This is a genomic window from Corynebacterium sp. MSK006 (assembly GCF_030232385.1).
Lineage (GTDB): Bacteria > Actinomycetota > Actinomycetes > Mycobacteriales > Mycobacteriaceae > Corynebacterium > Corynebacterium frankenforstense_A.
This window is the reverse complement of record NZ_JASPJZ010000003.1, coordinates 157,760-215,430: the sequence shown is the minus strand read 5'-3', so window position 1 is coordinate 215,430 and position 57,671 is coordinate 157,760. Positions and strand designations below refer to the sequence as shown.

At 71.5% G+C, this 57,671-nt stretch carries 48 protein-coding genes and 2 tRNA genes (1 of these 50 cut by a window edge); 13 read left to right on the top strand and 37 right to left on the bottom strand.

Annotation, left to right across the window (positions count from 1 at the left end; genetic code table 11):
* From aroC to aspS, 9 genes are all read right to left on the bottom strand, one after another.
* A protein-coding gene (gene aroC, locus QQA02_RS03505) for a chorismate synthase (RefSeq protein WP_284775396.1) crosses the window boundary here: on the bottom strand, positions 1–386 show its start. The gene continues 880 nt to the left of window position 1, outside the view; the window shows 386 of its 1,266 coding nt (coding positions 1–386); the start codon lies at positions 384–386; its stop codon lies off the left edge, out of view.
* Between the two features lie 12 nt (positions 387–398).
* Entirely contained in the window at positions 399–857 is a 459-nt protein-coding gene (locus QQA02_RS03500; protein WP_284775394.1) for a prepilin peptidase, read from the bottom strand.
* A 42-nt stretch (positions 858–899) separates the two neighbouring features.
* Positions 900–1,745 (bottom strand): shikimate dehydrogenase, encoded by an 846-nt coding sequence (locus QQA02_RS03495; RefSeq protein WP_284775392.1) that lies wholly within the window; start codon positions 1,743–1,745, stop codon positions 900–902.
* The gene (gene mltG, locus QQA02_RS03490; RefSeq protein WP_284775430.1) at positions 1,742–3,031 is read right to left on the bottom strand and encodes an endolytic transglycosylase MltG; all 1,290 of its coding nucleotides are present in this window, start codon (positions 3,029–3,031) and stop codon (positions 1,742–1,744) included. Before mltG ends, QQA02_RS03495 begins: the two co-directional genes overlap by 4 nt.
* A 67-nt stretch (positions 3,032–3,098) precedes the next feature.
* Positions 3,099–3,716 carry a Holliday junction resolvase RuvX gene (gene ruvX / locus QQA02_RS03485; RefSeq protein WP_284775391.1) on the bottom strand — a complete coding sequence of 206 codons (618 nt, stop codon included), beginning with the start codon at positions 3,714–3,716 and terminating at the stop codon, positions 3,099–3,101.
* A gap of 213 nt (positions 3,717–3,929) precedes the next feature.
* The gene (alaS, locus tag QQA02_RS03480; protein ID WP_284775388.1) at positions 3,930–6,611 is read right to left on the bottom strand and encodes an alanine--tRNA ligase; all 2,682 of its coding nucleotides are present in this window, start codon (positions 6,609–6,611) and stop codon (positions 3,930–3,932) included.
* Positions 6,612–6,814: 203 nt separating this feature from the next.
* Positions 6,815–8,197 carry a replication-associated recombination protein A gene (locus QQA02_RS03475; RefSeq protein ID WP_284775387.1) on the bottom strand — a complete coding sequence of 461 codons (1,383 nt, stop codon included), beginning with the start codon at positions 8,195–8,197 and terminating at the stop codon, positions 6,815–6,817.
* A gap of 8 nt (positions 8,198–8,205) precedes the next feature.
* Positions 8,206–9,495, bottom strand: a complete 1,290-nt coding sequence (locus tag QQA02_RS03470) for a phosphotransferase family protein (RefSeq protein WP_284775385.1) — start codon at positions 9,493–9,495, stop codon at positions 8,206–8,208.
* A 175-nt stretch (positions 9,496–9,670) separates the two neighbouring features.
* Positions 9,671–11,506, bottom strand: coding sequence for an aspartate--tRNA ligase (gene aspS, locus QQA02_RS03465; protein ID WP_284863314.1), 1,836 nt, complete (start codon positions 11,504–11,506; stop codon positions 9,671–9,673).
* A 101-nt stretch (positions 11,507–11,607) separates the two neighbouring features.
* Here aspS and ypfJ point away from each other — a divergent pair, with 101 nt between their 5' ends.
* Complete coding sequence (ypfJ, locus tag QQA02_RS03460; protein WP_284863313.1) at positions 11,608–12,498, top strand: KPN_02809 family neutral zinc metallopeptidase; 891 nt, start codon at positions 11,608–11,610, stop codon at positions 12,496–12,498.
* 12 nt (positions 12,499–12,510) lie between these two features.
* On the opposite strand, the gene QQA02_RS03455 is transcribed toward ypfJ, so the two are convergent.
* Positions 12,511–12,990 (bottom strand): NAD(P)-dependent oxidoreductase, encoded by a 480-nt coding sequence (locus tag QQA02_RS03455; RefSeq protein ID WP_284863311.1) that lies wholly within the window; start codon positions 12,988–12,990, stop codon positions 12,511–12,513.
* Between the two features lie 146 nt (positions 12,991–13,136).
* On the opposite strand from QQA02_RS03455, the gene QQA02_RS03450 reads away from it, so the two are divergent.
* Positions 13,137–13,499, top strand: coding sequence for a winged helix-turn-helix transcriptional regulator (locus QQA02_RS03450; RefSeq protein WP_284863309.1), 363 nt, complete (start codon positions 13,137–13,139; stop codon positions 13,497–13,499).
* Positions 13,500–13,532: 33 nt separating this feature from the next.
* Here QQA02_RS03450 and QQA02_RS03445 read toward each other — a convergent pair whose 3' ends face one another.
* The gene (locus tag QQA02_RS03445; RefSeq protein WP_284863308.1) at positions 13,533–14,402 is read right to left on the bottom strand and encodes a TetR/AcrR family transcriptional regulator; all 870 of its coding nucleotides are present in this window, start codon (positions 14,400–14,402) and stop codon (positions 13,533–13,535) included.
* Between the two features lie 249 nt (positions 14,403–14,651).
* Here QQA02_RS03445 and QQA02_RS03440 point away from each other — a divergent pair, with 249 nt between their 5' ends.
* Complete coding sequence (locus QQA02_RS03440) at positions 14,652–16,049, top strand: aldehyde dehydrogenase family protein (protein WP_284863306.1); 1,398 nt, start codon at positions 14,652–14,654, stop codon at positions 16,047–16,049.
* 90 nt (positions 16,050–16,139) lie between these two features.
* Here the strand turns inward: QQA02_RS03440 and QQA02_RS03435 are convergent, their stop codons facing one another.
* Both QQA02_RS03435 and QQA02_RS03430 read right to left on the bottom strand, forming a co-directional pair.
* Entirely contained in the window at positions 16,140–18,176 is a 2,037-nt protein-coding gene (locus QQA02_RS03435; protein ID WP_284863305.1) for a YhgE/Pip family protein, read from the bottom strand.
* Positions 18,173–19,231 (bottom strand): hypothetical protein, encoded by a 1,059-nt coding sequence (locus tag QQA02_RS03430; protein WP_284775372.1) that lies wholly within the window; start codon positions 19,229–19,231, stop codon positions 18,173–18,175. Before QQA02_RS03430 ends, QQA02_RS03435 begins: the two co-directional genes overlap by 4 nt.
* A 222-nt stretch (positions 19,232–19,453) precedes the next feature.
* Between QQA02_RS03430 and QQA02_RS03425 the strand changes: the two genes are divergently transcribed.
* The 3 genes from QQA02_RS03425 (at position 19,454) to QQA02_RS03415 (ending at position 23,413) form a co-directional block, all read left to right on the top strand.
* Positions 19,454–20,032 carry a TetR/AcrR family transcriptional regulator gene (locus tag QQA02_RS03425; protein ID WP_284863304.1) on the top strand — a complete coding sequence of 193 codons (579 nt, stop codon included), beginning with the start codon at positions 19,454–19,456 and terminating at the stop codon, positions 20,030–20,032.
* An 83-nt stretch (positions 20,033–20,115) separates the two neighbouring features.
* Complete coding sequence (locus QQA02_RS03420; RefSeq protein WP_284863303.1) at positions 20,116–20,895, top strand: CBS domain-containing protein; 780 nt, start codon at positions 20,116–20,118, stop codon at positions 20,893–20,895.
* 316 nt (positions 20,896–21,211) lie between these two features.
* Positions 21,212–23,413, top strand: coding sequence for an HNH endonuclease signature motif containing protein (locus QQA02_RS03415; protein ID WP_284863302.1), 2,202 nt, complete (start codon positions 21,212–21,214; stop codon positions 23,411–23,413).
* Positions 23,414–23,440: 27 nt separating this feature from the next.
* On the opposite strand, the gene QQA02_RS03410 is transcribed toward QQA02_RS03415, so the two are convergent.
* Positions 23,441–26,188 carry a DEAD/DEAH box helicase gene (locus QQA02_RS03410; protein WP_284863300.1) on the bottom strand — a complete coding sequence of 916 codons (2,748 nt, stop codon included), beginning with the start codon at positions 26,186–26,188 and terminating at the stop codon, positions 23,441–23,443.
* Between the two features lie 424 nt (positions 26,189–26,612).
* Between QQA02_RS03410 and QQA02_RS03405 the strand changes: the two genes are divergently transcribed.
* From QQA02_RS03405 to QQA02_RS03395, 3 genes are all read left to right on the top strand, one after another.
* Positions 26,613–27,740 carry a CE1758 family FMN-dependent luciferase-like monooxygenase gene (locus tag QQA02_RS03405; RefSeq protein WP_284775363.1) on the top strand — a complete coding sequence of 376 codons (1,128 nt, stop codon included), beginning with the start codon at positions 26,613–26,615 and terminating at the stop codon, positions 27,738–27,740.
* Between the two features lie 100 nt (positions 27,741–27,840).
* Entirely contained in the window at positions 27,841–28,554 is a 714-nt protein-coding gene (locus QQA02_RS03400) for an FMN reductase (RefSeq protein ID WP_284775362.1), read from the top strand.
* 156 nt (positions 28,555–28,710) lie between these two features.
* On the top strand, positions 28,711–30,108 hold the full coding sequence (locus tag QQA02_RS03395; protein WP_284775359.1) for an L-serine ammonia-lyase: 1,398 nt from the start codon (positions 28,711–28,713) through the stop codon (positions 30,106–30,108).
* A gap of 122 nt (positions 30,109–30,230) precedes the next feature.
* Here the strand turns inward: QQA02_RS03395 and hisS are convergent, their stop codons facing one another.
* Both hisS and QQA02_RS03385 read right to left on the bottom strand, forming a co-directional pair.
* Positions 30,231–31,508: a histidine--tRNA ligase gene (gene hisS / locus QQA02_RS03390; protein ID WP_284863298.1), complete on the bottom strand. Its 1,278-nt coding sequence runs from the start codon at positions 31,506–31,508 to the stop codon at positions 30,231–30,233.
* Positions 31,509–31,653: 145 nt separating this feature from the next.
* Positions 31,654–32,370, bottom strand: a complete 717-nt coding sequence (locus QQA02_RS03385) for an MBL fold metallo-hydrolase (protein WP_284863297.1) — start codon at positions 32,368–32,370, stop codon at positions 31,654–31,656.
* Between the two features lie 116 nt (positions 32,371–32,486).
* Between QQA02_RS03385 and QQA02_RS03380 the strand changes: the two genes are divergently transcribed.
* From QQA02_RS03380 to QQA02_RS03370, 3 genes are all read left to right on the top strand, one after another.
* Positions 32,487–33,338, top strand: coding sequence for a peptidylprolyl isomerase (locus tag QQA02_RS03380; RefSeq protein ID WP_284863295.1), 852 nt, complete (start codon positions 32,487–32,489; stop codon positions 33,336–33,338).
* 257 nt (positions 33,339–33,595) lie between these two features.
* Positions 33,596–33,955, top strand: a complete 360-nt coding sequence (locus tag QQA02_RS03375; RefSeq protein WP_284775350.1) for a hypothetical protein — start codon at positions 33,596–33,598, stop codon at positions 33,953–33,955.
* Positions 33,956–34,182: 227 nt separating this feature from the next.
* Positions 34,183–34,572 (top strand): hypothetical protein, encoded by a 390-nt coding sequence (locus tag QQA02_RS03370; protein WP_284863293.1) that lies wholly within the window; start codon positions 34,183–34,185, stop codon positions 34,570–34,572.
* A 192-nt stretch (positions 34,573–34,764) separates the two neighbouring features.
* Here QQA02_RS03370 and QQA02_RS03365 read toward each other — a convergent pair whose 3' ends face one another.
* The 21 genes from QQA02_RS03365 to QQA02_RS03265 all read right to left on the bottom strand — a co-directional run bounded on the left by QQA02_RS03365 (position 34,765) and on the right by QQA02_RS03265 (position 57,199).
* Positions 34,765–37,047 (bottom strand): RelA/SpoT family protein, encoded by a 2,283-nt coding sequence (locus QQA02_RS03365; protein ID WP_284863291.1) that lies wholly within the window; start codon positions 37,045–37,047, stop codon positions 34,765–34,767.
* 170 nt (positions 37,048–37,217) lie between these two features.
* Positions 37,218–37,784, bottom strand: a complete 567-nt coding sequence (locus tag QQA02_RS03360) for an adenine phosphoribosyltransferase (RefSeq protein WP_284863290.1) — start codon at positions 37,782–37,784, stop codon at positions 37,218–37,220.
* 51 nt (positions 37,785–37,835) lie between these two features.
* Positions 37,836–39,563 carry a periplasmic substrate-binding domain-containing protein gene (locus QQA02_RS03355; protein WP_284863289.1) on the bottom strand — a complete coding sequence of 576 codons (1,728 nt, stop codon included), beginning with the start codon at positions 39,561–39,563 and terminating at the stop codon, positions 37,836–37,838.
* A 15-nt stretch (positions 39,564–39,578) separates the two neighbouring features.
* A complete protein-coding gene (gene secF, locus QQA02_RS03350; RefSeq protein WP_284863288.1) occupies positions 39,579–40,790 on the bottom strand; it encodes a protein translocase subunit SecF in 1,212 nt (403 codons plus the stop codon).
* Between the two features lie 3 nt (positions 40,791–40,793).
* Positions 40,794–42,722, bottom strand: coding sequence for a protein translocase subunit SecD (gene secD / locus QQA02_RS03345; RefSeq protein WP_284775337.1), 1,929 nt, complete (start codon positions 42,720–42,722; stop codon positions 40,794–40,796).
* Positions 42,723–42,948: 226 nt separating this feature from the next.
* Positions 42,949–43,392 (bottom strand): preprotein translocase subunit YajC, encoded by a 444-nt coding sequence (gene yajC / locus QQA02_RS03340; protein WP_284863287.1) that lies wholly within the window; start codon positions 43,390–43,392, stop codon positions 42,949–42,951.
* A gap of 159 nt (positions 43,393–43,551) precedes the next feature.
* Positions 43,552–44,700 carry a Holliday junction branch migration DNA helicase RuvB gene (gene ruvB / locus QQA02_RS03335; protein ID WP_502870967.1) on the bottom strand — a complete coding sequence of 383 codons (1,149 nt, stop codon included), beginning with the start codon at positions 44,698–44,700 and terminating at the stop codon, positions 43,552–43,554.
* A gap of 1 nt (position 44,701) precedes the next feature.
* Entirely contained in the window at positions 44,702–45,307 is a 606-nt protein-coding gene (gene ruvA, locus QQA02_RS03330) for a Holliday junction branch migration protein RuvA (RefSeq protein WP_284863285.1), read from the bottom strand.
* Positions 45,304–45,885 carry a crossover junction endodeoxyribonuclease RuvC gene (gene ruvC, locus QQA02_RS03325; protein WP_284863283.1) on the bottom strand — a complete coding sequence of 194 codons (582 nt, stop codon included), beginning with the start codon at positions 45,883–45,885 and terminating at the stop codon, positions 45,304–45,306. The genes ruvA and ruvC overlap by 4 nt, the downstream gene beginning before the upstream one ends.
* Positions 45,886–46,082: 197 nt before the next feature.
* On the bottom strand, positions 46,083–46,841 hold the full coding sequence (locus QQA02_RS03320; RefSeq protein WP_284863282.1) for a YebC/PmpR family DNA-binding transcriptional regulator: 759 nt from the start codon (positions 46,839–46,841) through the stop codon (positions 46,083–46,085).
* Positions 46,842–47,042: 201 nt separating this feature from the next.
* On the bottom strand, positions 47,043–47,870 hold the full coding sequence (locus tag QQA02_RS03315) for an acyl-CoA thioesterase (protein WP_284863281.1): 828 nt from the start codon (positions 47,868–47,870) through the stop codon (positions 47,043–47,045).
* A 16-nt stretch (positions 47,871–47,886) separates the two neighbouring features.
* Entirely contained in the window at positions 47,887–48,474 is a 588-nt protein-coding gene (locus QQA02_RS03310; protein WP_284775022.1) for a hypothetical protein, read from the bottom strand.
* A complete protein-coding gene (locus QQA02_RS03305) occupies positions 48,474–49,637 on the bottom strand; it encodes a glycosyltransferase family 4 protein (protein ID WP_284775024.1) in 1,164 nt (387 codons plus the stop codon). The genes QQA02_RS03310 and QQA02_RS03305 overlap by 1 nt, the downstream gene beginning before the upstream one ends.
* Before the next feature lies 1 nt (position 49,638).
* A complete protein-coding gene (locus QQA02_RS03300) occupies positions 49,639–50,628 on the bottom strand; it encodes a phosphatidylinositol mannoside acyltransferase (RefSeq protein ID WP_423777778.1) in 990 nt (329 codons plus the stop codon).
* A gap of 1 nt (position 50,629) precedes the next feature.
* The gene (pgsA, locus tag QQA02_RS03295; RefSeq protein WP_284775028.1) at positions 50,630–51,310 is read right to left on the bottom strand and encodes a phosphatidylinositol phosphate synthase; all 681 of its coding nucleotides are present in this window, start codon (positions 51,308–51,310) and stop codon (positions 50,630–50,632) included.
* Positions 51,304–51,996, bottom strand: coding sequence for an HIT family protein (locus tag QQA02_RS03290; RefSeq protein WP_284775030.1), 693 nt, complete (start codon positions 51,994–51,996; stop codon positions 51,304–51,306). Before QQA02_RS03290 ends, pgsA begins: the two co-directional genes overlap by 7 nt.
* Positions 51,986–54,067: a threonine--tRNA ligase gene (gene thrS, locus QQA02_RS03285; protein ID WP_284863279.1), complete on the bottom strand. Its 2,082-nt coding sequence runs from the start codon at positions 54,065–54,067 to the stop codon at positions 51,986–51,988. The genes QQA02_RS03290 and thrS overlap by 11 nt, the downstream gene beginning before the upstream one ends.
* Positions 54,068–54,288: 221 nt before the next feature.
* On the bottom strand, positions 54,289–55,578 hold the full coding sequence (locus QQA02_RS03280) for a Dyp-type peroxidase (protein ID WP_284775034.1): 1,290 nt from the start codon (positions 55,576–55,578) through the stop codon (positions 54,289–54,291).
* A 60-nt stretch (positions 55,579–55,638) separates the two neighbouring features.
* Positions 55,639–56,346: a copper chaperone PCu(A)C gene (locus QQA02_RS03275; RefSeq protein WP_284775036.1), complete on the bottom strand. Its 708-nt coding sequence runs from the start codon at positions 56,344–56,346 to the stop codon at positions 55,639–55,641.
* A gap of 4 nt (positions 56,347–56,350) precedes the next feature.
* Positions 56,351–56,932, bottom strand: a complete 582-nt coding sequence (locus tag QQA02_RS03270; RefSeq protein WP_284775037.1) for a copper resistance CopC family protein — start codon at positions 56,930–56,932, stop codon at positions 56,351–56,353.
* Between the two features lie 195 nt (positions 56,933–57,127).
* Positions 57,128–57,199, bottom strand: a tRNA-Val gene (locus tag QQA02_RS03265).
* Between the two features lie 396 nt (positions 57,200–57,595).
* Between QQA02_RS03265 and QQA02_RS03260 the strand changes: the two genes are divergently transcribed.
* Positions 57,596–57,668 (top strand) — tRNA-Gly (locus QQA02_RS03260).
* Positions 57,669–57,671: the final 3 nt, after the last annotated feature.

Genomic DNA, 57,671 nt, shown 5'->3' with positions numbered 1-57,671 from the left:
TACTTGACCATGCCGGCGAAGTCGGCGTGGCCGGGGCGCGGGCGGGTCAGCTTCGCCCCGCGGCCGGACTCCATGGCCTTGGCGGTCTCCGGGTCCTCCATGTCGAGGGCGTCCGGGGACATCACGGTGGTCCACTTCGGCCACTCGGAGTTGCCGATCATGATCGCCAGCGGGCCGCCGATGGTCTTGCCGTGCCGGGCGCCGCCGAGGACGGTCAGCTCGTCGGCCTCGAACTTCATCCGCGCCCCGCGCCCGTAGCCGAGGCGGCGGCGGGCCAGTTCACGGCCGATCTCGGCGCGGTCCACGGGCGTGCCCGCGGGCAGGCCCGCGAGCAGCGCGATGAGCGCCTGCCCGTGGGATTCTCCAGCTGTGGTCCATCGAAGCATGGGCATATTGTGTCACAACACCTGTGCGACCAAACACACCAGGACTGTGGCCGAGACCATGCCCGGCCCGTGCGGCAGCGCACGACGGCGGGTCAGCGCCATCACCGTGATCGTCAGCGCGCTCGAGCCGATGACGGCGGCGGCCAGACCGGCCGCGCCCGCGGCGATCGCGGCCGCCGTGCCCAGCGCCAGGGCGAGCTTGACGTCTCCCCCGCCGACCCCGCCGATCAGCAGCCCGACACCCAGGTAGAGCAGCGCCCAGGCCACTCCCCCGGCCATCGCCCAGGGTTCTCCGGCCGCCACGGCGACGAGCGCCACGACGGCCGCGCCGGGCAGGGTCAGCGCGTCCGGGAGCAGACACCGGCGCAGGTCGATGACGACGAGCGCGAGCGCCCACGCGCTACCGCAGGCCAGTGCGAGCACGCACGCGACGCCGGAGGCGGCGCCGCTGAACAGTACGATCTTTCCCACGACATCCCCCCGATGTCTCCCCTTGAATCCCCCTCCTGGATATCAGACCGCGGCGTCGATCGCCGCGCGCATCTCCTTACGCGGGGCGTCCATCCCGGTGAACTGCTCGAACTGGCCGAAGGCCTGGTGGGCCAGCATGACGTGGCCGGCGGCGGTGAGGAAGCCGTTGGCGGAGGCGGCCACGCACAGCTTCGTCGGGCGCGGGTCGTAGACGACGTCGAGCACCGGGGCGTGGCCCAGGTCCTCGGCGTAGGGGTCGGCGATGCTGGCCGGCACGGTGGAGACTACCGCGTCGGCGGCCACCGACAGCGCGCGCAGGTCCTCGTCCCAGCGGCGGAAGACCATCTCGGTGCCGGAGCCCTCGACCAGGCCCGCCAGCTCGTCGTACCGGTCGGAGCGGTTGACCACGTCGACGCGCTCCACCCCGCGCTCGACGAGCGCAAAAAGCACCGCGTGGGCGGTGCCGCCGGCGCCGAGCAGCACGGCGCGGCGAATCCGCGCGGCCGGGCCCTCGGGGTTGCGCCCGGTCAGCTCGTCGAGCGCGCCGTGCACGCCGTCGACGTCGGTGTTGTCGGCGCGCCAGCCGCCTTCCGGCCGGCGCACCAGCGTGTTGGCGGAGCCCACGGCGCTTGCCCGGTCGGTGACCTCGTCGGCGAACTCGAGCGCCTCGAACTTGCCCGGCATGGTCACCGAGAACCCGGCGTACTCAGGCCCCGACCCGCCGACGATGCCGGCGAGCTGGCCGCGCGGGCAGCGCCGGCGCGTGTACTCCCAGTCGTCCAGGCCGGCGGCGCGGTAGCCGGCGTTGTGCAGCAGCGGCGAGAGCGAGTGCTCGACCGGGTCGCCGAGCACCGCCGCGCGGTGGCGGATCTCGCGCTCCTCGGTCACGGCTGGATCACCTCGCCGCCGCGCTCGGCGGCACCCTGGCCCTCGGCCGGAGCGTCGGACGGACCCTCGGCCGGGGCATCCCCGCCCTCAGCGCGCTCGACGTCCTCAGCGCCGCCGGGGCCGGTGTGGGCCTCGCCGCGGTTGGAGTCCAGCACGCCGGACTCGATGGCGCGGTTGACGTCGGCCAGGTGCGAGTCGTAGTCGTCGTTGAAGACCGTGGTGCCGTCGGAGTCGACGGTGACGAAGAACTTCCAGTTGCCCTCCGCCGGGTGCTCCATGGCCTCGACCGCCTCGGCCGAGGGGCTGGCGATCGGGGTGTCGGGCAGGCCGTCCTTGGCGTAGGTGTTCCACGGCGTCTCGCGGGCGCGGTCCTCGTCGGTGGTGGCGACCTCCTGCTCGGCGACGTCGTAGTTGACGGTGGAGTCGAACTCGAGGCGCATCGGCTCGGCCAGGCGGTTGAGGATCACGCGGGCGACCTTGTCGAACTCCCCGGCCGGCGACTCGCGCTCAACCAGGGAGGCGGCCGTCAGCAGCTCGTAGGGGCTCAGGCCCACGGCCTGGGCGCGCTCGACGATGCCGGTCTCGTTGTACTGGTCGGCCGAGCGCTTGATCAGGTCGGCGAGGATCTCCTCGGCGCTCATGGTCGGGTTGAGCACGTACTGGCCCGGCATGATCAGGCCCTCGAGGCGGCGCGGGTCGTCTCCGCGCGCCTCGATCGGCTCGCGCGCCCAGTCCGGGACGTTGAGCGCGGCCAGGTCGGCGGTCGCGCCGGCGTGGGCGATCTCCTCCGGGCTCAGGCAGCCCTCGGCGTCATCGTGCGCACCGCACAGCGACTGGGAGATCAGGGAGTAGATGCCGTAGCGGGTGTCCCCGCCGAGAACGGTGACGTCCATCAGCGTCGCCCCGCCCTGCACGTCAAGCAGCTCGACGCGGTTGTCCGGGTCCAGCAGCGCGTCGACGGCGGCCTGCGCGCTCATCTCGCCCTGCATCCGGTAGAAGCCGGGCTCGATGGCGCTGGCGCCCTGGGTGGACATGGCGGCGGACTGGAAGGCGGCGTCGGTCTTGACGATGCCGCGCTCCTCCAGTTCGGGGCCGAGCTCGGAGAGCGAGGAGCCCTCGGCGACCTCGACGAGCTCGATCTGGCCGTTGCCGTCTCCCTGGTAGTCTGTGCCGGAGCTCGAGGAGACGCGCACGCCGATGTAGACCACGGCGCCGATCATCAGCACGATCGCGGCGATGAGCACGGCGAGACCGCGCTGCCGCCGCTTGACGTAGCGCGGCTCCATGCGCCGGCCGACGCGACGCCCCGTCCGGGTCCGGCGGGTGGTGCGGGAGGTTCGGGACATGCTGGTCTTACTCCTCTGTCGTCTTTCGGTTGCGCCGCGCGAGGTCGGCGGGGCTCGGCGCGGGACGCGCCGGACGTTCTGCGTCGCTTTCCGACGCCGCGGTGGTCGCCCGTGCCAGGTACGCGCGGCGTCCGTCGAGCCAGGTCTGCAGGATCTCGACGGCCGCCGCCTGGTCGATCACGCCGCGCGAGCGGCGTGCGCTCACGCCGGAGGAACGCAGGGCGGTGGTCGCCGCGACCGTCGTCAATCTCTCGTCGGCGAGCCGCACGGGGACACCGGGCAGCAGGGCGGCGAGGACGGCCGCGAAGGCGCGGGCGTGGTGCACGCTGGTCGAGCCGTGGCCGGAGAGGTTGCGCGGCAGGCCGACGATGATCTCGACGGCGCGGTACTCGCGCGCGATATCGGCGACGCGGGCCGCGTCCGGGAAGTCGGCGGCCGCAGGAGCCTGGCCGGACGCGCGCAGGTCCGCCAGCTCGCTGACGCGGGCGACGGTCTCCACGGGAGTGGCCAGGCTGCCGTCGGAGTCGCTGGCGGCGACGCCGATGCGCACGGTGCCGACGTCGACGCCGATGCGGCGACCCCTACCGGGGTCGTCCACCCCGGGGGTGTCGACACTCTCCTTCATCAGCGGGGGCCTTCCTAGGGCGCGGACTCGTGCCCGCGCCCGTTCCTCGACTCGGCGGTACGCCCCGGAAGGCGGGAGGCACGCGGAAGGCGCACCCGGCCGCACGCAGACGGGGCTCACCGATGAATGTACTTGATGGCTCCCCTAATACGCCGGTGGCCGCCCCGGGCGTGGCGGGGACGGCCGGCGGAGGGGTGCGCGTGCCCACCGGGCCTAGCGGCCGGCGAGCTCCTCGCGGGCGGCCTTGAGACCGGCGGCGAAGCCCTCGGGCTTGGCGCCGGAGCCCTGGGCCATGTCGGCCTTGCCGCCGCCGCGGCCATCGACGTACCCGCCGATCAGCTTGACCAGGTCGCCGGCCTTCGCGCCCGCTTCGACGGCGGCCGGGTTGGCGGCGACGATGAAGGGCATCGAGCCCTTCTCCGGGTCCGTGGAGGCGAAGACCACGACGCCGGGCTCGGAGCCGAGGCGGTCGCGGGCGGCGCCGGCGACGGTGCGCAGCTCCTTGCCGGTCACGCCGTCGTCGAGCCGGGCGCCGACGACGCGGAACTTCCCGGCCTGCTCGGCGCCGGCGACGAGGTCGGCGGTCTGGGCGGTCAGCTGACGGGCCTTGAGCTCGGCGACGCGCTTCTCGGCGGCCTTGAGGCGCTCGGCCAGGGCGCGCACGCGGTCCGGCACGTCGGCGCTCTGCGCCTTGAGCTCGGCGGCCACGCCGGAGACCAGCGCGGTCTCCTTGGACATGAAGCGGAAGGCGTCCAGGCCCGAGTAGGCCTCGATGCGGCGCGCACCGGAGCCGACCGACGACTCGCCGAGCACGGAGACCGGGCCGATCTGCGAGGAGTGCGAGACGTGGGTGCCGCCGCACAGCTCGCGGGAGAACGGCCCGCCGATCTCGACCATGCGCACGTTGTCGCCGTAGGCCTCGCCGAAGAGCGCCATCGCGCCCATGTCCAGGGCGTTGTCCAAGGTGGTCTCGATGGTGTTGACCTCGTAGTCGGCGTCGACGGCGCGGTTGGTCACCAGCTCGATCTGCCGGAGCTGATCCGGGGTGAGCTGGTGGGTGTAGGCGAAGTCGAAGCGCAGGTAGCCGGGGCGGTTGAGCGAGCCGGCCTGGACGGCGTCGGGCCCGAGGATCTCGCGCAGCGCGGCGTGGATGAGGTGGGTCGCCGAGTGCGCCTGGCGGGCGCCGTGGCGCCACGCGGCGTCGACCTCGGCGGTGACCTCGTCGCCGACGGCCAGACCGCCGGCGGCCACGGTGGACTTGTGCAGCCAGACCTTCTTGCCCACCTTCTGCACGTCGTTGACGTCGAGGGTGGTCGCGCCGACGGAGATGGTGCCGCGGTCGGCCATCTGGCCGCCGGACTCGGCGTACATCGGGGTCGCGTCGAGGATGACCTCGACCTCGTCGCCCTCGTGGGCCTCGTTGACCAGTTTGCCGCCGGCGACCAGGCCGAGGACCCTGGCGGAGCCGGTGAGGTCCTCGTAGCCGTGGAAGACGGTCGGGTGCTCGTCGACGAACTCGCGGTAGACGGAGAGGTCGGTGTGGCCGTGCTTCTTGGCGCGGTTGTCGGCCTTGGCGCGGGCCTTCTGCTCGGCCATGGCGGACTCGAAGCCGTCCATGTCGACCTCGAGGCCGGCCTCGTGGGCCATCTCGAGGGTCAGGTCGATCGGGAAGCCGTAGGTGTCGTGCAGCTCGAAGGCGCGCGCACCGGGCACGGTGGCCGCGCCCTTGCCCTTGAGGCTCTCGGCGGTCTGCTCGAACAGACGCGTGCCGGAGGCCAGGGTGCGCAGGAAGGTGTCCTCCTCGCCGACGGCGACGTGCAGGATGCGCTCGCGGTTGCGGGCGATCTCCGGGAAGGACGGCTCCATGGTGTCCATGATCGTGGTCATGAACTTCTCCATGGTCGCGCCCGTCGCGCCCAGCAGGCGGGCGGAGCGGATGATGCGGCGCAGCAGGCGGCGCAGGATGTAGCCGCGACCCTCGTTGGAGGGGCTGACCCCATCGAGGATCAGCATCATGGCCGTACGCGAGTGGTCGGCGATGACGCGGAAGCGGATGTCGTCGGCGCGGTCCGCGGCCGGGTCCTCGTAGGTGGAGCCGGTGACGGTCTCGGCGACGTCGATGACCGGGCGCAGCAGGTCGGTCTCGTAGACGTTGTCCACGCCCTGCAGGATGCAGGCGACACGCTCGACGCCGAGGCCGGTGTCGATGTTCTTCTTGGGCAGGTCGCCGAGGATCTCGAAGTCGTCCTTGCCGATGCCCTCGCCGCGCTCCTTCTCCATGAAGACCAGGTTCCAGATCTCCATGTAGCGGTTGTCGTCGGCGATGGGGCCGCCCTCACTGCCGTACTCGGGGCCGCGGTCGTAGTAGATCTCGGAGCACGGACCGCAGGGGCCGGGCACGCCCATGGACCAGTAGTTGTCCGCCATGCCGAGGCGCTGGATGCGCTCGTGGGGCACGCCCATCTTCTCGTGCCAGATGTCGGCGGCCTCGTCGTCGTTCTCGTAGACGGTCACCCACAGCCGCTCGGGGTCCAGGCCGAAGCCGCCCTCCTCCAGGGAGTCGGTCAGCAGGGTCCAGGCGTGGGTGATGGCACCCTCCTTGAAGTACTGGCCGAAGGAGAAGTTGCCCGCCATCTGGAAGAAGGTGTTGTGACGGGTGGTGATGCCGACCTCGTCGATGTCGAGGGTGCGCACGCACTTCTGGATCGAGGTCGCGGTCCCGCTCGGGAAGGGCGGGGTCTGCTGGCCGAGGAAGAAGGGCTTGAACGGCACCATGCCGGCGTTGACGAACAGCAGATTCGGGTCGTCGAGGATCAGTGAGGCGCTGGGCACGGGCGTGTGGCCGGCCTTCACGAAGTGGTTGGTGAACCGCTCCCGGATCTCATGTGTCTGCACGACGGGGTCTTCCTTGCATCTGTCGGGTGTGCGGGGCGCCCGAGTTGCCTCGGCGCCGCCCGCGGGTCGGATGCACACTTTACCCCGTCGACCGCGCGCGTCAGTTCCCCACCCGGGCAAGGCTTCCGCGGCGGGCCCCGCCCGCCGCTGCGCCGCCTGGCGGTGCGGGTGGCGCGCCCGGGCGTGCGGCGGGGCGTCGGAAATTAACGACGCCCGCGCACGATGCGGCGCAGCGAGGCGACGAGCGCGCTGACCCGCTTCTCCGCGCCGTGGTCGGTGGGCGCGTAGTAGACGGCCTCGTCGAGCTCCTCCGGGATGTAGCGCTGCTTGACGACGCCGCGCGCGTCGTCGTGCGGGTAGACGTAGCCCACGGCATTGCCCAGGTTCTTCGCACCCGAGTAGTGGCCGTCACGCAGGTGCGGCGGCACGGGGCCGACCTTGCCGGCGCGCACGTCCGCCAGGGCGGCGTCGATCGCGCGGATCACCCCGTTGGACTTCGGCGCGGTGGCCAGGTGGATGGTGGCCTGGGCCAGGGCGAGGCGGCCCTCGGGCATGCCGATGAACTGCACGGCGTCGGCGGCGGCGACGGCCGTCTGCAGGGCCGTCGGGTCCGCCATGCCGATGTCCTCGCTGGCGTGGACCACCAGGCGGCGGGCGATGAAGCGGGGGTCCTCGCCGCCCTCGATCATGCGGGCCAGGTAGTGCAGGGCGGCGTCGACGTCGGAGCCGCGGATGGACTTGATGAAGGCGCTGGTGATGTCGTAGTGCTGGTCGCCGTCGCGGTCGTAGCGCACCACGGCGCGGTTGACGTTCTCGCGGATGGTCTCCACGTCGAGCTCGCCGCCGTCGGCGACGGCCTCGGCGGAGGCCTCGAGGTAGGTCAGCACGCGGCGCGCGTCGCCGGCGGCCAGGCGCACCAGCTGGGCGACGGCGTCGTCGGAGAGCGTGATGCGGCCCGCCAGGCCGCGCTCGTCGGCGGCGGCGCGGCGGACCAGCTCGGCGAGGTCGTCGTCGCCCAAGGGTTTCAGCTGCAGCAGCAGCGAGCGCGAGAGCAGCGGGGAGACGACGGAGAAGGACGGGTTCTCGGTGGTGGCGGCCACGAGCAGCACGGTGCGGTTCTCCACGGCGGCGAGCAGGGCGTCCTGCTGGGTGCGGGAGAAGCGGTGGACCTCGTCGATGAACAGCACGGTGCGCCGGCCGGCGATCAGCTCGCGGCGGGCCCGGTCGATGACCTCGCGGATCTGCTTGACCCCGGAGTTCAGGGCCGACAGGGCGATGAAGTCGCGGCCGGTGGAGGTGCTGATCAGCGAGGCGATCGTGGTCTTGCCGGTACCGGGCGGGCCGTAGAGGATCACCGAGGAATCGCCCTGGCCCTCGATCAGGCGGCGCAGCGGGGTGCCCTCGCCGAGCAGGTGGCGCTGGCCGAGGACCTCGTCGAGGGTGCGCGGGCGCATCCGGGCGGCCAGCGGGGCGTTCGAGTCGACGGCGAAGTACTCCGCGCCGCTGCGCCCGGGGCCGCCGGCGCCCGGGCCGCCGGGGCCGTCGGCCCCCGGGTCCGCGGAGCCGAAGAGTGCGTCCTGTGCCAAGGAGCCGGTCACCTGGCCTCGGGTTCGGATTCGTCGGCGCCCGAGTCGTCGAGCAGTTCGGCCAGCGCCTCGGCGAAGCCGGTGACCACGCGGGTGCGCGGGTCGGCCTGGCGGCAAGTCGCCTCGCGACCGGCGAAGCGGGCCAGGGCCTCGAACGTCTCGAAGAGGTCGCGGCGCAGCATCAGCTCGCCGTCGGTGAAGTCGAGGCTGCCCGGGGCGGCCAGCAGGCGCTCGGCCGGGGTGACGTCCTCGGGGTAGCGCCCGATGGAGGGGTCGCCGGCGGCCGCGGCGACGGCGTCGACGACGTTGTGGGAGGATCCGTAGTGCAGATTGGCCACCTCGGCCAGGGCCACACCCAGCAGCGCGGTGACGAGTCGGCCGTGCAGGGCGTGGTCGTCGCGCACCGTCGGCCAGATCTGGTCGACCTCGTGGGTCCAGGCGTCGACGAAGACGTCGGCCTCGTCGTCGTTGATGGGGCGCGTGGTCAGGAACCCCGGGAAGCCGGAGATGACCGAGGCCAGGTCGAAGCCGACGTCGCGGAAGGCGGCCCACTCGTAGTCGAGGAACTGGGTGCGCCCGGCGACGATGATGTTGTCGGGCGACAGGTCGATCGGGGTGAAGGCGCGGCGCCCGCCCTGCAGGCGCTTGGCGGCCTCGCGGCCGAGTTCTTCGACGGGGGCCGGCACAGTCACGCCGACGGAGCGGATGAGCTCCATGCCGCGGTCGATGACGAACCGGTGGGCCGTGGAGCGGTAGCGGTTGACGGAGGCGGCGTCCGGATAGGTGCGCGCCAGCCGGGTACGCAGGGTCTCGAAGTCCTGCTCGCGCTCGGCGGTGGCCGCGTGCATGCGGCCGAGGGCCTGGCCGAGGTTGCGCAGGATCTGGAGGCGCTCCTCGGCGTCGCCGGTGTCCAGCAGGTCGGCGAAGGTGTCGCCGTCGCCGGAGTCGGAGATGACGATGGTGCGCTCGTCGATGTCGTAGGCCAGCAGCACCGGGCCGGGGCGGGCCTCCTCGGGCAGCGAGGTGGTGAACTGGTAGGCCACGATCTCGCGCACGAGCGCCGCGTCGTCCAGCTCGTCGTCGGTGCCCGGGATGTACTTGACCACCAGGCTGCGTTCCTGGAGGAAGGGGTTGGCCGCCAGCCGCACGCGCAGCACGACCGAGTTGCCCGTGCCGTGCAGCTCCTCGGCGCCGGTGATCCTCTGGGTGCCGCCGAAGCGCCGCGCGAGCTGGTGCTCCGCGGATCTGCAGATCTCCTCGTTGTCCGGGACTGCGGGGGTTCTCGGTTCGGTGGGCACGGGCGGACTTCTCCTTGTGTTGCACACGTCCCGCGCGCGAGAACGCGGCGGGGGGACTCCATTGTCCTCCCGCCGCGCGCTGCGGGCAACGGTTCGCCGGCTGCCCTGGGGCGGCCGGCGGCGCGTCGATGTGGGGACCGGCTCCGCTGTCAGCGGGCCGGCCCGCGGTGTACTGCTACTTCTCGGGCTGGGCCTTCTTCTCGGCCGCGGCGGCCTTGTCGTCCTGGCCGCCCTTCTTCTTCGGCTTGGCGTCGATGCCGGACTCGCGGCGCTGTTCCGCGGTGATCGGCGCCGGGGCGTCGGTCAGCGGGTCCACGCCGCCGCCGGACTTCGGGAAGGCGATGACGTCGCGGATGGAGTCGAAGCCGCCGAGCAGACTGACGATGCGGTCCCAGCCGAAGGCGATGCCGCCGTGCGGCGGGGCGCCGAAGGCGAAGGCGTCGAGCAGGAAGCCGAACTTCGCGCGGGCCTCCTCCTCGGTGATGCCCATGACCTGGAAGGCGCGCTCCTGGACGTCACGCTGGTGGATACGGATGGAGCCGCCGCCGATCTCGTTGCCGTTGCAGACGATGTCGTAGGCGTAGGCCAGCGCGCTGCCCGGGTCCTTGTCGAAGGTGTCCAGGTACTCCGGCTTCGGCGAGGTGAAGGCGTGGTGCACGGCGGTCCAGGCGGAGTGGCCCAGGGCGACGTCGCCGGAGGCGGTCGCTTCGGCCGAGGGCTCGAACATCGGGGCGTCGACGACCCAGGTGAAGGCCCAGTCGCCCTCCTTGATCAGGCCGAGCTTCTCTGCGATCGCGCCGCGGGCGGCACCCAGCAGGGCGCGCGAGGACTTGGTCTCGCCGGCGGCGAAGAAGATACAGTCGCCCGGCTTGGCGCCGACGTGCTCGGCGATGCCGGCGCGCTCGGCGTCGGTGATGTTCTTGGCCACCGGGCCGGAGAGCTCGCCGTCCTCGCCGACGAGGATGTACGCCAGGCCCTTGGCGCCGCGCTGGCGGGCCCAGTCCTGCCAGGCGTCGAGCTGACGGCGCGGCTGCGAGGCGCCGCCGTCCATGACCACGGCACCGACGTACTCGTTCTGGAACACGCGGAAGGTGGTGTCCTTGAAGAAGTCGGTGCACTCGGTGATCTCGATGTCGAAGCGCAGGTCCGGCTTGTCGGAGCCGTAGCGGCGCATGGCCTCCTCGTAGGTCATGCGCGGGATCGGGGTCTTGACCTCGTAGCCGATGAGCTTCCACAGCGCCGTGACGATCTCCTCGGCCAGGGCGATGATGTCCTCCTGGTCGACGAAGCTCATCTCGATGTCGAGCTGGGTGAACTCGGGCTGGCGGTCGGCGCGGAAGTCCTCGTCGCGGTAGCAGCGGGCGATCTGGTAGTAGCGCTCCATGCCGGCGACCATCAGCAGCTGCTTGAACAGCTGCGGGGACTGCGGCAGGGCGTACCAGCTGCCCGGCTTCAGGCGGGCGGGCACGAGGAAGTCGCGGGCTCCCTCCGGGGTGGAGCGCGTCAGCGTCGGGGTCTCGACCTCGGTGAAGTCGTGGGCGTCGAGGACGGCGCGGGCGGCGTGGTTGGCCTTGGAGCGCAGGCGCAGCGCCTCGTGCTGGTCGTGGCGGCGCAGGTCGAGGTAGCGGTACTTCAGGCGCGTCTCCTCACCGACCTCGCCGGAGGCCGACGGGTCGTCGATCTGGAACGGCAGGGCCGCCGACGGATTGAGGATCTCCAGCTCGGAGACGTTGACCTCGATCGCGCCGGAGGGCAGGTTCGGGTTCTCCGAGCCCTCGGGGCGGGCCTCGACCACACCGGTGACCTTGATGCAGTACTCACTGCGCAGGTCGTGGGCGCGCTCGGCGACCTCCGACTCACGGAAGACGACCTGGGCGACACCGGAGCGGTCGCGCAGGTCGATGAAGATGACGCCGCCGTGGTCACGACGACGGGCCACCCAACCGGTCAGGGTGACCGTCTCACCGGCGTGGTCTTTGCGGAGTTCCCCCGCGAGATGAGTGCGCAGCACGAGGCCACACGTCCTTTCCTCGTAAGATGCCAGAATACGTCCGCACACTTTACTCTCCCGCCGGCTGCGCCCGCGCAGCGGGCGTGTGGCATGATCGGGCCATGACTTTCCGTGGTGACCTCCAGCGCAGCACCGACCGAGTGAGCACCTCCTCCGGGGGTCGCCGCGGCGGCATCGCCGTGGGCGGCGGGCTCGGCGGCCTGGTGCTCGTCGGCCTCTTCCTCCTCCTCGGCGGCAACCCCGCCGACATCGGCCTCGGCGGCGGGGGCGCCGACCAGGGCCAGGCGGAGCAGGGCGCGCAGGCCTACAACCTCGACCACTGCGAGACGGGCGCGGACGCCAACGAGCACGACGACTGCCGCGTGCTCTACACCGCCTACTCCGTCGACGAGGTCTGGGACAAGGTGCTGCCCGAGCAGGCCGGCATCACCTACGAGAAGCCGGGCGTGGAGATCTTCCGCGACTCGGTGCAGACCGGCTGCGGCTTCGCCTCGGCGCAGACCGGCCCCTTCTACTGCCCGGCCGACCAGACGCTGTACCTGGACGTCTCCTTCTTCGAGCAGCTCGGCCAGCTCGGCGGCGAAGACGCCCCGCTGGCGCAGGAGTACATCGTCGCCCACGAGTTCGGCCACCACATCCAGAACCTCGAGGGCACCCTGGGGCTGTCGGACTACCAGAACCCCGGCGAGGACTCGAACGCGGTGAAGATCGAACTGCAGGCCGACTGCTACGGCGGCATCTGGGCCCACTACGCGGACTCCGAGAACGGCGGCGACCTCGAGCCGATCTCGAAGGAGCAGCTCGCCTCCGCCGTCGAGACGGCAGGCGCCGTAGGCGACGACAACATACAGCGCCGCAGCGGCGGCGAGGTCAACCCCGAGGCCTTCACCCACGGTTCCTCGCAGCAGCGCCAGGAGGCCTTCCTCGCCGGCTACAACTCCGGCGAGATGGCCCAGTGCGACACGCTGGACCGCGGCGCGTACAAGAGCTAGGCGCGCACTGAACTACCAGCGCAGGGTGATGCGCTCATTGACGTGGGCGGCGTCGCCCTCGGCCTCGTCGACGAGGCCGACTGCGTAGTCGGCGTACGAGATCGCCGAGACGCCCTCGGCGTCGGTGGTGAACTCCTCGCCCGCCTGGAGATACGATCCGGTGCGCTCACCGTCGGCGCGGAAGTCCGCGGCCGGGCTGATGAAGGTCCAGCGCACGTCCTCGCGCCCGCGCAGCGTCTCGAGCTGGCGGATCTGGCCGCGGGCGACCGGGAGGAAGGCCTCGGGAAAGTCCGGGGTCTCGGCGAGCATCGTCGAGTGGGCCTCGTCGATGAAGAGGCTGCCGGCGCCGCCGACGACGATGAGCCGGGCGTCGGTGCCGGCCAGGGCGTCGGCGATGGTGGTCACGGCGGTCACGTCGTGCCCGCGGGAGGTCGCCTCGGCGGCGATACGGCTACCGGCCTTGCCGTTGGCTCCGATGACTGCGAACTTCATGGGTTGACTCCTTTTCTCTCGCGCGGCTCGCTGCGCACGTCGTCTGTGTACCGGCGGAGGTGGGGCACCCGGGCCGTCGTCAAGCGACTGTCGTAACTTCTAGTAACTAGGCAGCAAATGGAAACCGAGGCACCCGGAGGTAACTCATGGCTTCAACGGGCACGAAGACGACGCGCATCGCCGCCGCGGAACTGCCGGCGTGCCCGGTCGAGACGTCGCTGGCGGTCATCGGCAAGAAGTGGAAGGTGCTCATCCTGCGCGAGCTGCGGCGCGGGCCGCTGCGCTTCGGTGAACTCAAGGCGAACATCGACGGGGTGAGCCAGAAGATGCTCACCGCTAACCTGCGGGAGATGGCCGACGACGGCCTTGTGACCCGCACCGCCTACCCCGAGGTGCCGCCGCGCGTGGTCTATGAGCTGACCGGGCTGGGCGAGAGCCTCTCCCCCGTCCTCGACGCGCTCGCGGAGTGGGGCGAGGGCTATCAGGCGCTGCGCGCGGGGCGGGGCTAACGCTCGGCGCGGGGCTCAACGCTCGGCGCCTGGTCAGCTCTCCGCATCCTCGACGACCTGCTCGACGCCGTTGAGCAGGCGCTCCAGACCCCACTCGAAGGGCACCGCGGCGTACGGGTTGCGCACGCCCTCGATGGCCTCGTCGAGGCCCTCGACCCGGCCGGCCAGACTGGCGGCGGCCTCGGAGCTGTCGTCGATGAGCGCCGCGGGGTCCGCCGGGGGCTCGTCGCGACCCGAGGCCGCCGCTCCCCCGTCGATGACGCCGGTGTAGGCGTCGAGCACGCGCGCGAAGGCCGGGGTGACCACGTCGCCCGGGCCGGGGTTGAAGATCGTCGGCGGGGCGTTGTAGTCCATCGCGGCGCCGAAGAGGAAGTTCTCGAAGGCCACGATCACCGGCACCACGTCGCGCTCCGGGATACCGCCGGCGAGCATGGCGCGGGCGACGACCTCGTACATGTTACGGATGTTCGGCGAGCCGGCCACCGGCCGCGTCGCGATCAGCGGGATCAGCTCGTACTGCCGGGAGAGCACCGCGCGGTAGGAGCGCGCCCACTGCTCGAGCGCGTCGCGCAGCCGCTTCGCACGGGAACCGCCGTGGATTTTCGTACCCTCGCCGTCCACCTCGGCCATCCGCACGACGTCAGCACGCACCTCACGTGCCAGCTCCGCCAGGGCCGAGGTGTCGACCTGCGAGAGGACCTCGTCCTGGACGAAGACGAGCAGCTGATCCTTGCCCGAGATGTGGTTGTAGAGGGCGGACGGGGCCACCCCCAGCCTCTCGGCGAGCCGGACCATGGTCAGCGCGGAAGCGCCGTCTGCCTCGACGATCTCCATCGCCGCCGCGCCGATCACCTTCCGGGTCAGGCCCGGGGGCCGTCCGCGCCGTCCTTTACGCGCGTTCATCACCCCTCCTTACCCGTCGGTGAAAACCGACTGTCTCGTCGCACTTCAGGGCGTTGCCACCGAAAAATTATCCAGGCCACCACGCTACATAGCCCGACCGGTATTTGGCACCCGTCGCCACTTATGTCCCCGAATTCCGGGACCAATTTTCGGCCACATGTCTATCGTGGTTGTGAACCCGGTCACCGAATGCCGGGCCCCCCTTGCGGCCGCGACCGTACCCCGACCTCGGCAGAAAGGAAAGCGCACGTGAACGCACTCGCCTACCGCTCCGTCAACCCGACCACCGGTGAGCTCCTCGACGAGTACCCCTTCATCACCGTCGAGGACCTCGCCGACGCCCTCGGCGCCGCTGACGAGGCCTTCGTCTCCTGGTCCGCCCGCCCGATCGAGGAGCGCGCGCACGTCGCTCGCCGCATCTCCGAGGTGCTGCGCGAGCGCGGCGGGGAGCTCGCCGCCACCGTGACCCGCGAGATGGGCAAGCTCGCCCCCGAGGCCGCCGACGAGGCCGAGCTAGCCGCCGACATCTTCGCCTACTACGCCGAGCACGGCCCCGAGTTCGCCGCCGAGCAGGTGCTCTCCGACACCGAGCGGGAACGCACCGTGCTCCAGCACCTGCCCGTCGGCCCGCTGCTGGGCATCATGCCGTGGAACTACCCGCTCTACCAGGTCGCCCGCTTCGTCGCGCCCAACCTGGTGCTGGGCAACACCATCCTGCTCAAGCACGCCGAGTCGACGCCCGGCTGCGCGCTGGCCATCGAGGCCGCCCTCCACGATGCCGGGGTGCCCGAGGGCGTCTACCGCAACGTCTTTGCCTGCCACGAGCAGGTCAGCGAGATCATCGCCGACCCCCGCATCCAGGGGGTCTCACTGACCGGCTCCGAGCGCGCCGGCGCCGCCGTCGCCGAGCAGGCCGGCCGCCACCTCAAGAAGGCCGTCCTCGAGCTCGGCGGCTCGGACCCCTGGATCCTGCTGTCCAGCGACGATATCGAGGCCGACGCCGCCAAGGCGGTGGGCACCCGCCTCGAGAACACCGGCCAGGCCTGCAACTCCAACAAGCGCATCATCGTCTCGGCCGACATCTACGACCGCTTCCTCGACGCCGTCATCGCGCGCGTCGCCGCGCTCAGCCCGGGCGACCCGGCCGACGGCGAGGAGGACACCTACGGCCCGCTGTCCTCGAAGAAGGCCGCCGACACCGGCGAGGAGCAGCTCCACCGGGCCATCGAGGCGGGCGCGCAGCTGCGCATCGGCGGCGAGCGCCTGGTCGAGGGCGCCTTCGGCGACGGCTTCTACATCTCCCCCGCCGTACTCACCGACGTCCCGCGCGGCAGCGACATCTACTACGAGGAGTTCTTCGGCCCGGTCATCACGATCTTCCGCGTCGAGAGCGACGAGGAGGCCCTCGAGCTGGCCAACGACACCCAGTACGGGCTCGGCTCGACGGTCTACGCCACCGAGCCCGGCCGCGCCGAGGCCGTCGGCGAGAAGCTGCGCGCCGGCATGACCGGCGTCAACGGGGCGGCCCCGGAGTCCGAGGACATGCCCTTCGGCGGGGTCAAGCGCTCCGGCTACGGCCGCGAGCTGGGGCCGGTGGGCATGGACGAGTTCGTCAACAAGCGCCTGTACTCGGTGCGCAAGAAGTAGGCGGCCGCGCCAAGCGCGGGCGCCCCGCCCACGGGTGGTCGACGCCCGCGGCGACCGGCGGGGCGTCGTCAATCCCCCCCCGCCCCGGGCTCACACGGTGAGCTCGGGGTGCAGGTCCTTGTGCATGATGATGCGCCCGCGCCACGCCGAGATCGAGGAGAGCGTCCACGCGATCGCCAGCACCAGCAGCAGGGCGAAGACGGCCTGCACCGGACGCGGGTTCGTCGCGGTGGAGCCGGGCACGTCGGTGCCGATGATGACCTCGCGGAAGATGTCGACGGTGAAGCGCATCGGGTCCCAGGAGTGGACGTGCTGGATGAACTTCGGCTGCGTCTCCGGCGGGTAGAGCCCGCCCGAGGAGACCAGCTGCAGGGCCATGAACATCAGGCAGATCACGCGGCCGGCCGTGGCCCCGACCACCGCGTTGATGGCCTGGGTGACCGCCACGAAGACCGCTGAGACACAGCACATGGACACCCACAGGCCCAGCGGGTGGGCGGCGTCCATCCCGATGAGCCCCTCGAGCACGATCCAGATCAGCGTCGCCTGGCCCACTCCGACGGTCAACGCCGGCAGGTAGCTGGCCAGCACCGCGCGGATGGGCGCCACCCCGGAGTCGAGCACGCGCTGCTGGACCGGGCGCAGCACCATGAACATGATGGTCGCGCCGACGAAGAGCGCCAGCGAGATGAAGAACGGCGCCAGCCCCACGCCGAAGGGGGTCAGGTCCTGGGCGGTCAGCAGGCGGCGCACGGGGTTGCCGCCGGCCTCGGCGGCCTTCTCGCGGTTCTCGCCCTCCTGGCGCGGGACCTTGCCGGCGCCGTCGGTGATCTTCAGCGCCAGCTCGCCGGAGCCGTCGTCGAGCTCGACCAGGCCGTCGCGCAGCGAGCCCGCGCCGACGGTCAGCTGGCGCGAACCGGCGGCCAGCTTGCTGGTGCCGTCGGCGAGCTGGTCGGCACCGACGGTCAGCCGCGAGGAGCCGTCCTTGAGGCGCTCGAGCCCGCCGGCCAGCTGCTGCGAGCCGGAGACGGCCTGCGACATGCCGGAGCGGTACTCGCTGGCCGGGTCGCCCAGCTGCCCGGCGAGCTGGGCGGCACCGTCGCGCAGGCGGTGGATCTGCCCGGTCAGCTCGGGGTTGAGCCCCTTGGCGTAGAGGTCGGCGACGGCGGCGTCGAGCTGGTCGGCCAGCTGCGCCGCGCCCGGCACCCCGGAGGCGCGCAGCTGGGTGGCGGCGTTGACCAGCGGGGCGGCCAGGTTGTCCTGGGCGCCGGCGAGCTGGTCGGCGACCCCGGAGATCTGGTTGACGCCGCCGGAGATCTGCCCGGCGCCGTCGCCGAGCATCGCGGTGGCCGCGTCCAGGCGGGTCAACCCGTCGGCGAGCTTGGTCGCGCCGTCGTGGGCGGTGCCGATGCCCTCATCGAGGGTGTGCGCGCCGTCGGCGAGCTTGGTGGCGCCGTCGTTGGCCTTGTCCAGGTTCTGCTGCAGCGTGCCGGAGCCGTCGGCGAGCTTTCCGGCGCCCTCCTCGGCCTTGCCGGCGCCCTCGTGCAGGCGCCCGGCGCCGTCGGCGGCGGCGTCCATGCCCTCGCCGATGGTGGAGAAGCCGACGAGCATCTGGTCGGTGATCTGGGTGCCCACCACCCCGGAGATGGTGTTGACCATCACCTGCGTGGCGGCGTTGCCCAGCATCGTGGGGATGAAGCCGTTGGCGTTGTTGAAGGCGACGTTCAGCGTGGTGGAGCGCGGGTTGTCGCTGGTCACGCTGGTCGCGGCGGCGGAGAAGTCGGTGGGGATCTCCACGGCGAAGTAGTAGTCGCCCTCGACCACTCCATCGAGGGCCTCCTGGGCGGGGACCTCCTTGAAGTCGAGCGGCTTCTGCTTCAGCAGCTCGTCGACGACCTGGTCGCCGGCGTTGAGTTCCTTGCCGTCGGGGCCTTTGGCGCCCTCGTCGGAGTTGACGAGTGCCACGGGCAGCTGGTCCATCTTGCCGATCGGGTCGTAGTAGGACCACACGAACAGCCCGCCGAAGATCAGCGGCAGGCACATGATGGTCACCAGCGCGATCGGCGGCAGCACGCCGCGCCCGAAGCGCCGCATCTCGGTGCCGGTGTGCAGCAGTGCGGGGATCATCGGCGCTCCTCTCCTTCGTCGCGGGTGTCCGCGTGGTGCTTGCCGACGTCGCGCCGGTCGGCGTCGGGTGCGTCCGTCACGACGTGCGCGTCGTGCTTGGCGACGTCGCGTCGGTCGCCCGTGCGCGCGTCCGTCGCCGCCCGGCGGTTGGCGGCAGCGTGGTACTCGCCGACGTCGTGGCGCACGTCGAGGAAGCGCGCGCCCTCGGGCGCTCCGTCGTTGACGGTGTGCGCGATGACGGGCAGCTCCTCGGCGAGGCGGACGAGGCGCTCGAGCATCGCGGCGCGCAGGTCCATGTCGCGCAGCTGGTCGATGTCGTCGACGATGAGCAGGTCGGCGTCGGGGCGTGCGATCAGCGCGAGCATCACGCGCACGGTCAGCCGGGTCTCCACGTCGATCTCGCCGGCGGGCGTGGCGGCGTCGAGGTCCTCGATGCCGAGCACGCCGGACCACCGGGTGACGTAGGGGTGGGACATGATGTCCCGCGGGGCGTGCCGGTAGAACGGCAGCGCCCAGGCGACCTGCTCGCGGATGGACTCGCGCACCGGCACCTGGCGCTCGAGCGAGTCGGTCTCGGGAATGCCGGCCAGGGCCACGCGCCGGAAGCGCTCGCGCGCCCCGGTGTGGCCGAAGGCGGCGGCGTCGCCCTCGCGTCCGTCGGCCTCGTGGCGGTCGCCCTCGCGGCCGTCGGCCTGGTCGCGGCCGCCGCGCCCGCCGCGCCCGTCGTCCCCGCTGCGGCGCATGAGCACCTCGCCGGAGACGGCGCGGCGCCGCCCGGCCAGGGTCAGCGAGAGGGCGGTCGTGTGGTGCTCGCGCAGGTTGCGCAGCACGGTCAGGCCCTCCCCTACGGTGAAGTTGACGGGTTCGGCGTCGCGGGCCACGCAGAGATCGTGGGCCTCGATGACGGGGTTCTCCACGGGCCCGAGGGCGTCGTCGGGCCGCGGGGCCAGATCGATCTCGACGGTCTCGTCGCCGGGGCCGGCCACGCGGGTGTGCCCCACGGCGCCGGTGGGAACTGCGGCGCCGGTGCGCCGCACGCTGTGTGCGTCTGCCACATTTCCCCCTGGTTCTGTACGCTTCCGGGGCCCAAACCCCGGAAGCGGAGGTTCTACTATCACTTGCTATCCTGATGATAGTGCTTCCGGTCGTGCCGCCCTGTCAACTCACGTGGCGGCCGGCTCACACGTCGGGTGACCGGTCGCGCGGCGCACCCTGGCCCGCGAGCCACACACGGCGGAGGTAACCGAACCGAGGTTTTCGTAGAGAGGACGGCAGGGATGCGTTCAGACGCCCGCGAGCGCCGGCGCCGCATCATCGACACCGCCTGCGAGCTGTGGCGCACCACCAACCCCGGCGATGTCACCCTCGAGCGGATCGCCAGGGAGGCCGGCGTCGGCATCGCCACCGTCTACCGCAACTTCACCGACCGCCAGGACCTGGCCTGGGCGGCCGCGCACACCCTGCTCGAGCGCGCCGCCGCCCACCAGGAGGAGACGATGGCGCGCTTCGCCGACAACCCGCGCGCGGTCTGGGACAACTACGTCCACCACCTGGTCGACATGGGCCTGGGCACGCTGGTACCGGCGCTGGCCCCGGAGCACCTGGCCGAGCTGCCCGAGGAGCTCCACGACGTCCGGGTGCGCACCCGCGAGAACATGGGCCGCATGCTGGAGCTGGCCCACGAGCACGGGCTAATGCCGGCCGCGCTGACGCCGGACCAGTTCATCACCCGGCTGACGGTCGTCTCCCGCCCGCCGGCGCCCGGCGTGCGCGAGCTGGACCCGGGCGTCACCGACGAGCTCGTCGAGGTGCTCCTCGAGAACGGGCGCCTGACCGCCGAGCGCGACGCATGTTAACAGCGACGCAGTCCGCGCCCCCGCAAGGGAAGCGCCCGCGTCGGGCCGCGCGGGCGTCGTCAAGCGCGCATACCATGGCCTGCATGGACAGCACAGACAGCCAGGGTGAGGGCCAGCGCGCCGCCGCGTTCCTCGCCGCCTTCAACGACATCGAGGACCACCTGCGCGAGGCGCTCGGTGCCAAGCGCAGCGACAGCTTCAAGTGGATGGTCGGTCTGGCCGAGAAGAAGCACCTCATCTCCGCGCCGCACGCCGAGCAGCTGCGCGACTACGCCGAGCTGCGCAACGCCATCAGCCACGGCGCCTACGAGGGCCTCACTCCCATCGCGGACCCGCTGAGCTCGACGGTCGAGTCGATCCGCGCCATCCGCGACCTGATCCTCGATCCGCCGCTCGCGCTGTCGGTGCTGGGCACGCACCAGGTGCAGAAACTTACGGGCGACGACGCCCTCAGCGACGTCCTCGAGTTCATCGACACCACGGGGATCTCGCAGTTCCCGGTCTATAACCAGGGCAAGTTCCAGGGCCTTCTGACCACGGACCAGATCGCGCGGTGGTTCGCCACGCACCACGGGGTGCTGGGCGGCGCGAAGGACTCAGACGCAGGCGGTGCGGCGGAGTTCGCCTCGGCGACGGTCGCCGACGTCATGGCGGGGCCGAAGGCCTCCGGCGAGCGGCGCGCCATCTTCCTGCCGCGCGACGTGGCCGCCCAGGAGACCGTCGACCGACTCATCGAGGTCGACGCCGACGGCCACGTCCCCCGCGCCGCCGTCATCACCGAGCACGGCCAGCCGCACCAGACGCCGCTGCGCATCGTGACCGCCTCTGACCTGGCGGAACTCATCCGCGTACTGGACGCCTAGGGCCTCAATTTCCGACGTCCCGGTGGTGCGCGTCGGCGCGTGCGTGCGGGTGGGCGCGTGGCGCGCCTGACGGCGCGCGACGTGCCACCGGTTGACCGGACCTGATTGGCCGAATCTGACCAGCACTGCCACCCGGCCAGCACTGCCGCCCGGCCACATGTGACTCATATCACTTGCCACACGACAACTTCCCCACCCCCTCCCCTTGCGTTCGTACATACATTCGCATAGCATGATGGACAGAACGGAAAGCACGGGGGGATCGACTGGCCGGCAGCAGGCCTCCCCCGGGATCAGGGCCCAGGGAGGTGACCCGATGACCACCGCGACCGCACTCAACTCCGACGGACCGGACTCCGCGCGCGTCCGCGAGGTCAACTCCCTGATCGAGCGGATCTCGAGCGACATGGAGCAGGTCTCCGAGCTCATCGACACCTCGGTGATGGCCCGCGAGTTCCAGGCCATGCTGCCCGCGCTGGTCGACCTCGAGAAGGCGATGGGCTCGAAGACCGTCATCGATCACACGGTCGCACACCTGGCCGGACTGCACCACGCCGGCAACCTGACGGGCACCTCGCGGGTGGACCTGTTCCTGGCGCAGGTCTTCGACCTCTCGCGTGCCGAGGCCCGCGCCCGTGTCGACGGCGCCGAGAACACCTACGGCCCCGCCCGCCCCGCGGCGGCGCCGGACCCGACGCGGGACCCCGAGCCCGGCACGGACGCTGGTGATGGCACCGACCCCGGTGCCGGCGCTGACGGGGCGGGCGCGGATTCCGGCACCGGTAGTGTGCCCGGCGACGGTTCGCCGGGTGACGGTGCGGATCCGGGCGCCGATGGTGCGCCCGGCGACGGCGACGACTGGTCCTCCGAGGCTCCCGGCGGCGGGCCCGCCGGCGACGCCGAGTCCGAGCGGGAACGCCTCGAGCGCGAGCGTGAAGAGCGTGAGCGTGAAGAGCGTGAGCGTGAGGAACGCCAGCGCCGGGAGCAGGAGCGTCTCGACCGTGAGAAGGCCGAGCGCCGGGCGGCCGAAGAACGCCGCCGCCAGGCCGAGGCCGACCGCCGGGAGGCCAACCGCCGCGCCCGCGAGAAGAAACTCGCCGCCGAGAAGCTGCGCATCATCAATAACGAGCTGAAGAACCTGCTCGACGAGGCCGAGGTCGGCGCCGAGGAACTGCGCCGTCAGGCGATCGAGGAGGCCGACAACCGCTCGCCGGAGGATCTGCGTGACTGGATCCGCAACCGCGTCGCCGAGGCCAACCTGAACTCCGGTGACCCGCTGGCCGCCTTCAAGAACCGGTGGCTGTGGATGTCGGAGCAGCAGGCCGACGGAGGCGTGCACCTCAAGGGCTATCTCCCCGCCCCGACGGCCGCGCTCCTGAAGCACCTCATGGCCGGCGCGATCCCGGGCTTCGACCGCCCCAAGGACGACGAGGCGGACGCCGACGTGCTCGACCTGGGCATCCCCGGGCTGGACCCGGACGGGGTCGCCGCCACCCGCGCCAAGCGCAACGGGCCCGACCGGCGCCGCCGCGCCGAGCGGTATGCGGACCTCCTGCACCACGTGCTCAGCGCCTACGCCGCCGGCAAGACGGAGGACACCGGCAACGCCTCGATCGTCCTCTCGCTCATCGCCGACGACGCCGACGAGATCATGCAGGCCGGCGCCGACATCGAGACGGACCCGGCCAAGGCGCGGAGGGCCTTCATGAAGAGGCACCCGACGAACACCGGGATCGACCTCTCGCTCTTCGAGCTGATGAAGATCAAGGCGAAACCCTACGACTACCTCGTCCTGCACGACACCGCGGGCAACCCGCTCTACGCGGGCAGGGCCCGAAGACTGGGGAACTTCCTGCAGAGGGTCGCGCTGTTCGCCGCGGAAGGAGTGTGCTCGTACCCGGGCTGTACCGCGCCCGCCGACTTCGTCGAGCTCCACCACGACTGGCCCCACAGCGACGGTGGCCCCACGGACATCAACAACCTGACCTTCCGGTGCAAGGAACACCACAGGGACAACAACGACAAACGCGACATGCAGGCCTCCCGCGGATGGTCCGCGCGGGACCCGAAGACCGGACGGATGGGGCATACCCCGCCGGCGGCGTCCTCGGACACCTCCGGGGTGACGATCAACCGGACGGAACGGGCGCACTTCTCCGCCGGCGAACGGATCCGCCGCAAGTACGAACACCTGGACAGTGAGTCCGGGGACCACAACGCACACCCGACCGACGGGAGCAGTGCGCCCGCAGCCGGGCGAGATCCCGACGGGACCGGTGTGCCCGGGGACCCGGACGAGACCTGGATGGCGGACTACGAGGACTACCTCGCCGAGAAGTACGCCGAGGAGGCCGCGGAGGCGGGCGGACCCGGGACCGGAGCCGGAGCCGGCCACCCCACCGGGGACGGATTCGACGAGCCCGAGGACACCCACTACGCCGCGCCCCTGAACTTCGACGATGAAGGCCGGGCGGGCGAGGACTGGCCCGGCGACGAGCCGACGCTGTTCAGCGCCTGAGCGACTCGCCCGGCGCGCTGGGCGCCTCTAGGCCTCTCCCCCGGTGTCCCCCTCGGCCTCCCCGCCGACATTCCACCGCTTGCGCTCCGCGGCGATGATCTCCTCGGCAAGCTGCGACTCGGAGACGTCCACCGCGTCGTGCACCCGCGCCGACTCCGACTCCCGGGCGTAGGCGTCGAAGACCTTGGTCTTCTGCCCCAGGATCTCCAGGAGCCGCTCATCGGCGGTGTCGTCGGCGACCAGCCGGTGCACCAGCACCGTGGACGTCTGCCCCATGCGGTGGGCACGCGCGATCGCCTGCGCCTCGATGGAGGGCTTGACCTGAGGCTCGACGAGGATGACCACGCTGGCGGCCTGGATGTTCAACCCCGCCCCCGCCGCGGTGATCTGGGCGAGCAGCACCGCCGGCCCGTCCACCGCGGCGAACTCGTCGACGAGGTCCTGCCGCTTCGCCGCGGCCACCGACCCGTCGACCGTGCCCACGACGGTCTTACCGAGCTCCTTGTCCAGCCGCGCCAGCACGTCGAGGAAGAACGAGAAGATGAGCACCTTGCGCCCGGCCTCGGCGGCCTCGTCGACGATCTCGCGCAGGCGCTGAAGCTTCGCCGGCACGCCCACGGGCGTGGTCATGGGCGCGCGGCGCATGGCCATCCAGCCGCCCTCGCGCACGGCCTCGAGGTAGTGGCGCCGGTCCTGGTCGTTGAGGTCGATCCAGTCGATCGTCTCGGTCTTCTGCGGCAGTTCGTCGAGCACGTCGTCCTGGTTGCGCCGCAGGTACACCGGCGCGACCCGGCGCCGGAACTCGCGGGCGGAGAGGTCCTCCACGTCGAGCTGCGGGGCGATGTAGCCGACGAGGTGCTCGAAGTCGACCACGGCGTTCTCCAGCGGGGTGCCCGTCATCAGCAGCGCGTGCGCCGCCGAGTCGACCAGCCGGGCGACCGCCCGGGAGCGCTGCGCCTCCGGGTTCTTGATCATGTGCGCCTCGTCGACGATCACGAACTCGGGCGCGCCCAGCCGCGCGGCCATGGTGCGCGCGCCGTCGTAAGTCACCACGCAGAACCCGCCCTCGCTGCGCCAGGCGTCGACGAGGTCCTCCTTGACCGCGCCGTGGGCGCGGAAGACGGGCAGCCCGTCGGTGAAGTTCTTGATCTCGCGCTCCCAGTTGACCACCACGGAGGCCGGGCACACCACGAGCACGCGGGTGCGCGCCACCCCGTCGACGGCGGCGACGTGCGCGGCCGCGGCGATCGCCTGGACGGTCTTGCCCAGGCCCATCTCGTCGCCGAGGACGGTCTTCTTCTGCACCACCGCGAAGCGCGCGCCGAAGGACTGGTAGCCGCGCAGGTGCAGGTCCGCGTCCAGGAAGGTGCGGTCGAGGCGCAGCGCCCGGATCGCGGCGAGCGTGTCGGCGTCGAGGTCCTCGCCGCCGGTCTTCTGGTTGCCCAGCAGATCCGCCAGCAGCCCCTGGTAGTGCGCGGGTCGGCGCTGGTAGTCGGCCCACGGGTTCACGGTCACGGTCAGCCCCCGGAAGGTGTCGAGCACCTGCGGGTTGGCCTGCGCCCAGGCGATGTCGCCGCGGAAGCGGGCGTAGGCCTCGTTGCTCCTCTCCCCGCCGGAGAACGCCACCGCCCACCGGTCGGGGTCGCCGGCCGCCACGTTCCAGTCCTTCGACAGGTCGGCGATCTCGAAGAGCCGCCTGCGGCGCGCCTGCTGTTCCTCGTCGAGGTCCGGCAGGGCGTCGTAGCGCGCCAGGACGTCCACCAGCTGCACGGCGTACCGGGTGCGCTCGGTGCCGATGTCGCGGCGCGGCTCGGCGGCGGCCTCGGAGAAGAGCGTCTCGGCGGCGGCCTTGAGCCGGTCGGCGGAGCGCTCCCCGATGCCGGGGATCTGGCGCAGCTGGCCGACGTGGGCGCGGCGCACGTCGCCGACGGTCTTCACGCCGGCCTCCGGAAGCCCGGAGATACGCAGCCTGTCGGCGGTGACCTCGCGCAGCGTCTCCAGCGGCATGCCGTCCAGCAGCTGCTCGGCCTCGACCCGCCCGCGGTCGGCGAGGATCCGCTCGAGCTGTGCGCGCAGCGTGGCCTCGGAGAACGGGTCGTCGCGCGCGGCCCGCGCCCGCTCGAGCACCGCGGCGACCGGCCCCGGATCGAACGGGTTGAGCCCCACCGACCCCGTGGTGCCGAAGTGCCCGTTGAGCGCGTCCTTGACCGCCTCGCGCGCGGCCTTCAGGTAGCGGCCGGGGGTGCCGTGCGAGCCCGGGAAGAGGTGCACGCCCTCGCGCTGCAGCTCGGTGGCCGTGTGCATCCGGTCGAGCGCCCCGCGGGCACGCACGAGGGTGCCGCGCGAGTCGATCTCACCGAGCACGCGCTCCAGCTCCGCTGCGGCCAGGCGCGCGGCGTCGACGCGCCCGCCTCCGAAGAGCCGGCCGAAGAACCCGGGTGCGGCCCTCTTCGCCCGCTTGCGGAGCTCCGGGACTTCCGCGGCGTCGTCGACGAGTGCGAGCAGCGCCTCGCCGAGCCCCGGGTCCGCGTTTGCCTCCTGCACGGCGTAGAAGCCGTCCGGCCACGTCAGCGCCCACGGGGTGAGAAAGCAGATCCACTCGCCGGTGTCGGAGTCGCGCAGGTACGAGCTGTTGAGGTCCCCGGCGCGCGGCGAGGCCACCCAGCCGGCGAGCCACTCGGCGGCCTCCCGGGACTCCTTGGCCCCCGACGTCACCTCATCGGCACGCCCCAGCAGGGTCTGGAGCTCGACGGAGGTGAAGGTGTGCTGCGACATGGACGAGATTCTGCCACGGCGCCCGGGCCCGATTTCCGACGCCCCGTTGCTCCCCCACCGCGCACGGGCGCGGCGTCCGCACCGGGGACAGGTGCGGTGTCTGCGTCGGGTCCAGGTGCGGTGGGTGCGTGGGTGCAGATGCGGTGTCTGCGTCGGGTACAGGTGCGGCGTGCCCGGCGCGCGCGGCGCCGACGAGCCTTACCCGACGCGCCCGGGAATACCCGCCCCACAACGTTTGTTGACATGTCATAGCGTGGCGCACAGTGTCACCCCACATGAATGAAAGACACCCGACGAAATCTTCATCCCACTAACCACTCCGTACAGTCAGTGAGCGACGGCGGACGCCACCGTCGGGACCGGCCAAGTTGAGCCACCCCCACGGCGCCGGCCGCCCGAGCAGTCAGAGTCAGGAGCCCCACCCATGCAGTTCGGCATCTTCACCATCGGAGACGTCACCGAGGACCCCACCACCGGGCGCACCCCCACCGAGGGCGAGCGCATCGAGGCGATGACGAAGATCGCGCTCAAGGCCGAGGAGGTCGGCCTCGACGTCTTCGCCACCGGCGAGCACCACAACCCGCCCTTCGTGCCCTCCTCACCCACGACGCACCTGGCCTACATCGCGGCCCGGACCGAGCGCATCCTGCTGTCGACATCCACGACTCTGATCACCACCAACGACCCGGTCAAGATCGCCGAGGACTACGCCTTCCTGCAGCACCTGTCCGGTGGGCGCAACGACCTGATGCTCGGCCGCGGCAACACCGGCCCGGTCTACCCGTGGTTCGGCAAGGACATCCGCCAGGGCATCCCGCTGGCCGTGGAGAACTACCACCTGCTGCGCCGCCTGTGGCGCGAGCGCTCCATGACTTGGCAGGGCAAGTTCCGCACACCCCTGCAGGGCTTCACCGCGACGCCGTGGCCGCTTGACGACGTCCCGCCCTTCGTGTGGCACGGATCCATCCGCTCGCCGCAGATCGCCGAACAGGCCGCCTACTACGGCGACGGCTTCTTCCACAACAACATCTTCTGGAACAAGGAGCACACGGCCAAGATGGTCGGCATCTACCGCCGCCGCTTCGAGGCCTACGGCCACGGCCGCGCCGACCAGGCCATCGTGGGCCTGGGCGGGCAGGTCTTCATCGGCGACACCGAGCAGGAGGCCGTCGACTTCTTCCGCCCCTACTTCGACCACGCCCCCGTCTACGGCCACGGGCCGAGCCTCGAGGAGTTCAGTGAGCTGACCCCGCTGACCGTCGGCACCGCCGAGCAGGTCATCGAGCGCACCCTGACCTTCGCCGACTGGGTCGGCGACTACCAGCGCCAGATGTTCCTCATCGACCACGCCGGCCTGCCGCTCAAGGTCGTCCTCGACCAGATCGAGCGCCTCGGCCGCGACGTCGTGCCCGAGCTGCGCCGCCGCTTCGAGGAGCGCCGCCCCGAAGGCGTGCCCAGCGACCCGCCCACCCACGCCAGCCTGAAGGCCGCCGGCTCCGGACCCCACTTCGAGGTCGCCCCGGGCGCCCGCGGCGAAAACCCGCAGGCGTAGCGTCACAGGCAAGCCTCACACGTCCAGGCCGCCCAACCCAACGAGCTTCACCCGGTTCAACCGGCACACCCGAAACACCTTCACCGAGAGGAGTATCCCAGTGCGCCACCTGACAGTGGTCACCGCGGGACTGTCCACCCCGTCGACTACCCGGCAGGTCGCCGACCAGATCGCCGACTCCGTGACCGCCGCGGTCTCCGCGCGCGGCGAGGCCGTCGAGGTCCACGTCATCGAGCTGAAGGACCTCGCCGTCGACCTCGCCCAGGCGATGGTCTCCGCCGGCATCGCCTCCCCCGCCCTGACCGAGGCCAAGCGCCTGATCAGCGAGTCCGACGGCCTGATCGCCGTCACCCCCGTCTTCAAGGCGAGCTACACCGGCCTGTTCAAGATGTTCTTCGACGTCCTGGACCCGAAGGCCATCGTCGGCATGCCCGTCGTCGTCGCGGCCACCGCCGGATCCCCGCGCCACTCACTCGTCCTCGAGTACGCGGTGCGCCCCATGTTCGCCTACCTGCGCGCCACCGTGATGCCCACCGGCGTCTTCGCCGCCACCGGGGACTTCGGCACCGAGGCCGGCCGCGCCCTGACCCAGCGCATCACCCAGGCCGCCGGCGAGCTGGCCGAGAAGATGGTCACCCAGCACGACTCCGTCGGCGGGCTCGGCGGAGCCACCGCCCGCGGCCAGGTCGAGCCCGAGGAGACCCGCGAGCGCGCCGCCACCCGCGCCGCGGCGAAGGCCCGGCGCACCGGCACCGACCCCGAGGAGGAGTTCACCCCCTTCGCAGACCTGCTCGCCAGCCACGACGGCCGGTAACGCCACCACACGCGGCCGCCGCGGGCGGCCGCGGCGCACCGACGGTACGGTGACCGCGCACGGCGCGCTGCGCGACGTCGGCAATAGCGCGGGCGGGCGCACAACGTGCGTAGGCTGGGGTGCCGCACCGACCGCGACCGAGAGGAACCCGACGCCGTGACCATCAGCATCGTCGACATGTTCAGCCTGGGCATCGGGCCGTCGTCCTCGCACACCGTCGGCCCCATGCGCGCCGCGAAGGACTTCCTCGACTCCCTCGACGAGGCTCCGAAGCGCGTGCGCGTCGAGCTACGCGGCTCGCTCGCGGCCACCGGACGCGGCCACGGCACCGACCGCGCCGTCGTCCTGGGCCTGGCCGGCCACGAGCCCGAGACCGTGCCCGCCGACGCCGATCCGGTGCCCGGTGCCAACGTGCCCGTCTTCGGGACCGCCAAGGGCCCGCGCGGCAGCGTCGACTACGTCATCGACCTCAACCCCAAGCAGCTGCCCGCCCACCCCAACGGCATGCTGTTCACCGTCGTCGACGATCACGACGAGCAGCTGACCGAGCCGGTGGACTACTACTCCGTCGGCGGCGGGTTCATCCTCACCGGCGCCCAGCTGCGCGCCGAGCACGAGGAGGCCAACCAACTTACGGCCGCCCAGGACCCGCACCCGGTGCCGCACCCCTTCGCCTCCGGCGAGGAGCTGCTGGCCCGCTGCGCGGAGACCGGCAAGTCGATCCCCCGGATCGTCCGCGAGAACGAGGACGCCCTGCACGCCGAGGACGGCGGCTGGCCGGTGGTCGCCGCGCACCTCGACGCGGTGTGGAAGACCATGCGCGAGTGCGTGCTCGCCGGCATGACCACCCCGGGCACCCTGCCGGGCGGCCTGGGAGTCAAGCGCCGCGCGCCGATCCTGCTCGAGCAGCTGCGCGACCAGGCCACCCGCAACGCCGCCGGCTTCGGCGCGATGGAGTGGGTCAACCTCTACGCCATGGCCGTCAACGAGGAGAACGCCGCCGGCGGGCGCGTGGTCACCGCCCCGACTAACGGCGCGGCCGGCATCATCCCCGCCGTAATGCACTACGCGCGCGACTTCCTGCTCGACTTCGACGAGGAGACCGCCCGCGACTTCCTGCTCGCCGCCGGGGCGGCCGGCTCGATCATCAAGGAGAACGCCTCGATCTCGGGGGCGGAGGTCGGCTGCCAGGGCGAGGTCGGCTCGGCCTCCGCGATGGCGGCCGCCGGGCTGTGCGCGGTGCTCGGCGGCACCCCGGCGCAGATCGAGAACGCCGCCGAGATCGGCCTCGAGCACAACCTGGGGCTGACCTGCGACCCCGTCGGCGGGCTGGTGCAGATCCCGTGCATCGAGCGCAACGCCATCGGCGCGGTCAAGGCTATCAACGCCGCGCGCCTGGCCCGCCTCGGCGACGGCACCAACCGCGTCTCGCTCGACGACGTCGTGACGACCATGGCCGCCACGGGACGCGACATGAGCTCCAAGTACAAGGAGACCGCCATGGGCGGCCTCGCGGTCACCCTCGGGATGCCGGTCAGTTTCACCGAGTGCTGACGCCGCGGGGGGGGCTGAGGCCCCGCCGACAGCCCTACAGCCGCCCTCAAGCGGCCCTACAGCCGCCCTCGAGCGGCCCTGCAGCCGCCCTCAAGCGGCCCTGCAGCCGCCCTCAAGCGGCTCTACAGCCGCCCGGTCAGGTACTCGACCACGCGGTCGACGGCGACGGTCTCCTGCTCGCGGGCCTCGAGGTCGCGCACGGTCACGGTGCCGTCGGCCAGCTCGGACTCGCCGAGCACCAGCGCGAAGCGCGCCCGGGCGCGGTCCGCGCCCTTCATCGCGCCCTTGAGCCCACGGCCGCCGTAGGCCATGTCCGCCGACACGCCGGCGGCGCGCAGGCGGTTGACCATCCCGGCCATCCGGCCGCGGGCCTGGTCGCCCAGCGGCACGCCGTAGACGTCGACGCGGCGGCCCACACCCAGGTCCGCGGCGGTGATGCCCTCGGCCTGGAGCGCCAGCACGGTGCGGTCCACGCCGAGGCCGTAGCCGATGCCGGAGAGGTCCTGCCCGCCGAGCTGGCCCATCAGCCCGTCGTAGCGCCCGCCGCCGCCGATGCCGGACTGCGCGCCGAGACCGTCGTGGACGAACTCGAAGGTGGTCTTGGTGTAGTAGTCCAGCCCGCGGACCATGCGCGGGTTGACGGTGTACTCGACGCCGAAGTCGTCGAGCAGCCCGGTGACGGTCTCGAAGTGCTCGCGGCACTCGGCCGAGAGGTGGTCGAGCATCAGCGGTGCGTCGGCGGTCATCTCGCGGACCTCCTCGCGCTTGTCGTCGAGCACACGCAGCGGATTGATCTCGGCGCGGCGCCGGGTCTCCTCGTCCAGCGGCAGGTCGAAGAGGAACTTCTGCAGCTTCTCGCGGTAGGCCGGCCGGCAGGTCTTGTCGCCCAGGCTGGTCAGCTCGAGGCGGAAGCCGCTCAGGCCCAGCGCGCGGTAGGAGCGGTCGGCCAGCGCGACGACCTCGGCGTCGAGGGCAGGGTCGTCGACACCGATGGCCTCGATGCCGACCTGCTGCAGCTGGCGGTAGCGGCCGGCCTGCGGGCGCTCGTAGCGGAAGAACGGGCCGGCGTAGTTGAGCTTGACCGGCAGCTGGCCGCGGTCGAGGTTGTGCTCGATGACGGCGCGCATCACGCCGGCCGTACCCTCGGGCCGCAGGGTCACGCTGCGCCCGCCGCGGTCGGCGAAGGTGTACATCTCCTTGGTCACCACGTCGGTGGACTCGCCCACGCCGCGGGCGAAGAGGTCGGTGTCCTCGAAGACGGGCAGCTCGATGTGCTCGTAGCCGGCCAGATGGGCCTGGCGGATGAAGGTGTCACGCACCGCGAGGAACTCCGCCGAAGCCGGCGGGACGTAGTCGGGCACGCCCTTAGGGGCACTGTGGGTCTGCTGCTTGTCACTCACGCATGAGATGGTACCGCGCTCAATTGACGACGCCGCGCCCCGCCTCCCCCGGGTGCCCTCCCGCACCGTCGCCGTGGCGGGGTGGCGGGCTGCGCCCGCCACCCGACGGCACAGCCGTGCGGGCAGGGCCGCGGTCGCGGAGGGCCTAGCGCTCTTCGGTGCCGCCGGCCTCACTTTCGGGGTGGCGGGCCTCATCCCCGGTGCCGCCGGCTCCGCCGGCGGCACGCATGAAGGGGCCGGCGAAGGGGTTGGTGGCGCGCTCGGCGCGCACCGTCGTCGTGGGCCCGTGGCCGGGCAGCACCGGCAGGGCGTCGTCAAGCGCCGCGACGGGGCCGGCCAGCGTCTTCTTCATCGCTGCCGGGTCCGAGTAGGGCAGGTCGGTGCGCCCGATCGAGCCGCGGAAGAGCACGTCGCCGGAGAGCACCACCTCCTCGGCGATCAGCAGCACGCTGCCCGGCGAGTGTCCGGGCGCGTGCGCCACGCGGAAGTCGTGGCCGACGAGGGTGACCACCGCGGCGTCGTCAAGCGGGCACACCTCCTCCGGCTGGGTCATGGTCGCCGCGTCGAAGAGGCGGGCGGTCTCGGGGAGCACGCCGTCGCCGCCGGCGAGCATGAAGCGGTCGTCGGGGTGGATGTAGACGGGCACGCCGAAGCGGTTGGTCAGCTGGGCGGCGTCGCGGGTGTGGTCGATGTGGCCGTGGGTGCACACGACGGCCTCGAGCTCCAGGTCGAGCTTTCCCAGCACGTCCATGACCGGGGCGAAGGCGTGCATGCCCGCGTCGACGACCACGCAGCGACCGTCCTCGATGAGCAGGTAGCAGTTCGTCTTGTACGGGCCGGTGGCGAATCCCTGGATCTCCATGGCCTCGACCCTAGACGCTGCCGCTACAATGACGTGGCGTTACCGCGGCCCGCCGGCCCTCTGAGCTTTGCCGGCCGCGGGGAAGAGACGAAGTAGACGGAAAGGTTCCCGCCGAAGTGAGTAACGAGCAACGCGGCCAGGAGGCGCTCGACGCCCTCGACAAGGCGCTCAAGAGCCGCGACCGCGCGGAGAAGAGCAAGCCACTGGCCGTCGTGGCCATGTCCGCCGTGGCCATCCTCGCCATCGTCGGCGTGGTCTGGTTCCTGGCCACCCGCGACTCCGAGGAGGACGTCGTCGCCGACGACGCCGCCGAGTCCACCGAGCAGACCTCCGAGGCGCAGGTCGAGCCGCTGGCCCTGCAGCGCGAGACCCCGCTGCCGGAGACCGTGACCTGCAGCTACGACGACGCCGGCGAGGCCGCCCGCGAGGTGAGCAAGCCGCAGACCGAGAACGTGCCCGCCACCGGCGAGGTCACCGTGACCCTGCAGACCGGCCAGGGCCCGATCCCGATGACCCTGGACCGTTCGGTCTCCCCGTGCACCGTCAACGCCTTCGTGCACATGTCCAAGCAGGGCTACTTCAACGACACCGTCTGCCACCGCATGACGTCCGGCGCGCTGAACGTGCTGCAGTGCGGCGACCCGACCGGCACCGGCTCCGGCGGTCCCGGCTTCCAGTTCGCCAACGAATACCCGACCGACGAGATGGGCGCGCAGACCGGAAAGACCGTGACCTACCCGCGCGGGACCGTCGCCATGGCCAACTCCGGCCCGGACACCAACGGCTCGCAGTTCTTCCTCAACTACGACGACTCGCAGCTGCCGCCGGACTACACCTACTTCGCCAAGATCACCGACGAGGGCATGGACACCCTCGGCAAGATCGCCGAGGCCGGCGTCGAGGGCGGCGCCTCCGACGGCGCGCCCGCCGAGGAGGTCCGCATCTCCGAGGCCACGGTCAACAAGTAGACCGCCCGGAGGCCCCGCGGGGTCTCCCCCCCCCAGGGCGCAAGCCCGAACGCCCGACCCGGCCGGTGCCGCGCGCACCGGCCGGGTCTTCTTGTGCCCCGTCCCGGAGGCACGTGTAGGTGTGCGCCGGCGCGGGGCGGCGGGATCGGCCGCGCCCGGTTTCCTGCACGAATGTGCCGCCGTGACCGGGCGCTTGTAATATCCCCGTGGCAGTGCGCGATGGAGCGCCCGGAACCCGAGAACCCAGGAGGACCACCATGAAGCTTGTTTCCCGCACCGGCCTCGTCGCCGCCGCCACCGCCGTCACCGTGACCGCCACCGGCCTGGTCGCCCCGGCCGCCAACGCGGAGACCACCGGCACCGAGGGTGTCGTCGCCACCGCCGGCACGGGCGTGCGCGCCGCCGACTCGAACGGCGGCTCCTCGAAGTCGGAGTCCACCGCGAACGGGGGCAACTCCTCCACGAGCGACAACGCCCTGACCGAGATGTGGAACAAGGGCCCCGAGGGCAAGGTCGAGGCCTTCGCCACCGTCATCGGCGGCATGCTCGGCGTCGTCGCCGTGCTCGCACTGATCAGCCGCGGCCTGACCGAGCTGACCAAAGCCATCGGCAAGTAGGCCTCCCCCAGACCCCGGGCCGTGCTCTCGCTCACAACAGCGAATCGCGGCCCGGGGTTTTTTCGCCCCCCGGCTTTACGGCGGGCCCGGAGGCGATCTCCGGGACCGATTCACCTGATCACTACCTGTTTATTTCTTGTCAGTGAACTGTTGCCCGGCGGCGTTTCCGCCGCTATGGTTTTGGACGAGCTTTCAACCACGAGCATGTTCGGGAGGACACGAACCCCATGAAGCTTTTCACCCGTAAGGGCATCGTCACCCTCGGCGCCACCGTCGCCATCGCCACCACCGGTATCGTCGCCCCGGCCCACGCCGAGGAGTCCCCGGCGCCCGAGACCAACGCGGTCTACAACTCCGAGAAGGAAGCCAACGAGCACAACGCGACGGTGACCAACTCCTCGGATTACGCGTGCAGCTGGGTGGATCCGGAGACCGGCAAGTCGCACAATGTCACTGACTCCAGCGTGATTAACTCCCTCCACTGCGCGTGGAAAACCGGCGGCTTCGAGAAGCAGCTGGGCATCATCACCGGCTTCGCCACCCTGGTTACCACCGTGATCGGCGTCGCCTCCGCCGTCTTCAACATGGCCAAGAAGGTCGCTCCCGACATGTTCTAAGGTTTTGTCTCAGTCTGACTGAGAACACCACCCGCCCCGACCGGTCGTCCGGCCGCGGGCGGGTTTTCGCGTAGCTGGCCCCGCCCGACGGACACGGCGCCCCTGAAACAGGCACAGCCCCGCGCCACGCGCGCGGATGCGCGCCCACGCGGGGCAGGCGGGACGTCGTCAATCGACGCGCCCCACGGGCGCTCAGGCGGTCACGCGGTAGACGTCGAAGACGCCCTCGGTGTTGCGCAGCGCGGTGATCAGCGCGCCGAGCTGCTTCGTGTCGGAGACGGCGAAGGTGAAGCGGATCGTGGCGATGTGGTCGTCGCCGGCCTTAGAGTTCATCGCCAGCACCGACAGGTTCTGCTCGCTGACACACCGGGTGATCTCCATGAGCAGCCCGCCGCGGTCCAGCGCCTCGACCTGCAGCGTCGCGGTGAAGGCGTTGCCCTGGTCCGAGCCGGCCCAGGAGACGTCGATGAGGCGCTCCGGCTCCTCGCGCAGCTTGGGCGCGTTGGTGCAGTCCGTGCGGTGCACCGAGACCCCGCCGCCGCGGGTGACGAAGCCGAAGATCTCGTCGCCCGGCACCGGCTGGCAGCACTTGGCCAGCTTCGCCAGCACGTCCGGGCTGCCCTCCACGAGCACGCCCGGCCCACTGACGGCCTGCGGGCGGTGCTCGGCCTTGTCCGCCAGCTCCGCCAGCGGCATGCGGCTCATCAGCTCGTCCTCGGCGGAGTCCTCGTCGCCGAAGATGGCCATCAGGCGGTGCGCGACGTGTTGCGCGGAGACCGAGCCCGAGCCGATCGCCGTGTAGAGCGCGTCGACGTCCGGGTAGTGCAGCTCCGTGGCCACCGTCTTCATCGACTGCGCGGTGAACAGGCGGTGCAGCGGCAGCCCGCCACGCTGCACCTCGGCGGCCAGCGCGTCGCGGCCGGCCTCCAGGTGCTCCTCGCGGCGCTCCTTGGAGAACCACTGGCGGATCTTCGCCTTCGCCCGCGGCGAGACGACGAAGTCCTTCCAGTCCGCCGAGGGCCCGGCGTGCTGGTCCTTGGAGGTGAAGATCTCCACCCGGTCGCCCGACTTCAGCTTCGTCTCGAGGGCGACGAGCTTGCCGTTGATCTTCGCGCCGATGCAGCGGTGGCCGACCTCCGTGTGCACCGAGTAGGCGAAGTCGACCGGGGTGGAGTCCACCGGCAGGTTGACCACGTCGCCCTTCGGGGTGAACACGAAGATCTGCTTGGCCGTCAGGTCGTAGCGCAGCGCGTCGAGGAACTCGTTGGGGTCGGCGGCCTCCTTCTGCCAGTCGAGCAGCTGGCGCATCCACGCCATCTGGTCGATCTCGGCCTGGTCGCCCTTGTGCGAACCCTTAGTCTCCTTGTAGCGCCAGTGCGCCGCGATGCCGAACTCCGCGTTGTAGTGCATCTCGTGGGTGCGCACCTGGACCTCGAGCGGGCGGCCCGAGTCCGTCATCACCGTGGTGTGCAGCGACTGGTAGACGCCGAAGCGCGGCGCCGAGATGTAGTCCTTGAAGCGCCCCGGCATCGCCGCGTAGAGGGCGTGGACCACGCCGATGGCCGCGTAGCAGTTGTTGACGTTGTCGACGAGCACGCGGATGCCGACCAGGTCGAAGATCTCGTCGAACTCGTGGCCGCGCACGATCATCTTCTGGTAGATGGACCAGTAGTGCTTCGGCCGGCCCATCACCTCGGCCTCGATGTTGTTCTCCTTCAGCGCGACCTTGAGCTGCGCCATGATCTCCTCGAGGGCGCGGTCGCGCTGCGGGGCGCGGTCGGCGACGAGACGGACGATCTCGTCGTACTTCTTCGGGTAGAGGATGGCGAAGGAGAGGTCCTCGAGCTCCCACTTGACGTTGGCCATGCCCAGGCGGTGCGCCAGCGGGGCGATGACCTCGAGGGTCTGGCGGGCCTTCTTCGCCTGCTTCTCCGGGGGAAGAAAGCGCATGGTGCGCATGTTGTGCAGGCGGTCGGCGACCTTGATCACCAGCACGCGCGGGTCGTGGGCCATCGCGACGATCATCTTGCGGATCGTCTCGGCCTCCGCGGCCGCGCCCAGGGCGACCTTGTCCAGCTTGGTCACCCCGTCGACGAGGCGCGCGACCTCCTCGCCGAAGTCCTCGGTGAGCTGCTCGAGGGTGTAGTCGGTGTCCTCGACCGTGTCGTGCAGCAGGGCGGCGACCAGCGTGGTGGTGTCCATGCCGATCTCCGCGGCGATGGTGGCCACCGCCAGCGGGTGGGTGATGTACGGGTCGCCCGACTTGCGGTAGACGCCGTCGTGGAGGCGCTCCGCGGTGGCGTAGGCACGGTCGAGCACCGCCCCGTCCGCCTTCGGGTGGAACTGCCGGTGGATGCTCAGCAGCGGCGCGAGCACCGGGTTGATCTTCGGGCGGTTGCCCGTCAGGCTGCGTGCCAGGCGCGCGGACATGCCCCGCACACCGATGCTCCTGCCCCGGCCGTTCTCCTGGGTCATGTCCCTACACCTTACCTTCGCCTCTTGAGGCCCGGACCCGCGTCCGGTACGCCTCTTTGGGCCCCGGGCACTGGCCCGGGGCCAGTCGAAAGCCCGCGCCCCGACTGCCGGCCTGATCGCCGGATGTGCGGCCGGCCGCTGACTTTCGGGCCGGCCGCGTCAGCCGGCGCTCAGGCCTCGACCGTGTCCTGCGAGATCACGCTCAGGGGCACGTCCCCGAGCTTCTCGCGGCCGCCCAGGCCGTCGACCTCGAGGACGACGACGTTGCCGACGACCTCTGCACCCGAGCTCGCCAGGAGCTTCGCCGCCGCGCCCAGGGTGCCGCCGGTGGCCAGCACGTCGTCGACGAGCACGACCTTGCGGCCCTCGAGGTTCATCGCGCCGGCCGGGATCTCGAGTGCCGCCGTGCCGTACTCGAGGGCGTACTCCTCGGTGTGCACCGGCGGGGGCAGCTTGCCCTGCTTGCGGATCGCCAGCACGCCCAGGCCCAGCTTGTAGGCCACCGCCGCGCCCAAAAGGAAGCCGCGCGCGTCAAGTCCGCCGATCAGGTCCGCGCCGTCCTCGACGGCCGCCTGGGCCAGCGCGTCGACCACGGTGCCGAACGCCTCGGCGTCCGCCAGCACCGGGGTCAGGTCCTGGAAGACCACGCCCTCCTCCGGGAAGTCCGGCACGAGCCGGACGTGCTCCTTGAGCGCGGCCGCGGCCTCGGGAAACCTGGTCTGAGTCTTACCTGCCAACTTGAATCTCTCCCATAGTTCTCTCCTTGCCGGATCCCGGCGCACCGGCGCCTAGCCGATGCGCCACCGGTCCATGTTCCAGCCGATGCCGGCGAGACCTGTGTACACGTTCACGTTACCCATCTCGCGGTCGGTCGCGAATACGCGGGGCTGGGAGGCCAGCGGAATCGCGCGCACGCGGCGCCACTCCCCCGCCTCCGCGGCCTGCAGCGCCCGCCAGCCGCGCTGGCCCGGGGCGAGCGCGGAGTACTCGGCGACCGGGTCGACGGCCTTGAGCACCGCGTCGACGCGGTCCTCGCCCGCCGGGGACACCCCGATCAGGTCGCCGAGCTGCCCGGTGGTCTCCGAGACGTCCTCCACGGTGATCCCGGCAGGCTCGCAGCTGCGCCGGATGGACTCGACCATCGCGGCCTTGCGCGGGTCCGGGCCCATGTAGCCGATGCGGACGGTCTTGCCCTTGAGCCGGCCGGCCAACGCCTGGTCGGTGCCCAGGTGGACGTCGGAGACCTCCGCGACGTGCGCCGCGTCCGGGTCGGTCGGGTTGAGCACGTGCATCGCCACCGCCGGGACCTCCACGCCGGAGACCCGCGAGCTCTCCGCGGCGACGTCCTTCTGGTCCACGCACGCGTTGAAGGCGTCGCGGTCCTCCGGCGTGGCGAAGACGCCGCCCTCGCCGAGCAGCAGCGTCTCCGTCAGGTAGCCGACCTCGGGGTGGATCTCGTAGCGGTTGCCCGGGTTGTCGCGGTCGATGAAGGAACCGTCGGTGCGCGTGATGTCCGCGGCGACGACGTCCGCCTGCGCGGCCAGGGCGTGGGTGTCCACCGACGGCGGCCAGACGACCAACGTCGGCTCCTCGGCGGGGGCACCGTGGTAGTGCTCGTTGCGCACCAGGCGGACCTCGCCGTGCTCGCCGACGGAGTCGACGCGGTAGGGCCCGTAGCCCAGCTGCAGGCCCTCGTCGAACTCGGAGAGCCGGAAGCCGTCGCGCCACACCCGCGCGACCTCGCGCAGGGCGTCGGGCACCGCGGCGTCGGAAATCTCGGTGGCGGCGGCGCCCTCGGCGCCCTCGGCGCCGGTCGCGCCGGCGGCGGCCTGCGCGGCGTCGGCGCCCGAGGCACCTTGCGTACCGGAACCGCCCGCGCCGGGCAGCGCGGCGTCGAGAAGCGGCACCAGGTCCTGCTCGGCCACGCCGGCGCGCTGCGCGATGGCGTGGGCCGGCAGGATCTCGCCGGGGCCGAACAGTTGGCGCCAGCGGGTGCCCGCGCCTTCGACGAGGCTGAGCTGGAAGCGCTTGGCGCCGGGGCGGCACTGCACGGACTCGACCTGGTCGGTCCACGGCAGCTGCGCGCCGAAGAGGCGGTCGAGCTTGCCGGCGGCCACGGCGAGGTAGAAGTCGTCGCAGGTGACGGTGTGCCCGTCGGAGAAGGAGGCGTCCGGGGCGATGTCGTAGAGCACCTTGCGCTTGGCGCCGGGCAGCAGCTGCGTGCTGGCCAGGTCCGTGTTCGGGATCATCTGGCCGTTGGGCCCCGGGGTGTAGACGGCCGGGTAGACGCGCCCGGAGATCAGCTCCGCGTTCGTCGAGGCGCCGGTCAGTGAGGCGGCGTTGGTGGTCTCCAGCGGCGAGGAGACGACGTAGGCGGGGTGCCCGGTGTTCTCGCCGAGGTCCTCGCCGGCCTGATCATCCGAGCAGGAAGTCAGCGAGAGCGCGGTCGCCGCCGCGAGGACGGCGGCCGCGGCGGCGCGCAGGCGCCCCCGGCCCGGTCGTGCGGCGGCGGTCATGCGCGCCCTCCCCCGTCAGTTCCGGCCCGGGCGCCAGGTGGCGCCGGGGTGGCCGGGCGCCGGCGTCTCGGCGTCGTGCTCGGCCTGGTGCGCGGGGGCGGTCACGGTGCGCTTGCCGGTGGTGCCGGAGTTGCTTTCGCGCTCCGCGTCGGTCGCCGTGGCGTCGTCGACCTCGGCGTCGGGGTCCTCGCCGCGACGGTAGGCGGCGACGGCGGCGTTGTGCTCGCGGATCTCCTTGGAGCGCTCGGTCACGCTGACCAGGATCGGGGTGGCCAGGAAGATCGAGGAGAACACGCCCTCGACCACGCCGATGAGCTGGATGAGCGCGAGGTCCTGCAGGTCGCCGACGCCGAGCATCCACACGGCGACGATGATCAGCGCCACGATCGGCAGCGCGGAGATCACCGAGGTCGAGATCGAGCGCATCAGCGTCTGGTTCACGGCGGCGTTGGCGGCCTCCGCGTAGGTCTGTCTGCGCGAGTCGAGAAGCCCCGCGGTGTTCTCGCGGACCTTGTCGAAGACGATGACGGTGTCGTAGACGGAGAAGGACAGCACGGTCAAAAGGCCGATGATCACGGCCGGCGAGACCTCGAAGCCGAACAGCGCGTAGATGCCGGCGATGACGACGGCGTCGACGAGGAGGGCGGCCATGGCTGCGACGGCCATCTCACGGCGCAGGCGCACCGCGATGTAGAGGAAGGCCAGCAGCAGGAACACGCCCATCGAGATGAGCATGCGCTTAGTGATCGTCGAGCCCCAGGACTCGGAGACCGTCGAGTCGCCGATCGCGTCGGGGCTCGGGGTGCCGGTGGCGTCCTCCGGGTGGTAGGCCTCGAAGATCTCCTGGCGGGCGGCGTCGATCTGGTCCTGCGAGAGGCGCTCGGTGTTGATCTCCAGGGTTGCGGTGTCGCCGGAGCCGACGACCTGGGTCAGCTCGGGGGTGACCCCGGTGGCGTCGACGAAGGTCTGCTCGACCTCGTTGACGTTGAGCTCGGCGGCCGGCATGTTGATCTTGGTGCCGCCCTCGAAGTCGATCGACATGTCGAAGCCGCGGATGCCGATGGCGGCGACGCTGATGACGATGAACAGCGCGGTCAGCCAGTACCACAGCTTGGTGCGGCCGATGAAGTCGATGCCGCCCTCACCGGTGGAGATGCGGTCGAACAGGGAGTGGTTCATGTTCGCGTCGGGCTCGACGGGAACGTCGAGTGTCTTGGTCTCGGACATTGCTCAGTTCTCCTTGTCCTCGGGCTCCGCGCCCTGCGCGGGCGCGTCGCCGTCGGCGTCGGTGTGCTGCGAGACCGCGGTGGCGGTGCCCGCTTGACGACGTCCCGCCTCCCCGGCGTCGGCGGTTTCCGTCGCGGTGGCGGTGGTCGCCGTTGCGGTGCCGGTCGCAGGGGTGTTGACCGTGGCGGCGGCCTTGCGGCGGTCGGCGGCCAGGCGGAAGACCTTGCCCATGCCGTTGACGGCCGGGCGGGCCCAGAACGGCTTGCGCGAGCACAGCAGCATGATCGGGGCGGTCACCAGGAAGGTCACGACGAGGTCGAAGACCGTCGTCATGCCGAGGGTGAAGGCGAAGCCCTTGACCTCGCCGACGGCCAGGAAGTAGATGACCACGGAGGCGATCAGGGTGACCATGTTGCCGGTGACGATCGTCTGGCGGGCGCGGTGCCAGCCGCGGTGGGTCGCCGAGCGGAAGGTGTGGCCGTCCCTGACCTCGTCCTTGATGCGCTCGTAGATGACCACGAAGGAGTCCGCGGTGGCGCCGATGCCGATGACCAGGCCGGCGATGCCGGACAGGTCCAGCGAGTAGCCGATCCAGCGGCCCAGCAGCACCAGCGAGCCGTAGACCAGCGCGCCGGAGCAGACCAGGGTGAACAGCGAGATCAGGCCGTAGAGGCGGTAGTAGGCGAAGACGAAGACCGCGATCATGGCCAGGCCGACCAGGCCCGCGACCAGACCGGCCTTCAGCGAGGCCTCGCCGAGGGAGGCGGGCACGGTCTCGGCGGTGCCGCCGGGCTGGCCGTCCTCGCCGGCGAAGGACAGCGGCAGGGCACCGTACTTCAGGTTGTTGGCCAGGTCCTGCGCCTCCTTCTGGCTGAAGTCACCGGTGATCGCGGTGGCCGAGCCGGCCGGGGTCGGCGACTGGATGCGCGGGGCGGAGATGATCTGCGAGTCCAGGGTGATGGCGACCTGCTTCTGCAGGTACTCCTGGGTCAGGCGCGCCCAGGTGTCGGCGCCGGCGCCGCCGAAGGCGAAGCCGACCTGCATCTGGCCGGTCTGGGAGTCCAGGCCGCCCTCGATCGGGCGGTCGGTGTCGATCTGGGCGCCGGTGAGGCGCTCGCCGTCCGGGTTGTCGCCGACGAGCTCCGGGGAGGGCGCCAGCAGGTACGGCGCGCCGGAGGAGGCGTCGCAGGAGACCAGCGGCTTGGCCGGGTCGTCGGTGCCGGCCAGCGGGTCGACGGAGCCGTCGCACTTGATCAGGGCCATGGCGGCCAGCTGCGTGGTCGGGTCCTCGGACTGGCGGTCCTTGCGCAGCATCTCGGTGGTCTGCTGGCGGCGCTCGGTTGCCTCCAGCGAGTTCGCCGGCTCCGGCTTGGGCTCGGCGTTGATCTCCGGGGCCTTGATCTCCTCGCCGCCGAGCTGCTTGAGCTGGGCGGAGAGCTGATCGGCGGAGGTCTTGGCGTCCTCGGGGCTGATCACGTCGGCCTCGACCCAGCGCTCGGCTATGTCGGTGAAGGTCTGCGGCAGGGCGGCCATGTCCGGCATCTGCGGCTGGGCCACCGGGCGGAAGACCAGCTGCGAGGTCTGACCGACCGCGCGGGCCTGGCCGGCGTCGTCACCGGGGACGGTGATCACCAGCGTGTTGCCGTCGGCGACGACGTCGGCGCCGGAGACGCCCATGCCGTTGACGCGGTTCTGCAGAATGGTGCGCGCCTGGTTGAGCTGCTCCTGGGTCGGCTCCTCACCCTGGGGAACCAGGGTGATGCGGGTGCCGCCCTCCAGGTCGATGCCCAGCTTCGGTTCGGCCTTCCGGTCGCCGGTGAAAAAGATCAGGGCGTAGACGACCAGTACCAGGAGCAGAAAGACCCCCAGCGCCTTGAGCGGCCAGCTCCTGCCCGACGTCTGGGCGCCGCGCGGTCTCGCGGTTGTGGTCACGAACAAATCTCCTTGAACAGACACGCCGGAAGGCCTGTGCAGGCTCTCCCGGCCGTGATGGACGCACCTATGTTACGGCATGGTCCGCGCGTGTCGAAGAGTTGGTGCCGAAACATCATGGTGTCCCGGCTCACGTCCGCCCCACCGGGGACCTCGGCTTATGGGTTCCGCGGTCGGCGGCGGGTTGGTTTCAGGGTCGGTCAAACGATGGGTTCGGCGCCGTGACTCAGCGCCCGGTGCGGCCCTCGGTCTCCGGGCCCTCGGCCTCGCCGTAGCCGCGGAAGGAGCCGTCGTTCTCGGGGTGACCGGCGGCGTCGCCGTAGTCGGCGTCCGGGTAGTCGGTCTCGGCGTAGTCGGCGTCGTTTTGACCGTACTGCGCGGCGACGGCCTCGCCGCCGACCAGCTCGGGGTTCTCCTCGTCGACGGTGCGGATGACGGCGATCCGCTCCCAGGTGGTGATCACGTCGGGCGCGATCTCCAGGGCGACCTGGTCGCCCTCGAGGCCGACGATGGTGGCGTGCATGCCCGAGGCGGTGACCACGCGCTGGCCGACCTGGAGGTTGGCCTGCATCTGGGTCATCTCATTCTGACGACGGCGCTGCTTGCGCATCATGAAGAAGGAGGGCGCGATCAGAATGAGCAGTAGAACGAGAAGAAGAATCATATCCATGCCTCACACTGTGCCAGACGTCTCCGTGGACACGCCAACTAAACGCCCAGGTCCGGCACCGCCCCGGGTGCTCCTGGGCGCACTCCCCCGCCGACGCGCGGGCGCCGGCGGGCCCGGCGCCGGCGGACCCGGCGCAGGGGGCCGCGCGGCCTCCCGGCCTCAGTAGAGACCGGGCGCGCCCTCCGGCGGCTCGAGGTCCAGGTGGCGCCACGCCGCCGCGGTGGCCACGCGTCCCCGGCCGGTGCGCGCGATGAGGCCGGCGCGCACCAGGTAGGGCTCGCAGACCTCCTCGATGGTCGAGGGCTCCTCGCCCACGGCCACCGCCAGCGTGCCCACACCGACCGGCCCGCCGCCGTGGCCCTTGATCAGGCAGTCGAGCACCGCGCGGTCCAGGCGGTCGAGGCCGACCTCGTCGACGTCGAAGACCGCCAGCGCCCCGCGCGCCGAGGCCAGGTCGATCCGGCCGTCGGCGTGCACCTCGGCGTAGTCGCGCACACGGCGCAGCAGCCGGTTGGCGATACGGGGTGTGCCACGCGAGCGCGAGGCGATCTCGGCCGCGGCGTCGTCGTCGATGCCGACGTCGAGGATGCGGGCGGCACGGGTGACCACGCGGGTGAGCTCCGGGGTGTCGTAGAACTCCATCTGCGCGGTGAAGCCGAAGCGGTCGCGCAGCGGGCCGGTCAGCATGCCGGCCCGGGTGGTGGCGGCCACCAGGGTGAACGGCGGCAGGTCCAGCGGGATGGAGGTCGCACCGGGGCCCTTGCCCACGATGACGTCGATGCGGAAGTCCTCCATGGCCATGTAGAGCATCTCTTCGGCCGGGCGGGCCATGCGGTGGATCTCGTCGATGAAGAGCACGTCGCCCTCCATCAGGTTCGACAGCATCGCGGCCAGGTCGCCGGCGCGCTCGAGCGCCGGGCCCGAGGTCATGCGCAGGCTGGTGCCCATCTCCTGGGCGATGATCATCGCCATGGTCGTCTTGCCCAGGCCGGGCGGGCCCGAGAGCAGGATGTGGTCCGGGGTCACCCCGCGGTTCTTCGCGCCGGTGAGCACCAGCGAGAGCTGCTCGCGCACCTTCTGCTGCCCGATGAACTCGTTGAGCGAGCGCGGGCGCAGGTTGCGCTCGACGTCGCCCTCCCCCGCCTGCTTGTGTGGGGTGACGGGGCGCTCGGCGTCGTCGGTGCCACCGGCTGGGCCGCCGAAGCCGCCCGCGCCGGCACCCGGACCACCGGGGCCCCCGGGGCCTCCCGGTCCCCCGGCGCCCTCGGGCAGCCGGAACTCGGTGCGCTCAATTCCGTGGCGGGTCATCTCAGTTCTTCTTCCCCAGGCGGCTCAGCGCCGCCCGCAGCGCGGCGGAGGTGTCCAGGTCCGCGTCCTCGGCGAGCACCGCGTCGACGGCTCCCTCGGCCTGCTTGTCGGTGAAGCCCAGACCGGTCAGCGCGGCGGTGACCTGGGCGGCCGTGGCGGACTCGGCGCGCGGGGCCGCGGGCTCGCCCTCGGGGGCGGCCTCGCCGTAGCCGGCGACCTTCTCCTTGAGCTCGACGATCATGCGCTCGGCCATGCGCTTGCCCACCCCGGGCACGCGCTGCAGGGTCTTGGCGTCGCCGGCGCCGACGGCCGCGGCGACCTCGGCCGGCTCGAAGACCGACAGGGTGGCCAGCGCGAGCCGGGGCCCCAGACCGGAGACCATCTGCAGCAGGGCGAACATGCTGCGCTGGGAGTCGTCGGTGAAGCCGTAGAGCTGCACCGCGTCGTCGCGCACGACCATGGTGGTCAAAACGCGCGCGTTCTCGCCGCGGCGCAGGCCGGCGAGCGTCTGCGGGGTGGCCGTGAAGAAGTAGCCCACCCCCGCGCACTCGATGACCGCGCCGGTCAGCTCGATTCCGACGACGGTTCCGTTGAGCGAGGCGATCATCGCGCCATCTCCTCCTGACGTTTACGTTCTGCGGCCAGCCGGGCCTTCTGTTTCCGGGCCCGCTCCTCGTTCACCTTCTCCCGGGCGAGGAAGGGCGCGCGCCAGCAGTGCGTGACGGCCAGCGCGAGGGCGTCGGCGGCGTCGGCCGGCTTCGGTGGCTCGCTCAGCCCCAGGATGCGGGTTATCATCGCGGTCATCTGCTTCTTGTCCGCCCGCCCATTGCCCGAGATGGCCTTCTTGGCCTCACTGGGGGTGTACATGTGCACCGGGATGCCGCGCTCGGCGGCGGCGAGCACCAGCACGCCGACGGCGTGGGCGGTGTGCATGACGGTCGAGACGTTGCCGCGTTCGAAGACCCGCTCGATTGCGACGACGTCCGGCTGGTAGCGGTCCATCCACTCGCACACGCCGTGCGAGAGTTCGAGCAGACGCGCGGACAGCTCGGCGCCGACCGGGGTGCGCGCCACGCCGACGGCGACGGGGTAGACCTGCCGCCCGCGGCCCGCCTGCACCACGGACAACCCGCAGCGCGTCAGGCCCGGGTCGATGCCCATCACCCGGAGTCCCTCGACGTTCACCTTCCGCGACACCAACCTTCCCGCTGCCCCGCCGCCCCGGGTTCGGGGCCTGTCGCGGGATCCGTCATTAGCACACAGTACCGAAGAGACACGCTACCCGACAGACGACGTCGCGGCCGCGGCACCGCACCGGGTGCCGCGACCGCGACGTCGGGTACGCGCGGACGTCGTCAAGCAACGGCCCGCACGGGCGGGGCTCAGTCCTCCTCGGCGAGCTCCGCGGCAACCTCGTCGGAGAGGTCCATGTTGGTGTAGACGTTCTGGACGTCGTCCGACTCCTCGAGGGCGTCGATGAGCTTGAGCACCTTGCGGGCGTCGTTCGCCTCGAGCGGGGCGTTGACGTCGGCGCGGAAGTCCTGGTCGGAGTCCTCGACCTCGATGCCGGCCTCGCCCAGGGCGGCCTTGACGGCGCTGAGGTCCTCCGGGGCGGTGACGACCTCGAAGAGACCGTCGAGCTCGTTGACCTCCTCGGCGCCGGCCTCGAGCACGGCCATCAGAACGTCATCCTCGGTCAGGCCCTCGGACTTGACCGTGGCGACACCCTTGCGGTTGAACATGTAGCTGACCGCGCCCGAGTCCGCCATGTTGCCGCCGTTCTTGGTCATGGCGGTGCGCACCTCGGTGGCCGCGCGGTTGCGGTTGTCCGTCAGGCACTCGATGAGCATGGCCACACCGTTGGGGCCGTAGCCCTCGTACATGATGGTCTGCCAGTCGGCGCCGCCGGCCTCTTCACCCGAGCCGCGCTTGCGGGCGCGCTCGATGTTGTCGTTGGGCACGGAGGCCTTCTTGGCCTTCTTGATCATGTCGTCGAGGGTCGGGTTGGCCGAGGGGTCCCCGCCGCCCGTGCGCGCCGCGACCTCGATGTTCTTGATCAGCTTGGCGAACTCCTTGCCGCGCTTGGCGTCGTTGGCCGCCTTCTTGTGCTTGGTGGTGGCCCACTTGGAGTGACCTGACATTGATGTCCTTTCGTCGTTGGCTCACGGTGGCGAGCGTCCACGCCCCCGGCACCGTGCGGCTCGCGGTCTGCCAGTATACGCAGCACACCCCGCGGCTCCGAACACACCCGTGCGTGTCCGTGCAGGACGCCGCGGCTCCCCGGCGCCGCGCGGGGCGGGCCGGCGCCGCGTCGCCGCGGCCTAGCGTGCCTCCGCCGCGTCCTAGCGCGCCTCGTCGAGCGTGCGCACCAGGCCCTCCTGGGTGACCTGGGCGACCAGGTCGCCGGCGCGGTTGAAGATGCGCCCCTGCGTCATCGCCCGCCCGCCGTGCGCCGAGGGCGAGGTCTGGTCGTAGAGCAGCCAGTCATCGGCGCGGAAGGGGCGCAGGAACCAGATTGCGTGGTCCAGGCTGGCCATCTGCACCTTCGTGTCCGGGTGCGGCACCAGCGAAGAGTGCAGCAGCGTCATGTCCGACATGTACGCCAGGGTGCACTGGTGGAACTTCGGGTCGTCGGGCAGCCTGCGCTGCGAGCGGAACCAGACGACCTGCTGGCTGGCGGCGTACTTGTTCGGCTCGTAGCGCTCCGGGGGCACCACGCGGATGTCCCAGTCGCCCCACTCGTCGAGCAGCGCACGCGAGCCTGGCGGGCGCAGCTGGCCCTCCTCCCCCAGCTCCTCGGGGTCCGGCACCGCGCGCATCTCGTCCGAGTGGTCCGGGCCGGAGTCGCCGGCGACGTGGAAGCTGGCCTGCATGCTGAAGATCGTCTCGCCGCGCTGCACGCCGCGGACCTGGCGCACGGAGAAGCTGCGGCCGTCGCGCAGCCGGTCGACGAGGAAGACGGTCGGCTCGCTCGAGTCGCCCGGGCGCAGGAAGTAACCGTGCAGGGAGTGCACCGGGCGCTCGTCGTCGACGGTGTTGACCGCGGCGACCAGCGCCTGGCCGGCGACCTGCCCGCCGAAGGTGCGCGTCAGCGTGCTCTCCACGGCCGGCCCCCGGAAGATCAGGTCGTCGATGCGCTCCAGCGCCAGGATCTCTTCGATACGCGCCACGGTGGCTGCCGCTCCTTTACTCTGCGTCCGGTCTCGGCTGCGGGCCGGCCTCGCGGTCCGCTCCGTCTGCTGGGCTCATTGTGTCACCCTCGACGGCGTCCCATCGCGATTCCTCGAAATATCTGGGCAACTTCGCCGTGCCGCCCAGGCGCAGCAGGCGTACCGCCGGGCGCAGCCGCAGCGCGCGCGTGACGCGCACGGCGTCGTTGTAGAAGCGCATGGCCATCTCGACGCGCGCGTTGGCCTCGGAGAGCACGGCCGGGAAGACCACACCGGCGGACTGCGCGGCGGCCAGGGCGGCCGTCAGCTCGCGCTCGCGCTCGGCGCGCGCCGGCAGCGTGCCGTAGCGCAGCGTGACGGCCCCCGCCCGCCGTGCGGCGTGGACCGCCTTATTGACGACGCCCGCGTCTGCCCCACCCGGGCGCACACCCGCGGCGTCGGCGAGCACGGCCTCGACGAGGTTGACACGGTTGTCCAGCGCGCCGGCCAGACCCTGCAGGGCGGAGTCGGTGCGGATGTGCAGCCGGTCGAGGCGCTGGGCGGTCTGCACCGCCCAGAAGATCACGAGCGTGACCAGGACGGCCGGGACGATCCACCAGTCCATCAGCCCACCGTCACCTTCGTGCCGTCGGTGACCGTCTCGTAGACGGCGAGCACCTGGCGGGTCACGGTCTGCCAGTCGTAGCGCACGGCGCGCGCCCGCCCGGCGGCCGCGAGGTCCCTGCGCGCGGCCGGGTCGTCGACGAGCCGGTCCAGCGTGACGGCCAGCGCCGCGGAGTCGCCGGTGGCGAAAAGCGCCCCTGCGGGCCGGGCGGTGTCGCCGGCGCAAACGGCGTTGAAGGCCTCGAGGTCGCTGGCCACCACGGCACAGCCGGCGGCCATCGCCTCGACGAGCACGATGCCGAAGCTCTCCCCGCCCAGGTTGGGGGCGACGTAGATGTCGGCTGCGGCGAGCAGGCGGGCCTTCTCGGCGTCGCTGACGCGGCCGACGTAGCGCACGCCGCGGGCGGGCCGGGCCCGCCCGGAGCCGATGACGGTCACGTGCACCGGGGTGCGCGAACGCATGGTCTCCAGGGCGGCGAGCAGCACGTCGAGGCCCTTGCGGGACTCATCGAGGCGGCCGAGGAAGACCAGTTCCACGGGGCGGGCGGGCTCGGCGTCCGCGTTTCCGGCGGCGCCGGGCGCCACGGCGTCCGGGCCATCAGCGCCGGCCGCCTCCTCCGCCGCGCGCCGCGCGCGGGCGAAGACGCCGGTGTCCACCCCGTTGGGAATGAGCACCGGGTCGCCGCCGAGCTGCTCGACCTGCCAGCGCCTGGCCATCTCGGAGACCGCGATGCCGCCGCGGATCTTCTCCAGCAGCGGGCGCAGCACCGGCAGCGCGGCCTTGAGCACCTTCGAGCCCGAGGCCGAGGCGTGGTAGGTCGCCACGATCGGTCCGTGGGCGCGGGCGAGCGCGACCATCGAGTAGCTCGGCGAGTTCGGCTCGTGGATGTGCAGCACGTCGAAGTCGCCCTCGCGCAGGAAGCGGTCGACACGCCGGCGCACCTGCGGGCCGATCGAGAGCCGGGCGACCGAGCCGTTGTACGGGATCGGGATCGCCGGGCCGCCGCGGTGGACCCACTCAGGGATCTCGGCGGTCTCGGAGGCCGGGCCGATGGCCTCGACGTGGTGGCCGCGGGCGCGCAGCTGGGCGCCGAGCTCGAGGACGTGCGCCTGCACGCCGCCGGGCTCGTCGAAGGAGTAGGGGCAGACCAGGCCGACGCGCATCTCAGGCCCCGCCTTCCGGGGTCTCGGGCTGCCCGGCCCCACGGGCAGCACGCGCGCCGCGGTCGGAGCGGTGCAGCGCCTCGGCGTCGGCGGCCTGCCGCGCCCGCTCGGCGCGGCGCCGCTCGCGGTCGGCCGGCCACAGCGGCTGCAGCATGTGCCAGTCGGCCGGGTGCGCCGCGATGTTCGCGGCGAACTGGTCGGCGACCTCCTGCTGCATCTCCTCGCGGGTGTCCACGGCCACCTGCTCACCGACGGAGAAGCCCCAGCATTCCTCGGTGAACCAGCAGTGCACCACGTGCAGGGCCGCGCCGGTCTCGCGGGCCAGATCCACCGAGCCGGTGGGCATGGTGGTCTCCTCGCCGAAGAACCGCACGGGCACGCCGTGGCCCTTCAGGTCGCGCTCGCCGACCAGGCAGACCACGCCGCCCGCCTTGACCACCTCGCGCAGGCGCTCCATCGGCGGACGCCCGCCGGCGTGGGCGAGCACCTCGAAGCCGAGGCTGTTGCGGTAGTCGACGAAGGCGTCGAAGAGCGCCTCGGGGCGCACCCGCTCGGCGACGGTGGTGAAGCCGGTGTAGCGGCCGACCAGGAAGGCGCCGGCCATGTCCCAGTTGCCGGTGTGCGGCAGCACGAGGACCACGCCCTTGCCGCGGCGGAAGGACTCGGCGAAGCGCTCCTCACCCTCGACCCCGGTGGCGAGCCGGTCGATCAGGTCGGGGTCGCCGGCGATCGAGGGCAGGCGGAAGGCCTCGGCCCAGTAGCGCGCGTAAGAGCGCACGGAGTCGCGCACCAGCCGGCGGGTGACGTTCTCGGGGCCGACCACGCGGGCGAGGTTGCGGCGCAGCTGCTCCATGCCGCGGCCGTCGTCACTCGCCCTGTCGGCGCCGAAGCGGAAGGCGGCGTTGACCCACCTCTCGGGCACGAGGCGAACCAGCCGCCACCCGGCGAGGTAGCCGAGGGCGGCCAGGTCGTCGCGGCGGGGCAGGCGCACGCTACTCACCCTCCCGACCGGTCTCCGCCGCATCGTCGGGCACCTCGGCCGCTCCGGCCGGCGGGGCGATGCGCCGGCCGGCCTCCGGGTCGCGCGAGGCGCGCCACAGGCGCTGGCAGACGGTGAACGCCGAGCCGAGGGCGAGCAGCCAGACGGCCACCTCGACGGCGTGCGGCACGCCCAGGCCTTCCAGGCCCAGGCCGAGCAGGCCGACGATCAGGCGCTCGGCGCGCTCGACGAGCCCGCCGTTGATCTTCAGCCCGCCGGCCTCGCCCCGGGCCTTGACATACGAGATGACCTGCGAGGTCACCAGCACCACCAGGCCGGCGGCGACCGTGGACCGCGCGGCGTCGTCGACGTAGACGAGCCACCAGACCACCGCGGCGAACAGCGCGCCGTCGGTGATGCGGTCGCAGCTGGCGTCCAGGGTGGCCCCGTAGGCGGTGCCTCCCCCGGACAGCCGGGCCATGGTGCCGTCGATCAGGTCGAAGCTGGCGAAGACCGTGCACAGCACGGCCGCGGCGAACAGGTGCCCGGTCGGGATGAGCACGAGGATCGCCGCGCAGGTCAGCGCCGTGCCGGTCAGCGTGACCGTGTTGGGGCTCACACCGGTGCGCATCACGGCACGGGCTACCGGCTCGACGACGACGGCGGCCGGACGCCTGCCGCGCACGCTCAGCATGTGCGCCCCCAGGCGTCGGCGAGCAGCTGCCGGGTCTGCGAGAGCAGCTGCGGGAGCACCTTCGTGCCGCCGAGGACGGTCATGAAGTTCGCGTCGCCCGACCAGCGGGGCACGATGTGCATGTGCAGGTGGCTGCCGACGGAACCGCCGGAGCCCTTGCCCAGGTTGAAGCCGACGTTGACGCCGTCCGGGTTCGAGACCCGCTTGACGGTGCGCACGGCCTCCTGCGCGAAGGACATCATCTCGTGCGACTCGGCCTCGGTCAGGTCCTCGAGGTCGGCGACCTTGCGGTACGGGATGACCATCATGTGCCCGGCGTTGTACGGGTACAGGTTCAGGATGCAGTAGACCGTCTCGCCGCGCGCCACGATCAGCGACTCCTCGTCGGAGTGGCGCGGCGCGTCCACGAACGGGTCGTTGTCGCGCTCCCGCTTCCCGGCGGCGGAAGCGTCAGCTTCCTTCGCGTCAGCTTCCGCCGCGGCCTCGGCGCGCGCGGCGTCGTCAGTCGAGGAACCGTCCGGGCGGGTGGTGATGTAGTTCATCCGGTAGGGCGCCCACAGGCGCACCAGCCCGTCCGGCTCGCCCACGCCGCGGTCGACGTAGGTGCTTGACGACGCCGCGCCCGCGACGTCGCCGGCACCCGCGCCGTGGGCGCTGCGAGACGTCTCGTCTGCCTCACTCGCCATCGGCGGCCTCCGTGCCGAGCAGCTTTTTGAGCGACTCGGCGGTCGGCTGGTCGTTGCGGCGCGAGCGCACCCACTCCTCGATGGCGTCGACGGCCTTCTCGACCGGCACGCCGTTGACCTGGGAGCCGTCGAGGAAGCGGAAGCTGACCGCGTTCGCCTCGACGTCGCGGCCGCCGGCGAGCAGCATGAACGGCGACTTGCCGGTGGTGTGGGTGCGGATCTTCTTCTGCATGCGGTCGTCCGAGGTGTCGACCTCGGCGCGGATGCCGCGCCCGCGCAGCTGTGCGGCGACGTACTCGAGGGCCGGGACGAACTCGTCGGCGACCGGGATGCCGACCACCTGGTGCGGGGCCAGCCAGGCCGGGAAGGCGCCGGCGTAGTGCTCGAGGAGCACGCCGAAGAAGCGCTCGATGGAGCCGAAGAGCGCGCGGTGGATCATGATCGGGCGCTGCTTGGAGCCGTCCGGGGCGGTGTACTCGAGCTCGAAGCGCTCCGGCAGGTTGAAGTCGAGCTGCACGGTCGACATCTGCCAGGTGCGCCCGATGGCGTCGCGGGCCTGCACGGAGATCTTCGGCCCGTAGAAGGCCGCGCCCTCCGGGTCCGGGACCAGGTCGAGGCCGGACTTGGTGGCCACGCGCTCGAGGATGCTCGTCGAGCGCTCCCAGATCTCGTCGGAGCCGACGAACTTGTTCGGGTCCTTGGTGGACAACTCCAGGTAGAAGTCGTCCAGGCCGTAGTCGCGCAGCAGGGAGATGATGAACTCGAGCACGGAGGTCAGCTCATTCTCGAGCTGGTCCTCGGTGCAGTAGATGTGCGCGTCGTCCTGGGTGAAGCCGCGGGCACGGGTCAGGCCGTGGACCACGCCGGACTTCTCGTAGCGGTAGACCGTGCCGAACTCGAACAGCCGCAGCGGCAGCTCGCGGTAGGAGCGCCCGCGCGAGGCGAAGATCAGGTTGTGGAACGGGCAGTTCATCGGCTTGGCGTAGTAGTCCTGCGGCTGCTTGGTGCAGTTGCCCTCCGCGTCGTACTCGCCGTCGAGCTGCATGGGCGGGAACATGCCGTCGGCGTAGAAGTCCAGGTGGCCGGACTTCTTGAACAGGTCGCCCTTGGTGATGTGCGGGGTGTTGACGAAGGAGTAGCCGGCGGCCAGGTGGCGGCGTCGCGAGTGCTCCTCCATCTCGAGGCGGACGATGCCGCCGTCCGGGTGGAAGACCGGGAAGCCGGAGCCGACCTCGTCGGGGAAGCTGAACAGGTCCAGCTCCTGGCCCAGGCGGCGGTGGTCGCGCTTCTCGGCCTCGGCGAGCATCTGCTCGTACTCGGCCAGCTTCTCCTTGGACTCCCAGGCGGTGCCGTAGATGCGCTGCAGGCCGGCGTTGTTCTGGTCGCCGCGCCAGTAGGCCGCGGAGGTGCGCGTCAGGGAGAACGCGGGGATGTAGCGGGTGGTGGGCACGTGGGGGCCGCGGCACAGGTCGAACCACTCGACGTCGGCGGTGCGCGGGTTGACGTTGTCGTAGGCGGTCAGCTCGCCGGCGCCGACCTCGGTGGCCTCGTCGGAGTCGGGGTCGACGTTGCCCTTGTCGTCGATGAGCTCGAGCTTGAACGGCTCGTCGGCCAGGGCCTGGCGGGCCTCGTCCTGGGAGGCCCACACGCGGCGCTCGAAGCGCTGCCCGGTCTTGATGATCTTCTTCATCCGCTTCTCGAGCTTCTTCAGGTCCTCCGGGGTGAAGGGCTCGGCGGCGTCGAAGTCGTAGTAGAAGCCGTTCTCCACGGCCGGGCCGATGCCCAGCTTGGTGCCCGGGAACTCGGCCTGGACGGCCTGGGCGAGCACGTGCGCGCAGGAGTGGCGGATCACGGCGCGGCCGTCGGCGGAGTCGGCGGGCACCGGGGTGAACTCGGCGTCGGCCTCCGGGACGTGCGAGAGGTCCTTGAGCCGGCCCTCGGCGTCCTTGACCACGACGATGGCCTCGGGGCCCTTGTTCGGCAGGTCGAGCTCGCGCAGGGCAGCGCCCACCGGTGTGCCCGCAGGTACGGTGAACGGCCGGTAGGTACGGGACTCACTGGTTAATGCCATGGGAGGTAGGCGCTCCTTCTTGCGCTCACGCGGTGGCGCCATACCGGGACGCGGCCGCTGGTGGGTTCTTCCCCCGCGTTCACCCCGCACACCGTAGAGGCGCACGGGGTCGCGGACAGTCAAGCATCCTACCCGGCGGCCCCTGCCCCGCCCAGAGGCGGGCGCGCGGGCCCGGCCTCCCCCGCTTCCCCCGGTGTCGGGGCGTCAGCCCCGACACGGCCTTAAGCCTCGAGCAGGCGCTGGCCCCAGTAGGTGTCCCCGCCCTCGCCGACTCCCGGCGGCAGCGCGTAGACCGAGGATCCGATGTGGGTGATCCACTCGTTGAGGCGGTCGCCGCCGTCGAGACGGCGCTGGATCGCGCTGAACTGCTTGTCCGGGTTGCGCTGGTAGCACAGGAAGACCAGCCCGGAGTTCGAGGCGTCGCCGCTGCCCGGTTCCGGCTCGAGGTCGTAGGTGTAGGGCCGGCGCAGCAGGCGCTGCTCGCCCTGGTACTTCTCGTCGTCGCGCGAGAGCGCCATGTGGCTCTTCGGGTCGATGACCGGAAGGCCCGTCTCGTCGGTCTTGGTCAGGTCCGGCTCGGTGAACTCGTCGCCGCCGGACAGCGGCGCGCCCTCGGGCAGGTCGCGGCCGATGACGACCTCGCGGGAGTTGCGGTCGAGCTTCTCCCACTCGTCCATGTGCATGGCGATGCGGCGGGCGACCATGACGCTGCCGCCGTCGAGCCAGTCGGGCGCGCCATCGGCGGCGGCGTCGATCCAGACCTGCTGGTCGTACTCCTCGTCGCCGTGCGGGTTGACGGTGCCGTCCTTCTGGCCGAAGAGGTTGCGCGGGGTGGTGCCGTCGGCCATCGAGCCGTCGGCGTGGCTGAGCCCGCGCTGGAACCAGCGGGTGTGGGCGTAGTCCACCCCGGAGCGGATCATGTGGCGCATCGCGTAGGCCACCGAGATGGCGTCGTCGCCGCAGATCTGCAGCACCAGGTCGGTCTGGCCCCAGCGCGGGTCCAGGTCGTCGTGTTCGAAGGCGGGGATGTCGTGCAGGAACTCCGGGCGCTTGTCGGTCAGGCCGATCTTGTCGAAGAGCGGCTCGCCGAAGCCGACCGTGATGGTCAGGTTCGCCGGGATCTGCACCATCTCCGGCTCGAGCCCGCCGACCGGGTTCTGCCCGGTGCACAGCGCGCGGGCGTCCTCGGTCCACAGGTTCATCAGCCGACGCACCCCCGCGCGGTCCACGCCCTCGTTGAGGTCGAAGGAGATCAGCGCGAGGTTGGCCTGCGAGGCGGTCTGCACGCCGGCCTGGTGGGGCCCGTCGAAGGCCACCGTCCGACCGGCCAGCGGGGCGGCGTCCGCCCCGGGCACGTCCGTCGCCTCATCCCCCGTGCCGCCCTTGGCGGTCTCGCCGCCGGGACTGGCGCAGGCCACGGCGGCGGCGCCGACGGCGCCGACCCCGGCTCCGAGGAACCCGCGGCGCGAGAGGCGGTGGATGTGCTGGTTGCGGTCGTTGGTGTCAGTCATTGCCTTCTGTTCGAGCTCCCTCAGTGTGGCCCGTACGGGCCGTCGGTGCCCCGGGTGGGCCTAGTGACCCTCGTGGCCCTCGTGGCCGGAGTGGTCCATGCCCTCCATGTTGCCCGAGTCGCCGTGGTCCATGCCTTCCATGCCCTCGTGGCCGGAGTGGTCCATGTCCTCCATGCCCTCCATGCCCTCGAGGCCGCCGTGCTCCTGGCCGGCGAGGTCGCCGTAGTCCTCGTCGCCCGGCAGCAGGGTGCGCACGGGCACGTCCTTGGCCTCGACGGTCGCGCCGTCGGCCAGCTCGAAGGTGATGTCGACGGTGTCGCCGGCGGCGACCGGGGTTTCGTAGTCCATGACCATCAGGTGGTCGCCGCCCGGCTCGAGCACGCGCTCGCCGTTGGCGGGGATCGTCATCGGGGTGGTCATCTCCTGCATGACACCGTCGACGGTCTCGTGCATCTGGTTCTTCGGCGCGCCCAGCGAGGTGGTGAAGCCGGTGATCGACAGGTCGCGGTCGGTGTGGTTGACCAGGGTGCCGAAGATGCCGGTCATGTGGTTGTCCTCGCCCTTGGCACGCACGACGGCTTCCTCGAAGGTCAGCTCGGAGTCCGCAGCCTCGGTGGTGCTCTCGGCGGCCGAGGTCGACTGGCTGCTCTCCGCGGTGGTGGCCTCGGAGTCCTGCTCGTTGGCGGGCGAGCAGCCGGCCAGGGCGAGGGCGGCGGTCGCGGTGAGCGCGGCCAGCATCATCGGCGAGCGCTTGGACAGGTGCTTCATCGAATTACTTCTCCTTGTTAGAGGACGTCGTGGAACGAGTGAACCAGACGATCACGGCACCGAGGACGGCCAGCAGCGCGACCCCGCCGAGGGCGATCCACAGCCAGGAGGAGGGTCCCTCCTCGGCCGCGGCCCCGTCGGGGGCGTCCGCGGTCTCCCCGGTCGAGCCCTCGGCCCCGGCGGAATCGCCGAGGACCGTGAACTGCGTCTTGCCGCGGGTGGAGTGCCCGTCCGAGGACGTGATCTGGAAGCCGACCGTGTAGGTGCCCGGCCCCGGGTCGATGCCCTCGGGCACGTCGATGGCGACGAATCGCCGGTCGAGCTCGGGCTTGCCGCTGAACAGGACCTCGCCGCTCTCGGCGTCCGAGACGGCCACGGTGTTGAAGTTCGGGCGCGGCTCGCCGGAGAACTCCAGCGTGATGCGCTCCGGGAAATTGTCGACGCTCGCGTTCACACCCGGGTCTGCGTCGATGACGCTGTCGTGGGCGGTCGCCGTGGGCGCCGCCGCCGCGGCGCCGAAGACGCCGGTCAGGGCGGCTGCGGCGGCGACGAGGCCGGCTCGTGCACGGTGCGCGGTGTCTCTCAAGGTTCTCGGGGCCTTTCCTTCGACTGCGGCCCGGTCCGTCCGGGCCCGGGCACTCCGGCTTAGTTGTCGGCGCGCCCGGTGTCCCAGTTCCCCGTCGGGGTGAAAGAGGGGGTCCGCCGTATCGGGTTCGACGGTCGATTCTACCCCGGAGATGCAAAAGATCCCGCACCCCTGATCGGGGGCGGGATCTGACGGTGGTCCCAGCTGGGATCGAACCAGCGACCTTTCCGGTGTGAACGGAACGCTCTTCCACTGAGCCATGGGACCGAACGACTCACAGCGGGCGACACGGCCCGTGCGGTGCGCTGTACAAGTTAACACGCCACCTCCTCGCCGACCTAATCCGCAGGTGGACCGGAGTGCGCTGACCACCCACCACGGCAGCGTACGCGCACGGGCGTGCGACGCGGCGTCGTCAAGCACACGTGGCACACACGCACACGCCGGATAACCCTGCACGGGGGGGGCGCGCCGGACGCGGCGGGGGACGCGTCCGGGCGGGCGACGGGGAGCGGCAAAGCGAGCGGAGGCGGGCACCGGTGCGCCGGAGCGCGCCCGCGGGGGCCGTCAAAACCGCGCGACGCTGGGGATTTGTCTTAGGCGACCGGAACCAGATAGAGTTTGTCCTCGCACAACGGCAGGCGCCGCCTACCGGATGGGCGTGCGGATGTAGCGCAGTTGGTAGCGCATCACCTTGCCAAGGTGAGGGTCGCGAGTTCGAGTCTCGTCATCCGCTCCG

Coding starts and splice junctions, on each gene's coding strand:
- QQA02_RS03290 (WP_284775030.1), bottom strand. CDS start 51,996: ATGGCGAGTGAGGCAGACGAGACGTCTCGCAGCGCCCACGGCGCGGGT.
- QQA02_RS03415 (WP_284863302.1), top strand. CDS start 21,212: ATGACCACCGCGACCGCACTCAACTCCGACGGACCGGACTCCGCGCGC.
- ruvB (WP_502870967.1), bottom strand. CDS start 44,700: ATGACCCGCCACGGAATTGAGCGCACCGAGTTCCGGCTGCCCGAGGGC.
- mltG (WP_284775430.1), bottom strand. CDS start 3,031: ATGGAGCCGCGCTACGTCAAGCGGCGGCAGCGCGGTCTCGCCGTGCTC.
- secF (WP_284863288.1), bottom strand. CDS start 40,790: ATGTCCGAGACCAAGACACTCGACGTTCCCGTCGAGCCCGACGCGAAC.
- QQA02_RS03420 (WP_284863303.1), top strand. CDS start 20,116: ATGGACAGCACAGACAGCCAGGGTGAGGGCCAGCGCGCCGCCGCGTTC.
- QQA02_RS03355 (WP_284863289.1), bottom strand. CDS start 39,563: ATGACCGCCGCCGCACGACCGGGCCGGGGGCGCCTGCGCGCCGCCGCG.
- QQA02_RS03445 (WP_284863308.1), bottom strand. CDS start 14,402: ATGAACGCGCGTAAAGGACGGCGCGGACGGCCCCCGGGCCTGACCCGG.
- QQA02_RS03435 (WP_284863305.1), bottom strand. CDS start 18,176: ATGATCCCCGCACTGCTGCACACCGGCACCGAGATGCGGCGCTTCGGG.
- QQA02_RS03370 (WP_284863293.1), top strand. CDS start 34,183: ATGAAGCTTTTCACCCGTAAGGGCATCGTCACCCTCGGCGCCACCGTC.
- QQA02_RS03450 (WP_284863309.1), top strand. CDS start 13,137: ATGGCTTCAACGGGCACGAAGACGACGCGCATCGCCGCCGCGGAACTG.
- QQA02_RS03405 (WP_284775363.1), top strand. CDS start 26,613: ATGCAGTTCGGCATCTTCACCATCGGAGACGTCACCGAGGACCCCACC.
- QQA02_RS03280 (WP_284775034.1), bottom strand. CDS start 55,578: ATGACTGACACCAACGACCGCAACCAGCACATCCACCGCCTCTCGCGC.
- ypfJ (WP_284863313.1), top strand. CDS start 11,608: ATGACTTTCCGTGGTGACCTCCAGCGCAGCACCGACCGAGTGAGCACC.
- pgsA (WP_284775028.1), bottom strand. CDS start 51,310: ATGCTGAGCGTGCGCGGCAGGCGTCCGGCCGCCGTCGTCGTCGAGCCG.
- QQA02_RS03385 (WP_284863297.1), bottom strand. CDS start 32,370: ATGGAGATCCAGGGATTCGCCACCGGCCCGTACAAGACGAACTGCTAC.
- QQA02_RS03375 (WP_284775350.1), top strand. CDS start 33,596: ATGAAGCTTGTTTCCCGCACCGGCCTCGTCGCCGCCGCCACCGCCGTC.
- ruvX (WP_284775391.1), bottom strand. CDS start 3,716: ATGAAGGAGAGTGTCGACACCCCCGGGGTGGACGACCCCGGTAGGGGT.
- QQA02_RS03365 (WP_284863291.1), bottom strand. CDS start 37,047: ATGACCCAGGAGAACGGCCGGGGCAGGAGCATCGGTGTGCGGGGCATG.
- QQA02_RS03455 (WP_284863311.1), bottom strand. CDS start 12,990: ATGAAGTTCGCAGTCATCGGAGCCAACGGCAAGGCCGGTAGCCGTATC.
- QQA02_RS03425 (WP_284863304.1), top strand. CDS start 19,454: ATGCGTTCAGACGCCCGCGAGCGCCGGCGCCGCATCATCGACACCGCC.
- thrS (WP_284863279.1), bottom strand. CDS start 54,067: ATGGCATTAACCAGTGAGTCCCGTACCTACCGGCCGTTCACCGTACCT.
- QQA02_RS03305 (WP_284775024.1), bottom strand. CDS start 49,637: ATGCGCGTCGGCCTGGTCTGCCCCTACTCCTTCGACGAGCCCGGCGGC.
- QQA02_RS03275 (WP_284775036.1), bottom strand. CDS start 56,346: ATGAAGCACCTGTCCAAGCGCTCGCCGATGATGCTGGCCGCGCTCACC.
- yajC (WP_284863287.1), bottom strand. CDS start 43,392: ATGGATATGATTCTTCTTCTCGTTCTACTGCTCATTCTGATCGCGCCC.
- QQA02_RS03410 (WP_284863300.1), bottom strand. CDS start 26,188: ATGTCGCAGCACACCTTCACCTCCGTCGAGCTCCAGACCCTGCTGGGG.
- QQA02_RS03320 (WP_284863282.1), bottom strand. CDS start 46,841: ATGTCAGGTCACTCCAAGTGGGCCACCACCAAGCACAAGAAGGCGGCC.
- QQA02_RS03310 (WP_284775022.1), bottom strand. CDS start 48,474: ATGGACTGGTGGATCGTCCCGGCCGTCCTGGTCACGCTCGTGATCTTC.
- ruvA (WP_284863285.1), bottom strand. CDS start 45,307: ATGATCGCCTCGCTCAACGGAACCGTCGTCGGAATCGAGCTGACCGGC.